Consider the following 56115-nt stretch of genomic DNA (forward strand, 5'->3'; position numbering starts at 1 on the left):
GACATCCTCCTCCAGCCCGTCGACTTCGGCCTGTGCTTCCTCCGCGTCGACCTGCCTGTCGGCAGCCTGACCGGCCAGGGTCTCAGCCTGGTCCCGCAGGGCGTCCACCGTCTTTCGCAGGTCCTCCAGTTCGAGCCTGTCGCGGTAGGCGTCGGAATCTTTGAGGCCTTCGAGCGTCCCTTGAAGTTCGCTCAGCTGCTCGGCGGCGAACTCGGCTCCGGCTTCGCGTTCGGCGAGTTCCCGCTGAGCGTCCTTGACCTGCTGCGCCGCCTCGGCCTCTTCGCGGAGTGCATCGTCGACGGCGCCGAGTCGGGCGTCGACCGCGACGACGGCGAGCTTCGCGTGGGCCCTGACGTAGGTGCCGTAGAGCGTGAGGAACCGTTCGATCTGCTCGTCGGCCGAGCGGAGGCTCGCGAGCGTGCGGGCGACTTCCTCCATGTCTTCGAAGGACTTCGCCGCCTCGGCGATGAGCTTCTCGTCGATCGGGCGCAGCCCCGCCGAAAGGGTGTCGGACAGGGTCTCAGGGTCGAGCTCCTTGGCGAGCTGTGGCCTGCGCAGCGTCAGGATGAGCTCGATCATCTGCTCGTAGCGTTCGGGATCGAGACTGAACAGGGCGGTGTTCACGCGGTCGCGGTAGTCGCGGACCTGGTCCGTTACCGCCCCTTCGGGGAGCTGGGCGATGAGCTCCTTGCGGTTGCAGACCCGATCGTCGGTCGTGATGAGACCGAAGTCGACGCCGACCCGGCCTTCGACCACGAAATGCCAGCGCTTGACGGCGTCCTGGAACTTGTTGGCGCGCAGCCCGATCCCGATGGTGAGGTGCCGCTCGCCGTCGTAGAACTCCATCCAGACGTAGCCGAGCCCGTTCTCCTTGCCGCGGAAGAGGAGGTTCGACTTCATGGTGCGGTCTATGGACGCGAAAGGGTTGAGGCGCCGGGGAGAGATGTTCCCGTCGAACAGGAACGGGAACAGGGATTCGAGCGCCTTGGTCTTGCCCGAGCCGTTAGGGCCGCGCCAGACCAGCCAGCCGTCGGCGAAGACGAACTCCTCGTCGGCGTAGTCCCAGAGCCCGATGATGCCGGCCCTCGTGGGTGCGAAGCGTGCCATGTCCGGGCCTTTCATTGGTCACGAGAGCGGTTGCGGAAGACGGTGTCCCGGTAGCGGCCCGCCAGCGGCTCCAGCACGATGCCGCCTTCGACACGGCGGACGAGACGGAACCGCTCCAGGAGGTCGAGGGCGTCGGCCAGGAGTCGCATCGGGGCCGCGTGGTGGTCGCGGCCGAAGTTCTTGGGGTGGCGCTGCATGATGTCGATGAACTCGTCGTGGAGTTGCCGGTCGTCCAGATATGGGCGCGTGACGATGGTTTCCAGTTCCGCAGGCGGCGCTGCGGGGGCGGCGTCGGGGTCGACGGCGAATCTGGTCTCGACCGGGATCGCCTCATCGATTGCTCGTTCCAGTGCTGCATTGCGCCGAACAGGCAGGTCGCGTTCGGACGTGTCACGGTCGGGGTCGATGTGGAGGTCGCAGGCGGCGACGAGGACGAGCAGGGCGGCGTTCGCGACCGCGCCTTCTCGAGGAAACGCTTCAACGCTGAGTCTGGCGGTGTCGACCAGGAGGACGCCTTCACGGCGGCGTTCGAAGACCAGACCGGTCAAACGTTCAAGGTCGTCGGCGATTGGGCGGCCACGCAGGAAGTTGACGACGGGTTCGGGGTGCTCGGCGAAATAGGCCACGGGCGACTCGACGAGAGCGCGCCTGGCGGCTTGCCCTGCGCGCTCGCGGAGCACCGACTCCGAATCTGAGGCGACTCGTTCGCCGAAGAGTTCACGCACGCCGTCGACGGTCTGGAGCATGACGCGCGAACGCCACAGCGCGAAGAGAGCGTCACGGTCGACGTCGTAGAGGGCGTCGTGCGAATCGGGGTCGGACAGCCACGCGTCGGAGGAGCCGTCCGCAGTGTGGAGGACACCGCGCTCCTCCAGCCAGGACACCGTGTCGACGAACGCTCGCCGCTGTTCGTGGTTGTCGTCGTCGAAGCCGAGGCCAACGATGCGGTTGGCGTCGGCTTTTAGGAGACCGGCGAGGTCGCGGACCGTGGTTTGGATACCCGTGCGGGCTAGCAAGGCCGTGAGGAGAGCGAGGTAGGCGTACTGTCGGCGGCCGAACCGGCGACCGGTGCGGGTGAGGGCAGGCTGGGTCGGGTCGAGGCGGTCCTTGACGCGGAGCAGGCGAGCGGTGTCACCTCGGATGATCAGCTGGTAGCCGAACGCTTCGCGCATGTCGAGTGCGAGCGTCGCGGAGAAGCGCCGGATGCGGCCGATGGTCTTCTCGTCCGGGAATGCACGGGAGATGAAGGGGTGCTTCAGGAGTGCCCGGGCCGCCTGCTGGTAGTCGGCGAGCTGGTAGTCGACGATGTCCTCGGCGTATCGGTTCACCGGCGCGTCTCCGTCCGCTCGACCGCGAGTGCGAGCCCGGCAAGGCGCAGCGTGCCGGTCTTGGCGGTCACGGTGGTGTCATGGTCGGAGGGCGACACGGTCACCTTGATGCCGTGGGCGACCGCTGAGACGGGCCGGACGAGCGGTCCGCGCCGCTGGGCGAGGGCCTTGTCGAGCAGGCTCAGGAGCAGGGCGAACTGGCGCTCGTCGAGCACCGCACGGGCCAGGTCCTCCCGTGCCTCATCCGCCATCGCCAGTGCGGACTCGGTCTCTCTGCGGGCCATAGCCGCCTGGTGCTCGCGCATTCTGCGGCGCTCGGTCTCGTCGCGCTTGACCTTTGCTCCGCGGGTGTCGCGGTTGGCGTTCGAGCGCCCGGTTTCGAGCAGGGTCTTGGAGAGTTCGATGGCGTCGGTGTCCCACCAGGAGGCGGCGGTGGCATGGACCTCGGGTTCGTCGTACGTTCGGTTGACGTGCCTCGGGCCGCTCAAGTCGAAGGCCACGTCGAACAGGGCGTGTGCAGCGTCCATGGTGGGAGCGCTGGCGAACCAGCCGGCAAGGTGCCGCAGTTGGGATTCGCGGCTGACGCCGCCGCGCCGGGCGTCGGCGAGTTGGCGGACCATGCCGGTGATATCGGCGATCGCGTTGAATGTGGCGTGCGAGAGCCGGTCGACCTCACTGCCGAGTTCCACGGACGGCGGTGCGAGCCAGGCCTTGACGCCTTCCCAGCGGCGGGCCCAGTCGGCGAGGCGGGCGGCGTAGGTGCCGAAGGGGCGGTCGTCCTGTTCGGCGGCGGCTTCGACGAGGCGGTCGATACCTGCGGCCTCGACGGCGGTCGCGGCTTCGTAGAGCAGGGGCGAGTAGCGCTGAAGCTCGTTGTGGAAATCGCGCAGATGCGTGATGAGCGCGTCTTTATGGGTTTGGAAGATCTCGGCGTTCACTTCGGTGGTGCGGGTGAGGTCGCCGAGCATCGTGTAGAAGCGGGCCGCACGTTCGGCGACGTCTGCGAGCGACTGGTCGATACGCCTAAACCGCCGCAGCACCGTCGGCCCGTCGCCGTCGCGGTTGGCCGTGGCGAGTTCTCGGAGGTCGTCGAGCAGGTCGGCGAACACGGTCTTCGAGAGGGAAGTGTCGTCCATCCGCGCGCCGAGAACCGATTCGACAGCGGTGTAAGCGCGGTGGCCGGCTTCGGTGAACTGGTAGACCGAGTGTCTGCGGCGGAACTCGGCCAGTGTCGCAGCGCGGGTGGCGTCCTGGGTCCGGTCGAGGACCCGCCAGGCCACGAGTGCGTCGAGGCGGGAGGCGAGTTCGATCGTTTCCGGACGTGGGCATGCGTCGTCCTGCTCAGCAAGCGCGTCAAGAGATTTCGCGACCGCGTCGGTGGAGAGGACCACCTGGTAGCTGGCGCGCGCCATGTCGACGGCGCGCAGCACCCAAAGGTAGTCCTGCCGTTCCGGAGCGGTCGCGAAACTGAAGAGCAGCAGGCGGTCGTCAAGGCCGACCGCATCGAGGCCGAAGCCGAGGGAACTGGAGTCGGTCACCGCTGCATCGAGTTCCTTTGATTACAGAGGGGAGGCGAACCAGAACAACGGTAGCAGCGTCTCAAGTCGTCTTGTGGCCAGCAGTCGACGATGCTGAGAAAATTGGTATCAACATGCCGATAATCTTGGTATTGAGAAGCCCAGAATCTTGGTATTGTGCCACCATGAACAGCAATTATATTGCACGCATCGCAGACCACCTGGTCGACGAGGTCATGGAGGCATTTCCGGCCGTACTCATCGTCGGACCGCGGGCATGCGGCAAGACGACCACGGCTCGGCGCCATGCGCGGACTGTGGTCCAACTCGACCGCGAAGCTGAGGCGGCGGTCGTGCGCGCCGATCCTGAAGGTGCCCTTGATGCGGACCGGCCGGTGCTGCTGGACGAGTGGCAGGTGGCTCCGGAGGTTCTCGGTGCTGTGAAACGTGCGGTCGACACGCGGCCCGGACCGGGGGCGTTCCTCATCACCGGTTCCGTCCGTTCGGATCTCGAAGCCGAGGGATGGCCGCTGACAGGGCGTGCGATCCGGGTCGAGATGTACGGACTCGTCCAGAGGGAGATCGAGGGGGCTGCGGACCTGGCTCCGCTGTTCGACCGTCTGCGGTCTGATCCTCAGGGCGCACTGGGAGGGGCGAAGACAGAGCTGGGCCTCAATGACTATCTGGATTTCGCGATCCGAGGTGGATACCCGGATTCCGTCCTGGCGTCGAGCGCGTCAGCAAGGAACCGTTGGCTCAGGGCATACGTCGATCAAGTGGTATCGCGGGATGCCGAACTCGTCGACAGCGGACGGGATCCGATCAAGCTGCGGCGGTACTTGCACGCTCTTTGCCTCAACACTGCCGGGGTCACGGTCGCGAAGACCTTGTACGAGGCTGCGGGTATCAACAGTAGGACTGCGCAGGCGTACGACCGCCTGCTCGGCAACCTCCTGCTCGTCGAGGAAGTGCCTGCGTGGTGGAGCAACCGTCTGAAACGCCTCGCGAAGACGCCGAAGCGATACGTCATCGATCCGGCCATTGCGGCCGCCGTCCTTCAAGTGGACCGCCAGGGCCTCCGCCGCGACGCCGACATGGTCGGGCGGATACTCGACACCTTCGTCGCCAGTCAACTCCGCGTCGAGGCCCGCTTGGGCGAGTCAGATCCGGTGCTCCACCACCTGCGCACGAACGACCAGCTCCATGAGGTGGACCTTCTCGCCGAGTACCCCGACGGCAGCGTGTTCGCCTTCGAGATCAAGTCCTCATCGGCGGTCACGGCGAAGGACGGTCGGCATCTCGCCTGGCTTCGCGATGAGCTCGGCGACCGATTCCTCGGGGGCGCGGTGCTGCACACCGGCCCGCGCTCGTTCACTCTTGGCGACCGAGTGCTCGCCGCCCCTATCGCCGCGCTTTGGTCACGCCCCAGCGCCGTGTAGACCTGGCAATTTCAGTTGAGTGCCCAACGCTATGACCTGCGGGTATAGGTTCCCGTACGCCTCGATTATTCCTGCAAGACAGCAAGGCCCGGGCCGTTCAGTCCGGGCCTTTACAGTGTTGCGATCGTCTTGATTGGCGGGCCTTGCGGGTGCGGGTTCGGCTTGTGGGCCGAATACGGTTCATGGATGGCCTACAGCTATTTCTCTTTAGACGACGCTACGGCCACCCTCCGGTCGGCGCTCGTGCGTTCGCAGCGCTGCCGACGTTGTCGGCGTTGCCTGACGGTGATCCGCTCTGGGACCGCTCGGCGCACCAGCTCGTGATCATGGTCTATTCGTGGATCGACGGCATCGGGTACGGGCGTCGGATGCACACGTGCGCGGCCCGCCGCGTCATCGAGGACGGCGACATCGCGCGCGGTTTCTCCAACGGCGCCAAGACCGCCGGTACCGAGCTCGTGGCCGCGGCGGCTGATGAGGTGCTCGACATCATCGCCGTCGGCATTTCCGGGGTCGACGGCTCCGCGGACCACCGCGGCCCTCTACGACGGCCTGGCGGAGTCCCCGACTCGAAAGCTGATGTTCACTGAGTTGCGGGAGCGGCAGCTCGCGCGTACGACCCGGCCTTGAGCGGACACCGACCCGGGCCGGGCGCGTTGCTGATCACCGGTTCCGTTCGTTCAGACCTCGAAGCCGACGGACGGCCACCGACAGGGCGTCCTGGCGGCGGCCTTCACGGCCAGATCTTATGCTGTTTTGCGATTTCCACCAGGTCCTGGCCGGCTCTGTTCACCCAGAATTGCGGGCCGTCAAGGGATTTGGGTCTCCTGCCTGTCGCCATTGATGTCAGATCCTGCGCGAGCCCTGTCGCAGAGTAGAGCTGCCCGTCGGAATCCCACTTGAGGCAATTCACCCGATCGTTGTAGAACGTCGCCCGACACAAGGCCTGGTTGGCTTGCGCCCATGGGTGAATGGGGCTACGACGTTTTCCGTTGAGGTACACGAACCAGAAGGGCTCCCCGTTTGGAATCACACCATGGAGAACCAGGCGTTCGATGACGGTGCGAGAGGGCACGACAGTCGGCTGAGCAGTGTGCGGTCCAACGGAATTGGCCAGCCTTGCCACCCCAGCGGGAATGATGATCTTGACCGGCCGTCCCTGCTGGTCCTGTGCGAGTACGGTGAACGGCCCCGAGGGTTGGATGTTCTGGTGCTGCGGCGCCATGCTGATTCTCCTGGTCTCTCCTGCCACCATCGACGGCCCGACTCGACTGTTCGATGGCGCCCGACATTACGCCGCATGACAGACACCTGCCTCCCTTACCCGGGCGAGTCAGGCATTGACTCACACCGGGGCTACTACGCAGCAGATTCAGGCCCTTCCAATGCCAGAGATCTTGCTGTGGGTGGCGCCTCGATGCGAGACGGGCGACGGCGCTCCTTGAGGATGACTTGGCGCTGACGGGCTCGCTCGGTCTCGATCCAGCCTTTGCCCTCCCCCGCGACCGCCTGGAGGATACGGAGCCCCTCGCCGATGCCAGAGGACTCGATGTCGATGGACAAGAGAGAATCCGGGTCCTCGAACCCGCCGTTGACGAGGTCTCGGTTGCGGTTCGCGCCGATGAGGATTTTCAGCTCCCCTTTCTGGAGCCTGAGGCTCAGCGCGTGGGCGAGAGTAAAATCCCGAGGCCCTTGGTGCGGAGCCCGATCGAGGTCCACGATCGCGCGGCGACTCTCGCCGTAGCGGACGCCGATCTCGACGACTCTTGCGGACACGATCACGTCATAGCGGAAGTTGTCCCTCGTGGGGGAGAAATGAGAGCCATCGGTGAAGTCGAGCTCGACCCCGTAGACCCTGACGCCGTTCTCGGTGAGGAGGAAGATTCTGAGACGATAGGACGAATACCGCGTGGGCCCGAATGGTACACGTGCGGCCCGCGCATCATCCGCTGGCTCCGTGATTGCGAAGTGCGCGATCACGTCCTGATGAGTTAGGCGCAGTGCATTCATCGCCTCGATCCGAAGCCAGCTCAGATCGGCTGCGAGCCACTGGGCCATTTCGGTGTCCTCGGGTCTGTCCAACAGCCAATCGGCCCATTCGGAGTACGTTTGCGAAGCCTGCCTGAACGCTTCGTCAGCTCGTCTCCTGCGTTCGGCGTAGTAGTGCGGCCCGATCGCGAGCTCGATGACGCCGGGAAGCGCCAGCCACAAACCGCCTGCGATGGCGACGGCCGCGAAGAAGATTCCAAAGGCCCCGCCCGCCCCGGTCGGTACACCTCCGAACAATCCTGTCGCTGCGAACAGGGCTGCTCCTGCGGTCACGCCAAGCCTCGCCCTGTCCTCGTCCGGCACACCGAATCGCGGATCCCAAAGTAGTCCGGTTCGCATATGACCGGCCTGTGTCTTCGCGAGATGCTCTGCCAGCCAGCGGAGTTCACCGGGCTGAGTCCTTCCATCGCAGTAGAGACGCGTGACGTTCGCGGCCATCGTCCCCCGTATGTGCTCGTTCGCGACGAGCCATTGTGCAGGAGTGAATCCGGTAGGCGTGCGGGTTTCGAACGCGACCGCGAGCAGCCTCGCGAACGCTTCGTGAAAAGCCAGCTGCCGGGGATCGAGCCCTGGCCATCTCGTGTCGCTCGCGATGCCTCGGAGTTCAATGCGAAGATCATCGATGCGTTTGGCGCGCAGCGCTAGGGGCTTGCCGAAGTTGACGACGAGCGCGGCCGCCGCCGCGGACACCACCACAAGTACCGCGCTCGCCACGAGACTGGGGTGGGCGGTGAGCACCAGCAAAGATGCGACTGCCGCGATTGAGCATCCTCCGACTGCTCTCCCCTTGGCTCCGGATTTGGGCCTATACGGAGTGGACGTAGGCATTCGTGGCGGACTCTGGTCCTGAATGAAGAACTTGGGGACCCGCTTCTTTCGGTTACCGGCGTTTCGAAGGCGCCCGACGTGATCGCTGTGGTCGGCCCAGAGGTACTCGAACAGCGAACCGCTCACGATGCGGTCGAGGTGCAGCAGCACATCGCTTCTGATGTCGGCGTCCAGCCGCTGCGCTCGTCGGAGGATCTCCTCGATCCCGGCTTGGTCGAGCCCGTCATTCCGGCTCAGAACAGTCGCCTGCAAGAGACCCGCTACGACTTCCATGCCTTGCGACCACTTGTCTGCGCTGTCGTAGTCGACGGCATTGATGCAGTGCTCAAGCTGGTTCACCTCCTCGCCCGACAGATCGATGTCAGAGCGTCCACTCAAGATCGCGAGCGCCCAGTGGAGCAGCAGCCGATTCGACTTCACTCCATGTTCGTATGCGGCGGCCAGGAAGTGCGCCGCGCGGCGCGGGAGATTTGCGCTCAGCAGCTCAATGCCGACTTCAAGGTTGCGGGCGGGGTTGTCGCTCGGCGTCTGCTGATAGAGGTTGACGTTGTGGATCACGCCGCCCTGGTTGTCGATCCCGATCGCCTGGTCACCACTGGGCCCCGCATGCATCGACGCCCGCGTCATTGGCCGATCGCCTTGATCGCATCTGCGGCCGCAGTCACGGCTTTCACCGTGCTCGCACATCCGTTGACGATGTTCCCGGCGCGCTTGATCAATCGGATCAGCCTGGAGCGGGACTCTTCATTCTCAGCATCAGCCGGCGCGTTGGCGATGATCGTGACGGCGTCTTCTGCGTCTTCTGCGGCGATTTCGCCTCGGTGCTGCGCCTCTTGGATCCGGCGGATGAGCTCCTCCAGGACTGCGGCGGCTTCCTGCGTGCTGGTGCGTGTACCAGCTTGCGCGCGTTGTTGATTGACCTGGACGTTGTGGATGGTGCCGCCGGTGTTCTGGATGCCGATCACGGTGTTGCCGTGGAAGTGATTGCCGACACTAGGGTCGCTCATGGTGGGCTCCTTCGGAGGGATGGAGTCTGGAATCGGCCACACAGTTGGCTTCTGCAACAAGTTGTGGTAATTGTAGGGGATCGCGGTGTCACGCTGGGTTCTCGAGTCCTCGGACGAGCGGCACCGCCATGCACGCCATCCTGATTTTCGAAGGATGCACGTTACCTGCACGAATCTCACTCGTTGTCCATATGTGAGTGATTCTGATCCACTGCAATTGGCTGTAACGTCCGAGTCCACGGGCGAGGTGAACCGAATTCAGGCGTTCGGCCGGTGGCGACCTGTTGAAGGCATCGGATCCTGCCTCGCCGAGATTCGGAGGTCATCGGGATTGAGCCTCATTCGATTCGCGGGCGTCGCGAATGCCGGTGCCGCAGAGGTGGTGCGGTGGGAGGAGGAACGCGATTGGCCCCGACTTCCGAGTCTGCGGAGGATCCGAGACGGCATTGATCTCGGCCCAACATGGTTGGACGGCTTCCTCACGAAGTACTTCCCAAGTACGACCGACGCGCCGTACTCGGAGAGCAGCCGGGCCTACGATGACGCGTGGGGCTTCCTCCGCAGCCCGTTCGGTTCCGAAGAGGAACGGCACTTTGAGAACGAGCTGCTCGTGACGCACCGACCTCTCGCCGTAAGGGCGAGCCGGAAGTTCTGGCTTCGCAACCAGCTCGATGATCTCCAGCAGGTGAGCCTCATGGCTCTGGCCCAGGCGATCGGTGGATACATTCCGACCGTGGGACCGTTCTCCCCGTTTGCCTCGGCATACTGCGTCGGGCACCTCCGCGGATTCCTCTCCAACGTCTATTACGAAGAGCTTCCTCCACTCATCAGGAAGCGTTACACGCTAGTGTTGCGAGCCTGCAAGGCGTTCAGCGCCACCAATGGTCGCCTTCCCACCGAGCGAGAACTGGTCGCCGAACTGCCAGTGCCACAAGGCGAGATCCGCGAAGCGCTTCTCTTCCACCGCAACCATCGAACCGACTCCCTCGACGCAGAGCGAGGGGAGACTGACCTGACACCATACGAGAAGACGGCTCTTCCCGCTCCTCCGCGTAAGAATCGAGGAGCGGGGACTCGACGCCTCGCCGAGGCGCTGGCAGGCGATCCAAGTCTGGCCGAGGAGCTTGGCCGCAAGGTGACGGATCGGGCCTGGCTCGAGGCGACCGCCGCCCAAGCGAAACTCACCACGGACGAGGTGCGAGAAATACTGACCGATCATCTGCCGGCTCAGGGGGATCCGGAGCCTGATCCCGCTTAGACGTCATCAACATGAAGTGCGTCACTCCCCAAGTGGCAACGTGTCCTGCGATACGGAAATCCGCCTCCTTCTCAGGAACCTTTCAGATTTGGAGTATTAGGATCCGGGTGCGCCTTCTGTTTTGCGCTTTTCGGATGCGGCTACGGCGTAGCTTCATGCCTCAACGCTGGTATTGACCTGCATTTTCTTGCCACCTTGGAGGTGGCGATGCTATATCCCATGGATGAGCTTCTTTGGTTTCTCTTGGCCTGCATCGCCTCTGGTGCCCACGACTGGGTGATCGCCTACATATCCCCCGCTCGCCAATTGGCTGCGCTTGAGTCGGCGTCCCCGCGCGGCCGACGACCGGCACCATAGACGACCGTTACATGCCGTCTGGGCACCAGGACAATCACGAATGGCCTGGTGCCCAGAGCCCTATCCGAGGGTCGGTGTCGCGTTCTGGTCGATACGGCCGAGGTATTCGAGGAGTTCAGGGCGATGGGGACCGCGTCGGGGTCCATGCCGTTGACGGTGCGCAGGAAGAGGCCGAGGCCGTCGGCCTGTTCGGAAGCGTGTTGCAGGTCTTCGTGGATGGCGCAGCCGATCTGGATGAAGACTTCGGTGAGGTGGTCGAGCTCGGATTCGGTGTTTCGGCTCGTTGTGGTACAGCTTCCAGACCACAGGACCGTCTGAGTGGGAGTGCATTTAGGCGCGGATCTTGGTGCGGAACTTGTCAATGAGGCAGACCAGGCCGCGCAGGCGGTGGCGCATCCGCTCCAGCATCGGGACGGTGACGTCGACCCACCATTCGTTGCCGCCTACGGCTTCGAGGAGGTCGTGCTGCGCGGCGACGGCGGGGATCGAGAGCTGGTCGAGGAGGAGCAGCGCGGCCTCGGATGCCTGGTCGCGGAGGCGGTCGAATCCCGGCTCGTGCTTGAGGAGCGTCAGATGGAATCTGAGTGAGAGCAGGTCGAAGCGGCGCGTCTCTTGGCTGCGGTCCTCTTTGGGCCGGTAGCCGGTGGGGAGGCCCGCGATCTCATAGAACGCTTCGAGGGCTCCGCGGTCGAGCGGCCACGACCACGCCTGGAATTCGGCGAAGCGCTCGACGCCGCGGCGATGCCGGCGCACCACGAAGTTCTCGCGGTTCATGCCCTCAGTCTCCTCGTGGAGGCGGTGGGCGGTCACCGCCCGGAGGCCGGATTCGCTGCCTTCGGGGTCGGCTTCGGCCGGATCGACGGCGGAGGCTTCGGGGTTCTGGAGGTCGATCTCGTGGATCAGTTCGGCTCGGCGCTCGAACACCTGCTCCACGACCAGCTTCGCAACGCGGCCCTCACCGCAGGACATGTTGTGCCCGAAGAAGTCGAGGTTGCCGCAGATGTCGAAGACCAGGAACTCCTTCTTGTCGTCGTCGGGCCCTAATAGGTTCTTGCACAGCCGGGGTGCCGCGGCCGATCATCTGCCAGAACTTGGTCTTCGACCGGATCGGTTTGAAGAGGAGGAGGTTAACGACCTCGGGCACGTCGACGCCGGTGTCGAGCACGTCGACCGAGATCGCAATGCGCGGGGCCTTGTCCGATACGGCGAAGTCGTCGATGAGCTAGCCTGCATAGGTCACCCTGTGGGTGATGACCTTTGCGAACTTGCCCAGGTGCTCGGGGTAGTTCGCGTTGAACCGTTCGGCGATGAACTGGGCGTGGTTCTCGTTGCACGCGAAGATGATGGTCTTGCCAAGCCGTTCGCCGCCGTCGACCTTGATGCCGTGCTCCTTGAGCGCCTTGAGTGCCTGGTCGACCGTGTCCTTGTTGAAGAGGTACTTGTTGACGGCTTCAGCCTCGACGCGGTCGGGGATGGCGCCCTCAGAGTTCCATTCGAGCTCGCCCCACTGGTCCCGCTCTTCCTCGGTGAGCTCGTCGTAGCGCTTGCCGACGCGGGGGAAAGCTAGGGGGACGTCGATCGCACGCGCTCCTCGAGCATGCCCATCATGGCCTGGTAGGTCGAGACGAATACCCGGCCTTCGGCGTGCCGGTCTTCGAGGAGATTCACGGGCGCGGCACCGGGAAGGTAGTTCTTAAATGCATTAGTGGCCTGTTTGACGAGGGCCTGGCGATCGGCGAAGAAGAGCGCGTTCTTGACCTAGCCCGCACGCATGAGCTTGTCCACCAGGGCGATCGCGACGCGGGTCTTACCGGTACCCGTGGCCATCACAAGGAGGGCTTTGCGCTGGTGTTGCTCGTCGAACGCCTACAAGACAAGAAGGCCCAGACCAGATGGTCTGGGCCTTTTGACTGCTTGTGCTCGGTGTCGGTGGTGGGGTTCAGCCTTCGGATTCGGCGAGGAATGCTGCTAGTTCTGTGCGGAGGTTGCGGGATCTGGTGGCGCTTCGGGTTGCCATGAGGTCGACGGCTTGCCAGGCGAGGCGCCAGTCGTCGGGGGTGGCCGCGTTTGTCAATGCGGTGAGGTCGGCTCGTTCGCGGATGCCGGTGAAGGCCTGTTCGGAGGCGAAGGCGTCCATTTCGGCGAACTCGTCGGGTTGGGGCTGCCTGCCGGGGTCGCCGAGGGACAGGAGGGTCAGGGCGATGAGATGGCCGGTGCGGGCGACCCGGAATACCTGCCCGGGAAGGATCTCCAGTGGATCGGCGGAGGCGGTGATCTCGGCTTCGATGCCGGAGGCGGCGAAGATCAGGTCGACTTCGAGGTCGCGGTCGCCGGTCTCGTCGACGAGGCGGGCTCCGGCGACGAGACCGTTCGGGTGGTGCTCGATCTCGACGTTGTCGGGGTCGGCCGGGCGGCCGTGCTCGTGGTCCCAGTTCTTGACCCACATCTGGTCGGTGACGCTGAGCAGGCGGAGGCCGGCCTCCCTCAGACCGTCGAGGATGCCTTGCGCGACCTGCTCGTCCTTGACGGCCAGGATCACGCCCGCCTGGGTCATGTACGCCGGTTCGACTCGGGCCGAGACCGCGAGGCTCCCGGCGAGCGACCAGGGCGCATCGAGTGCGTCGAACACGGCGCCGAGGCGGGAATAGGAGCGCTCAAGGCCGTTCGCCACCGCCGCGTCCATCCCTTTGGGCCGCTCGCCGCCGGAGTCCACGAAGTCCTGGATTCCTCCATCGCCCATCCATTCCAGGACGGCGCGCTTCAGCTCCCCCGCGTCGATGCCCGGCCGCTTCCGGAGCATGTTCATGCGGAACATGCGAAGCCGGGTCTCGTCCATCTCTCGGGCCAGTCGCAACCGGTCCTCCGGTGTGAGTGGTGCCATCCTGCCAGAGTATTTCGCCCCGGCCGAGACTTGAACCCCGACTTGCCGACCATCCGAGGGCGCCCGTTGCCAGGAGAGCTCCGAGCGGTCCGGAATCGGTGGGGACCCGTCCGTCGGTCGCGCCGCGGAGCAGCACGACGGCGAACCAGCGTGGGACACTGGTGGGTTTGATGATGTCTCGTTTGAGTTCGACTGAGCGGTGCCTGTTGCGGGGCAACGGGGTTGTGCGGGTGGGGCGGTGGGTTCGGGGTGGGGTAGTGCGGGGACTGGCCGCGGTGTCGGGGTGGGCTCATGTGGTTGAGGTGGCGGCGGGGTTGCATCGGGCTTCGGTGCCGGTGACTGATTCGTCGGTCGTGTGGAGTGCGGGGAGGGTGGTGGTGCGGCACTATCCGGGTGGGGCGGGGACGCCGGTGTTGGTGGTGCATTCGCTGGTCACGAGGTCGTGGGTGTTGGATCTCGCGCCAGGGCGAAGCCTCATCGGGGCGTTGATCGGCAGGGGTCGTGATGTGTACCTGCTCGATTGGGGGGTGCCAGGGGCGGCGGAGGCGGGGCATGGATTTGATGTCTATGCCGAGACGCTGCTGGCGGCCGAGGAGGCGGTTCGGGAGCATAGCGGGCGAGCTGAGGTGCATCTGGTCGGGTACTGCCTGGGCGGGACGTTGGCGATCACTGCGCATGCGGCGCTTGGGGATAGCAGGTTGGCGTCGTTGACTGCGATTGCGCCGCTTGTAGATACTGCGGCGGCGGGCCGGTTGGGTGGCATTTTGCGGTCGAGGTGGTTGATGCCGGTGCTCACGCTTGATGGGCGCGGGCTTGTGCCGGCGTCGCTGGTGCGGGAGAGCTTTCATTGGCTGCGTCCGGTGGCGCTGCGCACGGCGCGGCAGACGTGGCGGCGTCGGCGCAATCAGAAGTGGCGGTCGGTGGCGGGGCCGTTGTCGCGGTGGGTGTGGGAGCAGACGCCCGTCCCGGGTGCGCTGCTGTTCGATCTTGTGGATTACGTTCGAGGCAATGGTCTGAAGGACGGGAGCTGGACGGTTCTCGGCCGACCGGCGCGGATAGGGAGTCTCGATGTGCCTGTCTTGGTTGCCGTCACCGCGGACGACCACATCGTGCCGCCTTCGGCAAGTTTTGCCCTGGTCGAGGGTCTGGTGCGGCCGCCGCAGGTCGTGCGGTGTGCCGGCGGGCATGTCGCCATGCTCACCGGGATGACCCTCCCGCGTCGGCTCTCAGACTTCCTGACCGCCGTGGAGGAGAGCAGGTAAGCGGCTCACCGGGCTGGCTCGCCACCTTGGCGGCATTCAGCGACTACTTCGATCGTGCCGATGATGTGGCGGTTGAAGTCGTCGAGTTCCTCGGCCGGGACCCAGAGTTCGAGAATGGTGCGCCCGCCGGCCTGCTGGACCGGGTAGCGCTGGGCGAAGGCGCCGTCGAGGTTGAAGCGGGTCACGTAGCCGACGCCGGCGCGCGGGGCGTTCCAGTCGCGGGCGATCTTCGTCGCGTACTCCTCATTGAGGACCGGGTAGAAGATCGGCTGGTCGGGCAGGCGCGGCGGCCAGGCGGTCCATCCGGAGGCGCGGACGAGTTCGAGTTCGGCGGGACCGCATGGGCGCCAGAGGGTCAGGGTCTCGTTCATCGCTCGGTTCCGTTTCTGAGAAGGGTTCCTGCGACTCTGGCATACCGGGCGGCTCCGGTGCATCTGGTTTCGGCTAGGACCAGGGGCGGCCGGTCTGGGTTTGGAGGGCTTCTTTGAAAACGAAGAAGTTGAGGATGGCGTAGACGGGTTCGCGGGTCTTGAAGAAGCGGTTGTAGGACTTGAAGACGGCGGTGCCGTCCTTGACGGCGGCGTCTTGGAGGCCGGTGAGGGGGATGGCGGTGCCGACGGTGAGGGTGTCGCGGTTGAGGGTGAGGGGGCCGAAGGCGACGGTCTCGTTGTTCGCGATGCGGGCGAGGACGGCGGGGAGCTGGGTGCGGGTGATGGCCTCCTGGATGGCGGGGCCCCACTGGTCGGGGCGGTCGAAGCCGGCGCCGAGGGTGAAGTGGTCGAGGTTCGGGAGGTTGGTGACGGCGGAGGTGGTGGCGCCCTTGGGGTCGCCGATGCTGATGGCGGCGCCGTCGGGGGCGACGAGGAGGTAGTTGTAGGTCGTCAGGCCGGTCTGGGGGTAGTGGAAGAGGCGCTGGTAGACGGTGGCGTCGTCCCAGTGGTGGAGGGAGACGAGGGTCTTGGGGCCCTTGACGATGAGGCCGTGGTCGAAGAGGTGGAGCTCGTCGGAGGCGCCTGACTTGCGCTTCATGTGGAGGAGGTTGAGGACCCCGAGGCCGATGAACACGGTGAAGACGACCAGCATGATGACGCCGAAGCTGTTCTCCAGCATGTTGCTTCCGGCGAGGCAGGCGATGACCAGCGCATAGATCGTCAGCGCGACTGCGAGCGGGATGGCGAACGGAGCCGGGCGGGGTTGGTATTCGGCGCGGTGGACGCCGAGGTCGGTCTGCTCGGCCAGCTGGTGGAGTTCGGGCGACAGCGGGTTCAGGTTCATGCCCGGGACGGTATGAGCGCCCGGCATCGCGCCGTCATTGTTCGGTCATCGGTGGGCGGGCTTCGAAGCGGATCGTCTTCATTACCAGGGACCATGGGGCTCGGAACTTCGTGCGGGAGGTCTGGGGGAGGGCGGATTCCAGGGTTGTGAAAGGGGCTCTTTCGAAGTCGTAGTTCAGGAGGCGGCCTTCGGGGCGGAGGACTCTGCGGATTTCGGCGGCTGCGGTGGCGGGGTCTTCCCAGTGGTGGGAGCTGTAGGTCGTGACGACGAGGTCGAAGGCGTCGTCTTCGAAGGGGAGATTCGCGACGTCGGCCGCACGGAGGTCGACGCGCAGGTCGGCCAGGTTGTTGGACGCGTGGTCGATCATGTCCTGGGCGATGTCGATGCCGGTGAGGCGGAGGTCGGGGCGGGTGGCGGCGAGGGAGCGGAGGAGGAGGCCGGGGCCGGTGCCGATGTCGAGGACGGCGGCGCCGTGCGGGGCCGAGGACGCGATGTCGGCGGCGATGCGGCGGTACTGGGGCTTCATCAGGAGGCGGGCGAGGCGGTTGTAGACGCGGCTGTGGCGGCCTTCGATCGCTCCGCCGTGGGAGTGGTTGTGCGGGTGGTCGTGCATCGCGGGCTCCTTCATAGTTGTGCTCTACAACTTTGAGGGTAGCGCCATTGGTTGTAGGATGCAACTATGAGACACGACGCCGAGCACCTGCACCATCTCCTGATGGACGTCGTGCGCACCGCGGAGTTCGCCCTGATGGCGGACGTGGTCCCGGGGCGGGCGATGTCGATGTCGCAGTTGTTCGCGATCCATGAGCTGGACTTCCACGCAGGCATGTCGCAGCGGGAGCTGGCCGAGCGGCTCGGGTTGGAGAAGAGCAGCGTGAGCCGGCTCGTCGCGGACCTGGAGGCCGACGGCCTCGTCGTCCGCGAGCGCGACCCCGGGAACCGGCGGCTCTACCGGCTGGAGATCACCGCGGCCGGGAGGAAGCTGCACCGGAAGGCCGCCGAGGTGCTGCACGCCCGGTACGAGGCGTGGGCGTCGGCGATGAGCGAAGAAGAGCGGGACGGGCTCGCCAAGGGGCTGCCCGCGCTGCTCAGGGTCATGAAGGCCTAGGCGGCAGGGGTGAGGAGGCGGTCGGCGGCCGGGATCGCGGCGGTGACGTGGGCGGCGAAGGCGTCGATCGCGGCGGTGCGCTCCTCGGCGCGCCAGACCAGGCCGTAGCGGACGGGTTCGGCGTCGACGACCGGGACGTAGGCGATGCCGGGCCGGGACTGGTAGACCGCGGTGTGGGCGCCGACGAGGAGGGCGCCCTTGTTCGCGGCGACGAAGACCAGCGCCTCCGGGAGGCTGATGACGATGGGCCCCTGCGGGATCGGCAGGCCCGAAGGAGTCCGCGGCGGGGACTGGAGGGCGCGGCGGTAGTCGGGGAGGTCCCCGTCGGTGGCGATCAGGTCGACCGCGGCGAGGTCGTCCATGGTGAGCCAGGGGCGCGCGGCGAGCGGGTGGTCCGCGGCCACGGCGAGCATGCGGCCCTCGGTGAGCAGGGTCGGGCCCTTGCCGAGGTCGTCTTCCCGCACCGGGAGTTCCATGAGGAGCACGTCGTAGTAGCGGTCGCGCACCTGCGAGAACGGGTCGGTGTACGACATCTCGCAGATCTCGACGGCGAGTTCGGGGTGGGCGGCGCGGAGGGCGTCCACGGCGTTCAGGGCGATCTCGCCGGTGAGGGACGCGGAGAAGCCGACCCGCAGGGTCCCGCCGAAGCCGCTCGCGGCGGCCGCGGCGCGGGCGAGGGCCTGTTCAATGGCGCGGTGGTGCGGCTCGACGTCGTCGCGGAAGCGCGCGCCCAGGTCGGTGAGCACGACGGAGCGGCTGGTGCGCTCGAACAGGGGCGCGCCGAGGCGGCGTTCGAGGCGCTGGACGAGCTGGGAGACGCGGGCGCGGGAGAGGCGCATGCGGGCGGCGGTGCGCCCGAAGTGCAGCTCCTCGGCCAGGATCAGGAAGCATTCGAGTTCGTCGCGTTCCACGGGGTCCTCCATCGGTAAGCCTGACTGAATGAACGTTGCGATCTTCGCCGTTGTTCCCGCACCCGCGCGGGCCGACGATTGGCGGGCATTGGAAACCCGTCAAGAGGAGAAACCCGTGAAAGCCCGTGAATGGGGTGTGCTGCTCGTCCTCTCAGGAGCGATCTTCCTGGAGGGCATCGACATCGCCATGCTCAACATCGCCCTGCCCTCGATCCGCGACGACCTGGGGCTGTCCACCGGGTCGCTCCAGTGGGTCGTGAGCGCCTACGTGCTCGGCTACGGCGGCTTCATGCTGCTGGGCGGCCGGGCCGCCGACATCCTCGGGCGCCGCCGCGTGTTCCTGGCGGCACTGCTGGTGTTCCTGCTGTTCTCCGGCCTCGGCGGGCTCGCCGAGAACGGGGCCGTGCTCGTGGCCGCCCGGTTCGTCACCGGCCTCGCCGCCGCGTTCATGACGCCCGCCGGGCTGTCGATCATCACCACCGGGTTCGAGGAGGGCCCCAAGCGCGACCGGGCCCTGATGATCTACGGCGCCATCGGCGCCGGGGGCTTCACGCTCGGGATGGTCATCGGCGGGCTGCTCACCGCGCTCGACTGGCGGTGGGTGTTCTTCATGCCTGTGGGCCTCTCGCTGGTGCTGCTCCTCGCCGCGATGCTCCTCATCCCGAAGCAGGCACCGCCGGAGCGGGACGGGCGGCGGTTCGACGTGCTCGGCGGGCTCACCGTCACCGCGGCGGTCGTGGTGCTCGTGCTCGGGGTCGAGCGCGCCACGCACGTCGGCCTCGGGTGGACGGCCGGGACGATCGCGCTGAGCGCACTGCTGATCGCCGCGTTCGTGGCGGTCGAGCGCCGCCACGCCGCGCCGCTCGTGCGGCTCGGGATCTTCAAATCCGGTTCCCTGCTGCGCGCCAACGTCATCGGAATGCTCTTCATGGCCGGGTTCTTCGGGTTCCAGTTCCTCGCGGTGCTGTACCTCCAGGAGCTGCGCGGCTGGACGACGATCGAGGCGAGCCTCGCGATGCTCGTCATGGGCATCGACGTGGCGCTCGCGCCGACCCTGACGCCGAAGCTGGTGCGCCGCTTCGGGAACGCCCCGGTGCTGCTGGCCGGGCTCGCGTCGGCCGCGGTCGCGTTCGCGCTGTTCCTCACGGCCGGGCACGACTCGACGTACTGGGAGCTGCTGCCGAGCCTGGTGTTCGTGGGCCTGGCGTTCACTCTCGCTTACGGCCCCATGACGATCATCGCCACCAACGGGATCGCCGAGGACGAGCAGGGGCTCGCGGGCGGCCTGCTGTACACCTCGTTCCAGTTCGGGGCGGCCCTCGGGCTCGCGGGCGTGGCCGCGGTGAACGTCGCCGCCACCGCCTCGAATGCGCCCGGGGCGCTCCTCGACGGGTACCGCGCGGCGCTGCTCGTGCCGCTCGCGGCGGCCGTCGTCGCCGTGGCCGTGGGGGTGTTCAACCTCGGGCGCACCCGCGAGAGCGCGCCCGAGCCGGAACCCGTCGCGGTGTAGGAGGGCTTGGCGCCCTGCAGCGGTGGTCTCAGCAGTGGTCGCTGCCGCGGTACGCGTATGCGAGCACGACCGGGGCGTCGAGCGGCTGCGTACTACCGGGCTCCGGGCTCTGCGCGGTGACCTCGCAATTCGCGTAGTCCGTGTTGCCGGTGACGCGCTGGCCCTCGGCGCTGACGTCGGTGAACCCGGCGTCGGCGAGGAGGGCCAGCGCGTCGGCGAGGGTCCGGCCCACCGCGTCCGGGAGCGCCGCGTCCGCCTCGGCGACGGGCGAGGCCGAGGGAGGGAACGTGGCGGGGTCCTGGGACGTGGGCGGCGGTTCGGACGGCGCCGCGACGGTGTCGTCCTCTTCGGACGGTTCGACGGGCGCGGACTCGCCTTCGGGCGGCGAAGGGGCGGCGGGCTCCGCCGTGCCGGTCTCGTTGGGGACCGAGAGGTTCGGGCTGTCGGCGTCGATGTCGTCGGAGTCCACACCGGAGCGGTTGAGCAGGGCCACACCGGCGAAGGCCGCCATCGCGAAGAGGACGACGAGCATCGTCGCGAGCACGTCGGAGCTCGTGCGCAGCCGCCCGTGCCAGGACGGCGCCGGGTCCGCGGCTTCGGCCGCGATGCTGATGCGGGCGAGCCCCGCGAGCGCCGCGCCCTCGGCCACGGCGAGCTCGGGCAGGTCGGGCACGACCGGTTCGATCCCGAGGTGGTGGCCGAGGACGGAGGCGACGAGCGGGGTGCGGCTGCCGCCGCCGACCAGGAGCGCCGCCGCGACGTCGTCGGCCACCGCGCCGGCGTCGCACAGCACGTCTTCGGCGAGGCCGATCGTGCGCAGCAGGACCGGCGCGAGGCACCGGTCGGCGTCCTCGTGGGTCAGGCGCAGGTCGCGCCCGAGGCCCGGCAGCACCACGGTCGCCGACGGATGGGCCGACAGGTGCTCGCGGGCGGTCCGCACCTCGTCGAGGACCTCGTCGCGGAACGCGGTCTCGCCGGGGATCTGGAGCCGCGACCAGTACTTGGGGTCGCTGTACCGCAGCCGGGACGCGAGGTGGTCGAGCAGGAGCCGGTCGAAGGCCCGGCCGCCGACGCCGTCGGCGCTCTTCGCGGCGGCCACGGTGTACCGGTCGCCGTCGCGGCGCACGAGCGCGATGTGGCAGGTCGCGTCGCCGAGGCTGTAGACGAGGAGCTGGGCGGCCGGGTCGAGCCCGCTCCCTTGGACTTCGGCGTAGTGGCGGGCGGCGGCCTCGGGTTCGGAGACCAGGAACGAGGGGGTGAAGCCGACTTCGGCGGCGGCCTCGGCGTGGGCGCGTCGCCGGGTCGCGCTCCAGGTGGCGGGGACGGCGAGGCCCACGAGCGCCGATTCGTCGCCCGGCGCCGACCAGGTGGCCTCGGCCCGGGTGGGCGAGTGGCGCACGTCCCGCGTCCCCGGCTCGGATATTCGTCTAATGGAGACAGTTGTCGTCGACGACCCGAGGTCGACCCCGACGGCCGCCGCTCTAGGGGTGAGAGGCATCTGCGGAGTCTATGACCTCGATGCATTGGAGTTCAATGGGTCTCGCGCGCTTGGCACCGCTTCCACTGCGGAGGCCCAATGGTTACCGTCCGGTATTCGCTCGGGAACGCCGGTCCCGCGGCTCGGCCGCGGGACCGGCTTCGGTGTTTACACGCGGGTCCATTTCTGGTTGGTGCCGGTCCAGCACGAGTAGAGCTGGACGGCGGCGCCGTCCGAGGAGCTGTACACGTCGAGGCACAGGCCCGTGCCGGCGTTGCGGATCGTGGAGTCGGAGCCGAACGTCCACTTCTGATTCGCCGCACCGGAACACGTGTTGATCTGCGCGAGCGAGCCGTTCCCGGTGCCGGAGGGCTCCAGGCACTTGCCGAGGACGCGCAGCTCCTGCGCGGCGGTCACGGTGAACTGCTGGTTGGCGCCCTCGTAGCAGGAGTAGAGCTGGACGCGGGTGCCGTTCGCGGTGCTGCCGTTCGGCACGTCGATGCACTTGCCCGCGGAGGTGGAGCGGAGCAGGTCGGTGCCCGTGCCCCCTCCCCCGCCGCCACCGCCGCCGGAGCCGGTGGGGGCGACGGCGCGGCCGGTCGACGGGGAGATCATCCCCGCGCACAGGCCGCGGGCGCGCAGGTTGGACGCGATCTGCGGGATGGCGTTGATGGTGTTCTGGTAGGCGTCGTGCATGAGGATGACGCCGCCGTTCTGGAGGTTGTTCGCGGCGTTGACGATCGCGGCCGTGCTGGCGCCGTTCCAGTCCTGGGAGTCGACGCTCCACAGGACCTCGGTCAGACCGTACTGGGCCTCGACGGACTTGAGGGTCGCGTTGGTCTCGCCGTAGGGCGGGCGGAACAGGACGGGGGTGCCGCCGCCGCCCTGCTGGATCGCCGCTTGCGTGCTGGAGATCTCCTGGGCCATCTGGGAGGCGGACATGCCCGTCATGTGCGGGTGGGTGTAGGAGTGGTTGCCGACCCACATGCCCGCGCTGACCTGGGCCGCGACGAGGCCGGGGTTGCTCGCGGCGCGCTGGCCGGTGTTGAACATGGTGGCGCGCAGGCCGTTTGACGTGAGCGCGTTGAGGAGGCTGCTGGTGGTGCCCGGGTTGGGGCCGTCGTCGAAGGTGAGGCCGACGTAGCCGTTGCAGGTCTGGGCCTGCGCGGGGCTGGCGATGAGGATCGCGACGGCGGTCGCGGCGGCGAACGCGAGTGCGGACAGGGTGGCGATGAGCGGTCTGATGCGGCGGCGGATGCCGTGCATGTGCCCTCCTTGGGAGTACGGGCGCATCAGTCGGCGTCGACGGTTCCCGGGGTGAGGGCCGTGGTCGTCATGAGGGGGACGGTGGAGCGATGGCGTTGGAACTTGACATTGAGAATTATCGATTTATGGTGGTGCGGCGGCAAGCCCGCTGCGCCGGACGGCGCGTTCGGTGCGCCGAACGTGCGCCGAGCGGTCATCCGGCCTTGCGGAGGAGGTAGCGCTGCTCGGGGGTGCTGGTGGCGAGGCGGGCGGCTTCGCGGAACGCTTGGCGCGCTTCGGTTCGGCGCCCGGCCAGGTCGAGGAGGTGGGCGTGGACGGCGTGGAGGCGGTGGCGCTGGTCGAGACCGGGCTCGGCGAGGAGCGGGTCGAGCATGGCGAGGGCGGCGTCGGGGCCGTCGGTCATGGCGACGGCGACGGCGCGGTTCATGGTCACGACCGGACTCGGCGCGAGGGCGTCGAGCATCCGGTACAGCTCGGCGATCTGCGGCCAGTCGGTGTCGGCGTAGGCCGCGGCCTCGTCGTGGACGGCGGCGATGGCGGCCTGGAGCTGGAAGGGGCCGACCGGGCCGGTCGGGAGCGCCTGCTCCAGCAGCGACACGCCTTCGGCGATGAGGCTCGCGTCCCAGCGGGACCGGTCCTGGTCGGCGAGCGGCACGAGGTCGCCGGCGGCGTCGGTGCGGGCGGGCGCGCGGGCCTCGGTGAGGAGCATGAGCGCGAGGAGCCCGGCGGTCTCGGTGTCGCTCGGGAGCCGCTGCCGCAGTTCGCGGGTGAGGCGGATCGCTTCGGCGGTGAGGGAGACGTCGATGAGGTTGATCCCGCCGGAGGCCGTGTAGCCCTCGTTGAACACGAGGTAGAGGACCTGCCGGGCGGACTCGACGCGGGCGGGCAGGTCGGCGCGGGTGACGTCGCCGAGGCGGGCGCCCGCGGCGGCGAGCTTCGCCTTGGCGCGGCTGATGCGCTGGCCCATGGTGGCGGGCGGGACGAGGAACGCGGCGGCGATCTGCTCGGTGGTGAGGCCGCCGACGGCCCGGAGGGTCAGGGCCACTTGGGAAGCGGGGGTCAGCGACGGATGGCAGCACAGCAGGAGCACGTGCAGGGAGTCGTCACTGTCGGTGGGCGGTGGTTCACTTGGTTCGAGGCGGTTCGCGGTGTCCTCCCGGTCGTGGCGGGCGCGGTCGGAGCGGAGGGCGTCGACCAGGCGGCGGGAGGCGGCGCGGATCAGCCAGCCGCGGGGGTTGGCGGGCAGCCCCTCGCGGGGCCAGTGCAGTGCGGCGGAGAGGAGGGCTTCCTGGACGGCGTCCTCGCAGGCGTCGAAGTGCCCGTAGCGGCGCACGAGCGCGCCGAGGACGTGCGGCGACTCGCGCCTCCACACGTCCTCGACACCGGAGTCCATCAGTGCTCCTCGCCGCCGGGCCACATCGCGGGGCGCAGCTCGACGGTCTCGCCGGGGCCGGAGAACGCGAGCGCGATCTCCTGGGCGCGTTCGGGTCCGGACACGTCGATGAGGAAGAACCCGGCGAGGTGCTCCTTGGTCTCGGAGTACGGGCCGTCCGTGGCGAGCGGTTCGCCGCCGCTCCAGCGGTAGAGCTCGGACGTCGACGGGTCGGCGAGCGCTTCGGCGGCGACGAGCTCGCCGTTGGCGCTCATCTCGGTGAGGAGCCGCTCGAACTCGGCGTTCAGGCGCTCGCGCTGCTCGGCGGGGAGCGCCTGGTGCTCGGCGAGGTAGTCGCTGGTGGGGTGGCCCCACGGCTGCGGGTTCGAGTGGATGAGGATGACGTACTTCATGGCTGCCTCCTGGTGGCCGGTCGGGTCTTACCTTTCACCGGGACGACGGGGCCGGTCGGCGGTTTTCGACATCCCCGGCGGAACTTTTCAAAGTTTCTTAGGCGGCGGCCGGGACGGTGTCGGGGACCTGGCCTTCTTCGAGGAGTTCGAGGAGGTGGGCGGCGGGCGAGTCGGCCTGGTCCCAGGCGGTGGAGACGACCGAGACGGTCCACTGCGGGACGTCCTCGTCGGCGAGCGGGAGGACGCGCAGGGCGCTCGCCTGGGGCTTCGCGGCGACGTGGCGCGGGACGACGGCGATGCCGAGGCCGCGGCAGACCAGGTCGAGGAGGGTGTGGACGTCGTTGACGGTGCAGCGCACGCGGCGGCGCAGGCCGCGGGCGGCGAACGCCGACTCGTTGAGGGTGCGCACGCCCCAGGCGGCGCCGAAGTCGACGAAGTCCTGGTCGTCGAGGGCGGCCCAGGGGACGGAGGCGCGGGCGGCGAGGTGGTGGTCGGGCGGGGTGACGACGACGAGGGGCTCGCGGCCGATCTCGCGGTGCGGCAGGCCCGAGAGGCGCCGGTCGGTGGCGACGAACGCGACGTCGAGCTCCCCGGCGCGGACCATGCCGATGAGGTCGTGGGAGCCGCACTGGGTGAACATGGTCTCGACCTGCGGGTGGCGGCGGTGGAAGCGGTCGAGCAGGGGGCTCACCTCGATGAGGCCGAGGCACTGCTCCGCGCCGATCGACAGGGACCCGGAGACGGCGCGGCTGGCCTTGACGACGGCGTCGCGGGCACCCGCGGCCTGCTCCAGCATCATGCGCGCGTACGGCAGCAGCGCGAAGCCCGCCTCGGTGGGCTCGACGCGGCGGGTGGTGCGGGTGAACAGGGCGGTGCCGAGCTCGTCCTCCAGGCTGCGGATCGCCGCGGACAGGCCGGACTGGGAGATGCCCATGAGCTCGGCCGCCCGTGTGAATTGCCTCTCATCGGCGAGCGCGACCAGGTACTCCATCTGCCGCAGGTCCATGAATCATTCCCCCGGGTTCTCAATACCAGAAACGCCAGTTGTTGGATTTCTAGATCGAGAATACCTAGCATCGGCCTGGACATCCGTCGGCCGGCGGGCGCGGGGGGCGCGCCGCCAATCAGCAGGGAGTGCACCGTGCAGCAGCGCACCATCGGCAACCGGCAGGTATCGGCGATCGGGCTCGGCGGCATGCCGATGTCCATCGAGGGCCGCCCCGGCGAAGAGCGGTCGGTCGCCACGATCCACGCCGCGCTCGACGCGGGCGTGACGCTCATCGACACCGCCGACGCCTACCACCGCGACGCGAACGAGGTCGGCCACAACGAGGCCCTGATCGCGAAGGCCCTGGGGTCGTACGGCCCGGGCGCCGACGGCGTCCTGGTCGCCACCAAGGGCGGCCACCTGCGCCCCGGCGACGGCTCGTGGACGCAGGACGGGCGCCCCGAGTACCTCAAGGAGGCCGTCAAGGCGTCCGCGAAGCGACTCGGCGTCGAGGCCATCGGCCTCTACCAGTTCCACCGCCCCGACCCGAAGGTCCCGTACGCCGACTCGGTCGGCGCGATCCGCGACCTCCTCGACGAGGGCGTCATCCAGCAGGCGGGCATCTCGAACGCGTCCGTTGCGCAGATCGACGAGGCGAACGCGATCCTCGGCGGGCGGCTCGCGTCGGTGCAGAACCAGTTCTCGCCGCGGTTCCGCTCCAGCGAGGCCGAACTCGACCACTGCGCGAAGCTCGGCGTCGCGTTCCTGCCGTGGAGCCCCTTGGGCGGCATCAAGAGCGCGCCCGAACTGGGCTCGCGCCACGCCGCCTTCAACGAGGTCGCCGCCGAACTCGGCGTCTCCGTCTACCAGGTGACCCTGGCGTGGCAGCTCGCGCTCGCGCCCGTCGTCATCCCGATCCCGGGCGCCTCGCGCCCCGAGAGCATCCGCGACTCGGCCGGCGCGGCCGGACTCGAACTGACCCCGGAACAGGTCGCCCGCCTGTCCGCCGCCTGACGAACAAGGAACCAGATGAAGACCTTCACCATGCCCGGCACCGACATCACCGCACCGAACGTGGTGCTCGGGCTCATGCGCATCCAGGAGAAGACCGACGAGGAGGTGCGCGCCATCGTCGGCGCCGCCGTCGACGCCGGGATCACCTTCGTGGACCACGCGGACCTGTACGGCAGCGGCCGCCACGGCTGCGAGCGCCGCTTCGCCGAGGCCATGAAGCTCACGCCCTCGGAGCGCGAGCGCCTGGTCATCCAGACCAAGACCGGGATCATGCACCCCGGCCCGTACTTCGACTTCTCGTACGAGCACATCACCGAGTCCGTGGACGAGTCGCTCGCGGCGCTCGACACCGACTACATCGACATCCTCCTGCTGCACCGGCCCGATGCGCTCGTCGAGCCCGAGGAGGTCGCCCGCGCGTTCGACGACCTCGCCGCCGCGGGCAAGGTGCGAGCGTTCGGCGTCTCGAACCACACCGCGCGCCAGATGGACCTGCTGCGCAAGTATGTGAACCAGCCGCTCGTCGCGAACCAGGTGCAGCTGTCGATCACGCACGCGCCGCTCATCGCGCAGGGCATCGCCGCGAACATGCAGGGCCTCGACCAGTCGATCAGCCGCGACGACGGCATCGTCGACTACTGCCGCCTCCACGACATCACCGTCCAGGCGTGGTCGCCGTTCCAGGCCGGGTTCTTCGACGGGCCGTTCCTCGGCTCCGAGCGGTACCCCGAGCTGAACGCCGTCGTCGACCGGCTCGCGAAGAAGTACGACGTGCCGCCGATCGCGATCGCCGTCGCGTGGATCACCCGCCACCCGGCGAACATGCAGGTCGTCATCGGCACCACGAACATCGAGCGGATCACCGGCTCCGCGCAGGGCTCGGAGGTGCCGCTGACGCGCCCCGAGTGGTACGAGCTGGTCAGGGCCGCCGGATACACGGTGCCGTAAGCGACTGCACCGCAACGAGACTCGATTCTCAGAGGGGGCGGCGGGGGCCCGGGCGGACGTCCGGGCCCCCGCCGCTGTCCGCGGCGGCCGGGCGTCGCGGCGGGACAGTATGCTCGATCCACTCGAAATCCCCCAAGTCGTGGAGATGAACACGTGTCGAACATCCCCGTAGTCACCACCGGATCGAGCCTCGCCCAGAACATCTGGGGCACCATCGCCGGGGACGACCGGCTCACGTCGGCCGCGGCCATCCCCGGGGAGATCACCGGGCTCGGCATGGAGGTCCTCGGCGCGATGAAGGACCCGGTGTTCGCGCTGGCGTCCGCGGGGCTCAGCATCGTCCTGGAGCTGGTGGAGCCGTTCAACGACGCGATCGAGTACGTCTCCGGCTCGCCCGGCGACATGCAGCGCGTCGAGGACGCGTGGGGCAAGGTCGCCGAGTCGCTGAACTCCCTGTCCACCGAGACGGGCGCGGCGGTCGGCGCGAACATGACGCAGTGGCAGGGCGCCGACGCCACCGCCGCGCGCGAGCAGCTCGACGCCCTCGCCGCCGCGATCGCGGCCGCGGGCCACGAGGCGTCGAACGTGCAGCAGATCGCGAGCTGGTGCCGGATGCTCGCCGAGGCGATCAAGGCGCTCATCGAGTCGATCCTCGCCGAGCTGGTCGCGTGGCTGATCACCCGCGGGCTCGTCGCGCTCGCCACAGGGCCGTGGTCGTTCGGCGCGAGCGTCGCGGCGTTCGTGCTCTCCGCGTTCTACAAGGCGACCTCGATGTTCCTGCGCGTGATGAGCAAGATCCAGAAGGCCACCGGGATCTTCGGGAAGATCCTCCGGGTCCTGGTCGACCAGGGCCTCAACCGCAAGGGCGCCTTCCACGTCACGTCAGGGCAGATCTTCGGCGTGCGCGACGGCCTGAACTACGCCCTGTGGAAGGGCGTGCTCATCAAGGCGGGCATCGGCGCCGGGGCGAGCCTCGCGGGGAACGCGCCGCAGGCGGCCATGGACATGTTCTCGTCGGCGACGTCCTCGGGCGGCTCCGGCGGGGGCGGAGGCGGCGGCGCGATCCGCGTGGACCTGGACGAACTCGACGCGTTGAAGGGCGCGCTGGAGGGCCTCAAGGGGCAGGCGTCGCCGATCCAGTCGCAGGCGTCCGAGACCATGGCCGAGGAGACCTCCTGGGGCGTCCCGGGCTGGGTCGGCCTGGAGGGCCACTACTCCTCGACGGCCGAGGGGCTCAGCGAGGCGATCGGCGAGATCGTGGCGGCCTTCGACGGCCAGGCGATGCGGATCGGGGCCTGCCGCGACGACCACGCCGCGTGCGACGAGGAGCAGGCGGCCGCCCTCAACAAGCTCCTCGCGGACCGCTGAGCCCGGTATGAGCGGCCGCGAGTACGACCTGCTGGAAGACGCCCGCAGTCTCGTTGCGGGCCAATGGCTCCAGGACGGCGAGCAGCTGCGGTCGTACGCGGCGACCGGGCGCGGGAACTACCGCTCGGAGATCCGCGGCCATCCGTCCGCCGCCTACCGCGCCGCGACCGCGGTCGGCTGGGCGGCGGTCAAGCTCGTCAGCCCGGTCGGGATCGTCACCGGCGGCGTGCCGTACTGGAACGAGATCCGGCGCTTCGAGGGCCGGCCCCCGGGCCTGGTCGCGTTCGGCGAGGGCCGGGACTGCGAGGCCGCGCGCCTGCTGAAGACCGGCCCGCACCGCAGCGGGATCTGGATCCTCACCGACCGGCGCTTCGGATTCGCCGCGGACCGGATCACCTCGGCCTCGGACGGCAGGCAGGCCAAGGGCTTGCGGCGCGACGGCGACACGCTCGTGCTGCTCGACAAGGTGCTCGAAGTGCCCGCGGCCCGGTTCGTGTTCGAGGACCGGGTGACGCGGGGCCGCGACGTCTACCTGCGCATCCGCTTCCGCGACGGTTCCGGAGTCGACGTCCGCAACCGCTAGGGGCGGGGCCGCGCCGAGCGCAGGCGCCGCAGCATCCGGGCGTCGCCGAAGCCGACCGCGCGGGCGGCGGACTCGACCGGGCTCCCTTGGGCGATCAGGTGCTCGGCGCGTTCGAGGCGCAGCACCGACTGGTAGCGCAGCGGCGTCAGGCCGGTCGACTCGGTGAAGCGGCGGGTGAGGGTCCGCTCGGAAACGCCTGCGGCAGAGGCGAGGTCGGCGAGGCGCAGCGGCTCGGCGAACCGCGCGTCGATGAGGTCCTGGACGCGGTGCACCGCGTCGGACAGGTGCGAGCGGTGCCGCAGCATCGCCGAGTCCTGCGCGGCGTCGCCGCCGCGCCGCGCGTAGACGACCATCTCGCGGGCGATCTGCGCGGCCGCGGCCGGGCCGTGCCGCACGGCGACCAGGTGCAGCGCCAGGTCGATGCCGCTGGCGATCCCCGCGGACGTCACGACCCGGCCGTCCGTGGTGAACAGCCGGTCGCGCTCGACCGTCGCGCCCGGGAAGCGGCGCGCCAGCTCGTCCTGGAGCGAGTGGTGGGTGGTGCAGCGGCGGCCGTCGAGCAGCCCGGCCTGCCCGAGCGCGAATGCCCCGGAGCAGACGGACCCGACGGTGCCGCCGCGCGCATGGTGCGCCTGCACTTGCGCCACTTGGGCGTCGGTGAGGCGCGGCCCGCCCGCGGTCTTCGGGGACCGCCAGCCCGGGACGAGGACCAGGTCCCCTGACTCCAGGTCCGGCCACTCGGTGCCCGCGCGCAGCGGGAGGCCCTGCGCGGTCGGCACGTCCTCCTGGCCTGCGACGTACTCGGTCCGGTAGTCCAACCCGAGGTCGGCGGCCGTCGAGAACACCTGGGCCGGTCCGGCCAGGTCGAGCAGGTGCACCTGGGGCACCAGCAGGAAGACGACGCGGGTCATGGGGCCTCCCGATCCGGTCAGCGCGCGATCACTTCCTCGACAGTACTGATCGTCGCGAACCGGCCCGCCAGCGCATAGACCGTGCGCTCGATCACGTCCGCGGTCTGGAGCGTCAGCGGGTCGGCCAGGACCTCCTCGACGGACCGGTCGGGGTCGGCGTCCCGGTGCGGGATCGGGTGGGTCGCGGTGGCGTCGACCACGAAGTCCACGGTGTACCCGAAGTCGGAGGCGACGCGCGCGGTCGTCTCGCAGCACTGCTCGGTGCGGATGCCGCTGATCGCGACCTCGCGGATGCCGCGCTCGGTGAGGACCTGCTGGAGGTTCGTGGTGGAGAACGCGTTGTGCGAGGTCTTGGCGACCTCGATCTCGCCCGCTTCGGGCTTGAGGCCCTCGATGTAGGTGCAGAAGCCGCGGTCGGGGTCGAAGACGTTGCCGGTGCCGGGCTCGTGGTGCAGCACCCACACGACCAGGTCGCCCTTGGCGCGGGCGTGGTCGACCAGGCGGGCGACCTTGTCGGCAACGTCGGGGTCGGAGGTCGCGGCCCAGTTGGGCCGCTGCCGGAAGGACTCTTGGACGTCGATGACGATCAGCGCTCGGTTCATGCCCCCAATCCTGCCGCCGCGGAGCCCGCGGCGACAGGCACGATCCCGGCCGGGACCGGAACGATCCGGTCAGCCGAAGACGTCCGGGTTCTGGCAGTGGAGGAGCGGTTCGCCCGCGAGGAATCTCGCGGTCTCCTCGGCGGTGATGCGGGCGGCGTTGTGGGCGGTCTCGCGGCTGGCGCCCGCGAGGTGCGGGGTCATGACGATCCCGTCGGTGCGCAGGAGGCGGGACGCGGCGGGGATGGGCTCCTCGGGGTAGACGTCGAACGCGGCCGCGAAGAGGTGGCCGGCGTCGAGGGCGTCGCAGACCACGTCGTAGTCGACGAGGGCGCCGCGGGCGCAGTTGACGAGGACCGAACCGGCCGGCATCGCCGCGATCTGGGCCGCGCCGATCATGCCGCGCGTGTCCGGGGTGAGCCGGGCGTGGAGCGACAGGACGTCGGACTGCGCGAGGAGTTCGGGCAGGCCGAGCGGTTCGGCGATCCCCGCGAGGAGCGCCGGGTCGACGTACGGGTCGTGGACGACGACGCGCGCGCCGAAGCCGCCCGCGATGCGCGCCACCCGGTTCCCGATGGCGCCGTAGCCGATCAGGCCGACCGTGCGGCCCTCCAGCTCCAGGCCCACCGAGTCGTACCGGTAGTAGTCGCCGCGCCAGGTCCCCGCGGCGAGGTCGCCGTGGACCTGCGGGATACGGCGCATCGCCGCGAGCATGAGCGCGATCGTGTGCTCCGCGGTGGCCGTGGCGTTGCGGCCGGGCGCACTGGAGACCGCGACGCCGTGCTTCGTGGCCGCGTCGAGGTTGACGTTCACCGGCCCGCCGCGGCCCACGGCCACGAACGCGAGGTCCGGGCAGGCTTCCAGGACCCGCGCGGTGATCGGCGCCATCTGCGTGACGCACACGCGGACGCCTTGCAGCGCATCGATGATCGCGTCCTCGGTGCCGGAGGCCTCGACGACTTCGGCGACGGGCCCGAACGGCGTGTCCGGCCAGTCCAGGGCGAGCTCGGCGATCTCCAGGCCGTCGACGCGCTCGCGCAGCGCGGCGGCGAGCAGGCCGGGCAGGACGAAGCGGTCGCCCGCGGCGAGCACTCGGGTCATCGGTGGTCCTCCTCATCGGTCCAGACGGGGGTATTGAACTGGAGCAGCGAGCGCCGCCCTCCGGCGACCCGCACTTCGGTGAGCCCCACGTTGCGCACCATGGGGAGCCGCCGCCGGTACTCCGAGAGCGGGATGCCGAGCCAGTCGCACAGGACGAGGCGCATGAGCGTCGAGTGCCACACGACGAGCACGCGCCCGCCCTCGTGGGCGGCGGCGATCTCGTCGAGGCAGGCGCTGGCGCGGGCGACGGCGGCGACGGGGTCCTCTCCGCCGGGGAGGTGGTCGCCGACGGGGTCCTTCTCGAAGGCGGCGTAGCGGTCCGGGAACCGCTCGCGCATCTCGGCTCCGGTGAGGCCCTCGCCGTCGCCGAAGGCGACTTCGCGGAGGCGGTCGTCCCTGAAGGGCGGCAGGGCGGTCGAGGCGGCGGCGGGCGCGAGGGTCTCGACGGCGCGCGTCAGGTCGGAGGACCAGACGGCGGCGAGTCCGGCGCCCGCGGCCCACGCGCCGAGGCTGCGGGCCTGGTCGCGGCCGCGGTCGGTGAGCGGGACGTCGGTGGTCCCGGTGTACCGGTTCTCGGCGTGCCAGACGGTCTCGCCGTGGCGCACCATCACGATGTCGGTCAGTGTTCGGCCCTCCGGTGGACATGGGCGGTGAACGGCCGGTCGATCCGGCCCCGCTCATGGAGATGGTCGGTGAAGCGCAGGTAGAGGTCGGTGAGCGCGCGGTGCCGGGACGCGTCCGGCTCTACGCGCTCGCCGGTGCCCGTCATCCGCGCCGCGGTGTCCACTAGGGACGTACCGGTGGAGGTGGCGGCGAGGACGGCCATGCCGGCCGCGGACTCGGCGTGCGCGGGGAGGCGCGCGGGCCGTCCGAGGAGGTCGGCGCGCAGCTGGGACCAGTACCGGTTGGCACTGCCGCCGCCGGTGAAGGCGAGGTCGCCGCCGACGGGCGCGCCGAGGTGGTCGAGGTAGTCGAAGCAGAGGCGCTCGACGCAGGCGAGGCCGGTGAGGACGCCGCTGAGGACGTCGGCGTCGTCGTCGGTGGTGCCGAGCGTGAACGGTTCGAGATCGCTTGCGGCGAAGGGGAACCGCTCGCCGCCGGTCCCGGCTAGCGGGTAGACGACGGGCCCGGGGCCGCGCTGGGCGGCGACGGCGGTGAGCGCGTCGAGGTCGGCGCCCGGCAGGAGCCGCGCGAGGGCCCCGGCGCCGCTGGAGGAGGCGCCGCCGGGCAGCCAGGTGCCGCCGGGGCCGCGGTGGCAGTAGACGACGCCGCCGGGGTCGCGCACCAGGTGCTCCGACACTCCTTTGAGGACGAGTGTGGTGCCGAGGACCGAGTTCCAGGAGCCGGTGGCGAGCGCGCCGCCCGCGAGCTGGGCCGCGCAGCCGTCGGTCATCCCGGCGATGATCGGCGTCCCGGCGGGGATGCCGGTGGCCGCGGCGCCTGCGGGGCCGACGTCGCCGATGACGGTGCCGGGCCGGACCACGTCCGGCATGAGCGACAACGGAATCCCGAGCGCGTCGAGGACGTCTTCGGGCCAGCGCTCCTCGACGAGGTCGTAGCCGGTCTTGAGGGCGTGGCTGGCGTCGGCGGCGAGCCGCCGGCCCGCGAGCCGCCAGGTGATGAGGTCCGGCTGGTGGAGCAGCCGGGTTCCGCCCTTGGACTGCTCCACCAGCCGGAGGAGCTTGGGGAGCGCCCAGCCCGGCTGCATGCGCCGGTAGCCGAGGCGGTCCCAGACTTCGGCGCCGGTCTCGTTGATGCGCTCGGCTTCCGCTGCGGCGCGGGCGTCGTCGTACATGAGGCCCGGCGTGGCGGGGCGGCCCGCGTCGTCGGCGAGGAGGATCGTGCCGGAGGTGCCGTCGGCGGCGAACCCGGCGATGCGGGCGGCGTCGAGGGCCGCGGTCGCTTCGCGTGCGGCGGTGCAGAACGCGGTCCACCACTGCTCGGGGTCCTGCTCGTGGCGGGCGCCGTCCCGGGTCCCGGTGAGCGGCGCGGAGCCCCGGCCGAGGACGCGTCCGGCGTCGTCGACGGCGAGGACGCGGACGCTCTGCGTGCCGAGGTCGGCGCCGATCCAGATGCGGTCAGCCACGGCGTCCCGCCTGGACCCGCCAGCCCGCGCGGGCGACGTCGCGCAGCGCCAGGAACTGCGCGTAGAGGTCGTCGTAGAGCCCTGCGTCCTCGGGTTCGAACCGGTCGCCGGGGCGCACGTATTTCGCTGCGGCCGTTGCCAGGTCGGGTTCGGCGCCGGTGGCGACGAGGCCGGACAGGAACGCGCCCTTCGCGCCGATCTCGGTGTCGGCGGTGCGCACGGCCGGGACGCCGGTGGCGTCGGCGATCATCCGGCACCACAGGTCGCTGCCCGCGCCGCCGCCGCACAGGCGCAGCTCCTGCACCGTGGCACCGGAGGCGGCGAGGCAGTCCTTGATGGTGAGGCTCAGGCCCTCGAAGACGGCGCGGGCGAGGTGCTCGCGGTCGTGTTCGAGGGTGAGGCCCCAGAAGGTGCCGCGGGCGGCGGTGTCGAGGAACGGGGCCCTCTCCCCGGCCGGGGAGAGGTACGGGAGGAACACGAGGCCGCCCGCGCCCGGCGGCGCGAGTTCGGCGAGGTCGCCGAGTTCCTCCGGGGTGTCGAGGCCGAGCATCGTTGTGGCCCAGTCGATCACCTCGGTCCCGGCGAGGGTCGGGTAGACGCGGAGCCACTGGCCGGTGGAGTCGAGGGCGACCGTGAGCCCGGCCGGTTCGCCAGAAGTGTCGGTCCCGGTGCGTACGATTTCCGTGCACAAAGTGGTCCCGAGGATCGCGCAGCCGGTCCCCGCGGTGGCGGCTCCGGCGCCGATCGCGGTGGACGCGACGTCGTAGGGCGCCATGACGACCGGTACTCCGGCCGGGAGTCCGAGCGCCGCGGCGGCTTCGGGGCGCAGCGCGGCGGCGCGCCGGCCGTCGCCGAGGACCTGCGGAAGGAGGCGGGCGGCCCGGGAGAGGCCGAACAGCTCGACGAGGTGCGGCGCGTAGTCGCGGGTCGCGGGGTCGAGGAACGGCGCGGAGGCGTCGGACTCGTCGGCCGCGAACAGGCCCGTCAGGTTGTGGAAGACCCAGCCGCCGCAGGTGAGCGCGGCGTGGGACCGGTCGAGGCGGTCGGGGTCGTGTTCGGCGAGCCAGGCGAGGACGGCGTTCGGCAGGCCCGGGAACGTGAGCGATCCGTTGGCGCGGAACGCCTCGTCGAGGACGCCCGCGTCCCGCCAGCGGTCCACTATTGGCGCCGCGCGCCCGTCGGACCACAGGACGGCCGGGCCGGTCGGCGATCCGTCGGCGTCGACGAGCCAGCAGCCGTCGCCTTGGGCGGTCAGGGCGATCATGTCGGGCGGGCCCGGGAGGTGCCGGGCCGCTTCGCGGACGACCGCGGCGGTCTCGCGCCAGACCTCGGCCATGTCCTGCTCGGCCCAGCCGGTGCGGGGGCGCTGCACGCCGACCGCGCCGCGGACGACGGCGAGCTCGGTGCCGTCGTCGGCGTGGGCGACGGCCTTGATCGCGGTGGTGCCCGCGTCGATCGAGATGGAGGTCATGGCGTCATCCTCTCCCGTGCGCCTGACGCGAGCGGCGCGCGAACGAGTCGAGCGCGACGGCGAGGACGAGGACCGCGCCGGTGATCATGAACCGGTACGACGAGTCGAGGTTGAGCAGCGTCAGGCCGCTGGAGATCGACTGGATCACCAGGATGCCCAGGAGCGCCGAGAACGCCGAGCCGCGCCCGCCGAACAGGCTGGTGCCGCCGATGACGGCCGCGGCGATGGCGTTCAGGTTGACGTCGCCGGTGCCGGTGGACTGGGTGGCGGCCGCGAGGCGGGCGGCGGCGAGCACGCCGCCGACGGCCGCGAGGGTCGAGCACATCACGAACGTCCACGCGTACACGGACTTCACGTTGATGCCCGCGCGGCGCGCGGCCTCGGGGTTCCCGCCGACCGCGTAGATCGACCGCCCGAACTTCGTGCGCGAGAGCACGTAGTGCATGACGAGGACCACGACGACGAACAGCACGAACATCCAGGCGACGCCGCGGGTCTTGTTCAGGTAGAACACGGTGAAGCCGAGCGCGGCGAGCACCAGGGCCGCGCGGAACACCAGCAGCCGCGGCGAGGGCGCGGACAGCCCGGCCGCCTTGCGCGTGCGCGCCCCCGCGAAGCTCGTCCCGAGGAACCCCGCCGCGGCAATGATGACGAACAGGTACGACATCCACTCCGGCACGAACCACAATTGCGCGAACTGCACCAGGTCGGAGTCGTACGGCAGGTTGACGGCGTTCTGGCCGCGCAGCAGCCACAGCTGCACGCCGAGGAACGCGAGGAGCCCGGCGAGGGTCATCACGAACGAGGGCACCGCGAACCGGTTGAAGCCCTGCGCGTACACGAACCCGATGAGGCACCCGGTGGCGACGGCCGCGAGGATCGCGAGCCAGATCGGCTGCTCGTAGCGGACCATGACGAGCGCGGTGACGGCGGCGGCGACGCCGCTGACCGAGCCCACGGACAGGTCGATCTGGCCGACCAGGAGCACGCACACGATCCCGAGCGCGAGGAACCCGACAGGCACGATGTCGAACGACAGGTTGACGAGGTTCGTGCTCGACAGGAACGTGCGGTTGAGGAGCTGGAACACCGTCCAGATGACGACGATCCCGCCGAAGACGGGGAGCATCCCCAGGTCGCCGTCGCGCACGCGGCGGAACGCGGCGCGCACGGCGTCGCCGAGGGTCTGCGGGGCGACGAGGCGCTCGTCCTGGAGGTCGAGGGCGGGGGTCTCGGGGCTCATCGGGGGTCGCTCCCTTGGGAAGTGCGGTCGGCGGTGCGGGAGGCCCGCTGCGCCACGACGTTGTCGGCGGCGCCCGTGATCGCCGCGATGATGTCTTCAGTGGACACGGTACGGGCGTCGAAGACGCCGTTGTTGCGGCCCAGGCGGAGCACGGCCACCCGGTCGGCGACCGCGCGCACGTCCTCCATGTTGTGGGAGATCATCACCACGCCGAGTCCCTTGTCCCGCAGGCGCTCCACGAGGTTGAGGACCTCGGCGGTCTGGGCCACGCCGAGCGCGGCGGTGGGCTCGTCGAGGAGGATCACCTTCGGGTCGCCCAGGAGCGACCGGGCGATGGCGACGGTCTGGCGCTGCCCGCCCGAGAGCGCCGCCACGGGCACGCTCAAGGTGGGGATCTTCGCCGAGAGCTGGCGCAGCAGCTCCCAGGACCGCTTCTCCATGGCGACGTCGTCGAGGAGGAACGGCCGGATCTCCCTGCCCAGGAACAGGTTCGCCTTGACGTCGAGGTTCTCGCACAGCGCGAGGTCCTGGAACACGGTGGCGATCCCGAGGGCGTGGACCTGCGTCGGCGATTCGAGCCGCACCTCGCGGCCCTCGAACTCGATCGTGCCCGAGTCGGGCGGGTGGACGCCCGCGAGGACTTTCACGAGCGTGGACTTCCCGGCGCCGTTGTCGCCGACGACCGCGACGACCTCCCCCTCGCCGACGTCGAGGTCGACGTCGGCGAGGGCGGCGACCGCACCGAAGCTCTTGGAGATCCCGCGCAGCGACAGCACCGTCGCCGCTCCTGTCTTCGTCATGGTCTGGTCTGTTCCTTTACGTGCGAAGGGGTTACGCGATGCCGAGCGCGGCGCAGGCGTCGGCGTACTCGGGCGTGCAGACGTCCTCGACGGCGAGCACGCCCTCGGGGCCGAAGATCACCTCGGCGAGGTTCTCCTGCGTGACCACCGTGGGCTCGAACAGCTGCGACGGGGTGTCGAACAGGTCGTGCGTGGCCTCGGGCTCCTCGCCCTGCATGAGCGCGTACGCGGCGTCGGCGGCGGCCTCGGCGACGATGCTGATCGGCTTGGAGATGGTGTTGTACTGGTCCCCTGCGATGATCCGCTGGATCGCGGCCAGCTCGGCGTCGTTCCCGGTGATCGGGGGCACTTCCGCGTCGGCGGCCTTGAACGCGGCGATCGCGCCGCCGCCGGTGCCGTCGTTCGCGGCGACGACGCCCGCGATCTGCCCGTCGAATTGGGCGATCTGGCCGCCGACCCACTGCTGCGCGTCCTCGGGCGACCAGTCCGGGGTGTCGTACTCGGCGAGGAGCGCGTACCCGGAGTCGTCGATCGCGTTGTGGATGCCCTGCTTGATGAGTCCGGCCGCGGCGTCGGTCGGCGAGCCGTTCACCTGGAGCAGGCCCCCTTCGGCGCCTTCGGCGTCGAGGTGGTCCACGAGCGACTGGCCGATGGCCTCGCCGATCGCCTCGTTGTCGAAGGAGATGTAGAAGTCAGCGGGCTTGTCGGGGATGGGGCGGTCGTAGGCGACGACCTTGACGCCCTGGGACTGCGCGGTCTGCACGATCGTGGCCGCGGCGGTCGAGTCGACCGGGTCGATCACGATGACCTCGGCGCCTTGCGCGATGGCCGAGTTCGCCTGCTGCTGCTGGAGGGCCGCGTCCGAGTCGGCGTTCTGGTAGATCACCTCGCAGTCGGCGCACAGTTCGCCCATGCGCTGCTCGAACAGCGGCGCGTCGTACTGCTCGTAGCGGGTCGAGGCGAGGTCGGGCATGAGGAAGGCGACCGTTCCGGCGCCGTCCCCGCCCTCGCCCGTCCCGGGCTCTTCGGCGCAGGCCGCGAGGGCGGCCAGGGCCAGCACGCCGGTGAGGGCACCAGCTGCAAGTCTGCTCATCGACGACTCCTTTGTCGGTTCCCTGACGGGAGGGGTTGTGTCGTGACTGCGACCGTAGACCCGCACCGGCCCGGATGTCACTACCGCGCGCGAAACGAACAGGATCAGTGTTGTAAGCGACCGCGGAATTGTGTTAAGAAGGTCCGGGGCCGCACACCGGGGCGGCCGTCACCGCTTGCATCGCAGCGAGGGAGACGCCGCTCAGGAGGCCCGGACTCCCGGCCCGCGCGGCCCGCAGGGGTTGTTCACTTCACACGGAACGAACAGAGGTCGACCATGTCGCCGGAACCCGATCCCGCAGGCGAAGGGGGCCGCGCGCCGCGCGCCCGCCGCGAAATGATCAGGACCCGCGTGGTGGACGAGGGGTTCGTGCGCATCGAGCAGCTCGCCGCCGACCTCGGCGTCACGACCATGACGATCCGCCGCGACCTCGACTACCTCCAGCGGGAGGGCTGGCTGCGGAAGGTGCGCGGCGGCGCGACCGCGCAGCCCTCGACGGCGTTCCACGGCGACGTGCGGCACCGCATGGGCGCCATGGCGGAAGCGAAGGAGGCCATCGCGCGGGCGGCGCTGCGCCTGGTGAAGCCGGGGCAGTCGGTGCTCCTGGACGAGTCCACGACGGCGCTCGCGCTCGCCGAGCTGCTCCCCGAGCGCGCGCCGCTCACGGTGATCACGTACTTCGGGCCGGTGATCCAGACGCTCGCGGGGAGCCCGGGGATCGAGCTGATCTCCTTGGGCGGCACGTACTACCCGGCGTACGACGCGTACCTGGGACTGCGCACAGTGGACTCGGTGTCGAGTCTGCACGCGGACCTGCTGTTCGCGTCGACCACGGCGATCACGCGCGGCTCGTGCTACCACCAGTCGCCCGAGACCGTGGCGGTGAAGCGCGCGTTGATGGACGCGTGCGACCGCCGCGTGCTCCTGGTGGACCACACCAAGTTCCAGCGCCGCGGGCTCTACCGGCTCGCGCCGGTCGCCGACTTCGACCTGGTCGTGGTCGACCCGGACATCCCCGCGGCGCGGCTGGAGGAGCTCCAGTCGACGGCCGCGAAAGTCCTTGTGGCGCCTGCGGAGTTACTCCCCGAGCCCGGAGGCGGCGAGCACCTGGGCCCGCCCGTCGCCGGTGTGGACGACCACGAGGTCGCCCGCGATCGAGACGTGCTCGGGCAGGTCGGCCCCGGCGTCCTGCACGGGGGTGCGATCGCCGGTGGCCGGGTCGAGCACGAACACCTCCCACGAGGTGCTGGTCATGCTGGAGCTGACCTGGTCGACCACGGCGCGGCCGTCCTTGACGGCGAGGACCGACATGTACTGCTCGTCGGCGCCGTGGGTGACCTGCCCGGCGAAGTCGGCCACGCGCACCTCGTCGAGCGTGTCGAAGACCTGGTCGCCGTGCAGGACCGCGGAGGGCGTGGAGTACCACTGCTCCTCGACGGACCAGTCGATCGAGTTCAGCTCCCACACGAGGTCGCCGGTCTCGGTGCTCACCGCGACGGTCTGGTACTGCTCGGCGGTGGTGTTCTCGATTGCGGCGCAGACGAGGTGCTCGCCGCAGGCCTTCACGAACGTGATGGCGTAGCCCGCCTCGAACTCGTGCCGCCACACCTCGCCGAGGTCGTCGAGGGAGTACCCGGCGAGGACCGTGCGGCCCGGCGAGGCGTCCTCGGAGATCTTGCCGACGGCGAGGCCATCGAACGCGGTCCAATGGTACGAGTCGAGCGGCAGGTCGCCGCTGACGAGCGAGTCGCCGTCGGCGGCGCTGCGCACGATCCCGGTGCCCTCGTAGGGATCGAGGTCCACGACCCGGTCGGCGGCCGCGAGGTTGTCGTAGAGCGAGTAGGAGTTCGGGGCGGCGGTCCCGGCGTGCTCCCCGCCGTCGTCCCAGACGGTCTCGGCGCGGATGCGGTACTCGTCGATGATGAACAGGTCTTCAGGGCCCTTCTTCTTCCACACCTCGTCGCCGGTGGTGAGGTCGATGCGGATGACGGCGTTGTCGTCGAAGCCGGTGCGCTGCTCGACGAGCAGGTCCGTGCCGTAGAACGCGAGGTCGTTGCGGTCGATCCAGGGCTGCTTCCACAGGAGTTCGCCGGTGTCGAGGGACGCGGCGGCGCGCATGTTCTGGCCCTCGTCGGTGGCCGAGCCGAGCGCGTCGATGACGAGGACGTTCTCGACGGTGAACAGGTGCAGCTCGGTCGGCTCCAGCTCGTACTCCTGCTTCCACAGCTCCGTTCCGGCGGCGTCGAATGCGGAGACGGCGGTCTTGCCGTCGACCACTTCGGCGATGACGGCCTTGCCGTCGACGGCGGCCACGGACGCGGCGCCGGTGCCCGCGAGGGTCTGCTCGTAGACGAGGTCGAGGCCGGTCCCCTCGGTGGCGCCGTCGCCGACGGCGTCGCCGAGCCCTTCGAGGAGGTCGCCGCCGGTCACGTCTTCGAAGATGCCGCCGAGGTTGCTGTTGTTCACGGCGATCACGATGAGGATGACGATCACGGTGACGATCGAGGAGGCCACCGAGAGGCCGATCCAGCGCTTCGGCTGCGGCCCGCCGGTGGGAAGTGGTCCAGTGTGGACTTTGGGCTGGTACGGGGCGGCGCCCGGCGGCGGGTAGGGCCCGGCGGGCGTCGGCTGCGAGGGCGCGAACTGCGGACTCGGCTGCGGCGGCGGGAAATGCGGGTTCGGTTGCGGCGTCGGCTGCGGGCTCTGCTGGGGCGGGAGGCCCTGCGGCGAGTACTGCGGGCTCCCGACCGGGTAGGGCGCGTAGGCGACCGGCGTGACGGGCGGGCTCGGCACGGCCGTCTCCGGTCCGGCCAGCGCGTGCGTGAACGCGCCGAAGGCGACGGGCAGTTCGGGCTGCTCGGGGACGGAGGGGGCGACGCCGAGCCGGGAGTGGAGGCGGGTCGCGACGAGGGGCATGCGGCTGGAGCCGCCGACGAGGAGGACGGCGGTGAGCTGGGCGGGTTCGACCCCGGCGCGTTCGACGGTGCGGCGGGTCTCGTCGACGGCGCGGGCGACCAGCGGGTCGGCGAGGCTCGTCAGTTCGTCGCGGGTGAGGTGCAGGCCCATGGGGTTGTGGCCGGGGAGGGCGACGGGCGCGGTGGAGGTGCGCGAGAGCATCTCCTTGGCGGCGCGCACTTCTCCCCAGAACGCGAGGCGGTCGCGCAGGTCGGCGGTGGTCTCGGGTTCGCTGAGGCGCTTCCACAGTTCGGGGTCGCGTCCGGCGATGACGCGGCCGAGGTGGGCGGCGAGCGCCATGTCGACGTCGAGGCCGCCGAGGTCGTCGAGGCCGCCGAACGCGAGGGTGCGCAGGCCCTGCTCGTCGCGGCGGACGACGGCGACGTCGAAGGTGCCGCCGCCGAAGTCGAAGATGGCGACGGTGCCGCCGACGGGGATCTCCTGGCCGAGGACTTCGGCGCAGTAGGTGGCGGCGGCGATGGGCTCGGGCAGGAGCCGGACCGTCCCCATCCCGGCGAGGTCGGCGGCCGCTTCGAGCTTGGCGCGGCGCACGGGGCCCCAGTCGGCGGGGAAGGTGAGGACGGTGTCGGTGGGGCGCATGCCGGAGGCGGCGGCCTCTTCGGCGACGCGGCGCAGGCCGGTGGCGAGGAGTTCTTCGACGGGGACTTCGCGGTCGCCGAGGAGGACGGTGCCGTCGTCGATGCGGCGCTTGGGGTGCGGCTCGAAGCGGCCGGGGTCGGCGGCGGCGAGGCGCTGGGCGTCGCGGCCGGTGTGGAGGTCGCCGTCGGTGTCGAGGTACACGCCGGAGGCGAGGAGCGGGGAGCCGTCGAAGAGCAGGGAGCGGGGCTCGGCGCCGCCGCGGCCGATGACGGCGACGGTGTGGGTGGTGCCGAGGTCGACGGCGAGCCAGACGGGAGCGTTCACGGGGCCTACTCACTCGGGGGCTGCGAAGGGACGGGGGTCCGCGATGGGGCCGGTGGACCCCCGCGAGGATACCCGGCGGGGGTGACGCGGCCGGGCCCGCGGGCGGGGCCCGGAGTGCAGGTACCGGGCGTTTCCGCCCGTACCGGACCCTCCACTGGGGCGGGTCCGGTACGGGTGGGTCAGGGGTTGAGGGCGGTGAGGATCACGACCTCGGATTCGTCGTGCGGGAGGTACTTGACGCGCACGACCATGCCGGGCTGGATCTGGGCGACGGCGCTCCCGTCGACGGGCTTGCGCTGCTTCAGGTCGAAGGTGGTGCCGTCGAAGCGGGTGATGCGCAGGTCGATGTCCATGACGGCGCGGTCGCCCTGGATCTCGCCGGTGGGGGCGAGCGCGAGGACGACGGCGCGGCCGTCGAGGCCCTGCTCGGCGATGTGGAGCTGGCGGGGGGTGACGAGGCCCTTGGCGACGCGGACGCGGTCGAACGCGGCCTGCATCTCGGCCTGGGGGGCGTCGACGGCGATGACGACGCGGCCGTCGGTGCTGCCGGGCCGGTAGCGGACGGGGAGCATCGCGCCGGGGACGACCGCGGCGAGCTCGGTGAGGTCGACGAGGCTGCGGGAGACGGCCCGGAACGACTGGCCGTCGGCGGTGTCGACGTCGAAGAGGATCTCCAGCTGCGGCTGGTCGTTGACGGTGAGGCCGGTGCGGGAGACGGAGACGACGGTGCCGATGGCGATGGGGGTGTTCTCGAAGCCCTTGGCGACCTGGCCCCTGAGTTCGCGCATGTGCCCGTCGAAGAGGCGGCCGATCATGGCGAAGGGGAGGACGGTGAGGAGGATGATCGGGCCGGCCATCCAGCCGTTGACCCAGGGGATCATCGCGTCGCTGGTGAGGCCGGTGTAGACGAACATCGCGGTGCAGGCGAGGCCGACGATGAGCGCGAGGGTGTTGATGAGCTTGAACATCGGGGTGTTCCCTTCTGGGTTGCTGTTGTCTTGAGTCTCGGGCGGGACCGGCGGCTACCGGTCACAGGTTTCGGTGGGGGTCAGTGGGTGTCGGGGTCGCCGAGCAGGTCGAGTGCGCCGAATTCGGCGCGGTCGACGGAGCCGTCGGCGGCGACGATGAGCAGGTCGCTCTGGAAGGGGCCGTCGGCGGGGGCGACGATGACGACGGTCTGGCCGCCGGGGGCGGTCATGCTGCGGCCGGCGTGGCCGGTGGTGTCGATCGAGGCGGTGGTCTGCCCGGTGTCGAGGTCGAGGACGGTGAGCGCGTAGTCCTCGCCGCCCGGTGTGCGGCGGTGCTCGACGAGGACGTGCCCGGAGGCGGCGCCCGCGGCGGTCCCGGCGGGGGCGGTGAGGTCGATGGCCCCGGTGGGGTCGTCGATGAGCGCTTCTGCGGCGGTGGGGTCTTCGAGGAGCCCTTCGATGAGGCCGTCGACGTCGAGGTCGAGGTCCCAGGCGGTGGTGGCCTGGGTCTGGTCGAGGACGATCGCGGCCTCGCTGTAGGTCCCGGTGCCGAGGGCGCGGCCGTCCTCGGAGACGACGAGGCGGGAGGTGACGGCGCCCGCGGCGGTCGGCTCGACGCGGACCGTCGCGTCCTCGCCGATGGACGCTTCGGTGGTGGTCATGCCGCCGAGCTGGCTCGCGGCGCCTTCGGCGGCGAGGCGGCCGGTCCAGGCCTCGGCGACGGCGGGGTCGGCCGGGACGGCTTCGAGCGCGTCGAGGGCGACGGTGCGGAAGGCGCCGTCGAAGCCGAGCGCGACGACTCCGGCCGCGGGGTCGAGTCCGTATGCGGCCGTGCCGGTCCCGGCGCCTTCGAGGCCGGGGACGTCGCCCGCGCCGGTGACGAGCGCGCCGTCGTCGAGGTCGCGGATCTCCAGGCCCTCTGCGGTCGCGATGTACGCGTACTGCTCCCCCGCGCCGACGGCGGCGGCGTCCTGGTCGAGTTCGTCGGCGAGCTGCACGTCCCACTTCGTCTCGCCGGTGGCGAGGTCGACGGCGGCGAGGCGCACCGCGTTGACGTCGGTGGCGAGCTCGGCGAGGAGGCCGCCCGATCCGGCGCGGTCGTAGGGGACGAGCGCGAGGCCGTCGGCGGAGAACGCGATGCCGGTGCGCAGCATGACGTCCGGTTCGGGCGCGGTCAGGTACTCGCCGCCGGTCGCGGCGACGAACGTCCCGGCCGTCATCAGCAGGGCGAACCCGAGGATGCTGCCGCCGGCGCCGCGGGGGCGCCGCTTCGGTTCGAGCGGGTGCTCGGGGGTGCCGTACGGGGAGCGCACGAGCTGCGAGTGCGGCGGGAGCGGACCGGCCGCGCGGAAGTCTTGGAACATCGGGGCCTCCTCCTGGGTGGGATGGCGTGCGGGGTGTGCGACGCCGTCAGCGTCGCCCGGCGGCGGCCCCTACCGATCACAGGTTTTCCCTCGGAGTCGTACGGCCCGGCTACACTTCGCGCATGGTCCATGGCCTCGCGGCCTCGGCGGCCGTGCCGCGGGGCATGCTCGTCGCCGACGCCTGGTCCCAGCTCGGCGATGCCGTGGCGCCCTTGAGCAACGCCTCGGGGCGGCCCCTCGCGCGCACCGTCAAGCTCCTGCTGGACCCGCTCGTGCTCCGACCCGCGCAGAACCCCCGGTTCTCCGGCGGGGTGGTCGCCATCGAGCACGTCGACGCCCTCCGGAACGCGATCCTCGACGCGGGCCCGGCCCTCGCCGCGACCGCCGCGTGGTTCCAGCTCCTCAAGCGGGCCCGCCGCCGCGCGGGCGTCACCGAGGGCCACCCGCAGGACCTGTACTTCCAGCGCTGCTACGAGCTCGCGCACGTCCACGGCGACCCCGCCGCGCTCCCGGGAGCCGCCGAGATCGCGGCCGAAGCGGTCGCCGAGGTCCACGCCGAGCGCGGCGAGGTGTCGGTGGACGGCCTGCGCCGCTTCCTCACCGACCCGGCACGCAGCGCCGAACTCGCCGGGCTCCTGCACGACGCCTGGTCGCAGCGTCCCGAGCCCGCCGCGGCCGAGCCGCACCCGGGGGTCGCGGCGTTCCTCGACGACTGCGCGACCGCCCCCGACCCGCGCCTGTGGCGGGCCCTCGCCGACGCCGCGGTGGGCACCGCGGAGGCCGCGCCCCTGGACCGCCCCGGCGTCGCGCTCGGCTACGGCCTCACCGGCCGCGACCGCCCCGCAGCCCCCGAACTCGGCGAGCGGGCCTCGAAGCGCAAGCTGCCCAAGCCCTTCGACCGGTCCATCATGGAGCGTCTGTTCGCGGCGCTCACCACCTGGTTCCAGCGCGAGTCGATGGCCGACATCCCCTCGCTCGTCACCGGCGAGATCCGGCGATCCGCAGCCCCTTGGCAGCTCGCCGAGGAGCCGAGCCGCGTCGCGATGGCCCTCGGCCGCGACGCCAGCGCGGGCCTGGGCGCCGACGATGCGCCCGAGGCGGCCTCCGACGCCAACGCGCGCCTGCTGAACCGCTGGCGCCGCGAGTCCTATGTGCACCGCGTGCTGCGCCTGCCCGACCCGTCCGCAATGGGCTGGGAGGTGCGCGGCACCCGACGCGCGTACCTGCGGCGCCTGTGGGTGCGCCTCCACGGCCGCGAGCTGCGCGGCGAGGCCACCGCGGCCGACGAGGTGTGGGACCTCCTCGACGGCGCGCTGCGCTCGGTCGTCATGGACCAGCGCGACCGGCTGAAGCGTTCCCTTGAGCGCGAAGGGGACCGGTCATGACGGCCTTCGCGGTCCGGCGGACCGCGACCGCGATCCTCGTCGGCGACCGCCCGCCGCACCCGGAGCGCACGATGCTCGTGGAGGCCCGCGGCGCGCTCCTGTACTGGGACGCCCTCGACCTGCGGGCGCACCCGGCCGCGGAGGTCTTCGACGCGCGGGCCGCGGGCGACTGGCTGTGGGAGGTCTACGGCCCGGAGGCGCTGACCGGGGCCGGGACGATGGCGACCGAATGGGAGTCGCCCGTGCTCGACGCCGCCCGGAACCTGGCGTTCCTGCACTGGGCGGGGGCGTGGTGGCCCGCGTCCCATGCCGCCGGAATCCCCGCGCTCCCGGCCGGCCTGCTGCGGGCCGAGACCGCTTGGTACACGGCCGGACTCGAACACCTCCTGGACGACGACGCGGCCGTGGAGCGCGCGCTCACGGAGGTCGACCTGAGCACGCTGGTCTCCTACCCGGAGGCCGCGGACCTCGCGGCAGGCATCGCCGACCTCGCGGACTCGTACGGCGTGGCGCTGCGCGACACGGCCCGGCTCCGGCCCGAGGACTGGGCGCTCGCGGCGGGCGGCGCATACGAAGGACTCGCGGTGGCGTCCGGTTCGGCGCCGATCGACTGGAGCCTGGTCCCGGCCCGCGCGCTCGACGCCGCGGGCGAAGCCGCATGGCGATTCGAACACCGTTCCGGCGCATGGATACTGCACGTCGCCGCCTCCGCGGCGCCCGACGCCGCACCGGCCGCGTTGACCGCGGTCGTCGACACCGTCGAGATCCCGCTCCGCCTCGACCCGGGCACCGGCGCCTTCACCGGCGAGGCGCCCGCGCCGCCCGACTTCGCGAGGCGCCTCGGGGGCGGTCGCCCGATCCAGGTCCGCGCCCCCGGCTACGCCGCGGACCGGTCCGAAGACCGGGCCGAGCGCCGCGCGGCCCTCATCGCCTTCGCCCGCGACCGACTCGCCTCCCCCGACGCGACGCTCACCGAGCGGGCCGCGGCATGACCGACGACGACGTGATCGGCCTGCGCGGCAAGGAGACCACCGGCCCCAGATGGGCCGCGTTCCGGGAGCTGAACAACAGCGCCGCGAGACTCGCGGCCAAGGGCCAAGCAGTCGAGGCCATCGCGATGCTCCGCAACGCCCTCGAACTCACCCACGTCGACGACGTCGACGCGGCGGGCCTCGACGGCCGCGCCCGCGCGCTCGCCAATCTCGCGGGGCTCGCCGAAGGACAAGGCGACACCGAAGCGGCACTGCGCTACGCGGAGCAGGCGCTTGAGGCCTGCTACGCCGCCGAAGCCCAAGCGGGCGACCGGTACGGCACGGTCGCCGTCCGCGCCTCGATCCTCGTCAACCGCTGCCAGACCCTGCAACTTCTCGGCCGCCTGGATGACGCGCTTGCCGACGTCACCGGAGCGCTCGACATCATCGGCGACGGCGGTGAGGGCGACGAAGGCCTCCTCGCCGTGTCCGCCAACAACACCCGGACCGTGCTCCTCATCGGACTCGAACGCCTCGAAGAGGCCGAGGCCGCCGCTCAGCTGACGCTGCGCCTCGCCGCGGCCCGGGACCCGCGCCTCACCGGGTATCCGTACTCGAACCTCGCGGTGATCGCCCAGTCTCTCAACGACCACGAGGCCGCGATGAACTACCTGCGGCTCGCCGAGCAGGTCCATCTCATGGCGGGCGACACCGTGTCCGCTGCACTCGCCGTCGCGAACCAGGGCCGGGCCGCGATGCGCGCCGGGGACGTCGAGACCGGGCGGCGCCTCCTCGCCGCGGCCGAGCAGGCGCTCAGCGAGAGCGACCAGCCCCTGCGCGCCGCAGAGCTGCGCTACAGCCGGGCGCACGCCGCGTTCCAGGCGGGCGACACGGCCACGGCCCACGAGCTCCTGGAACCGGTGATCGAGGTCCTGCGCCGCGCCGGGCACGCGACTGCCCTTGCCGAAGCCCTTGCGGTCCAAGGCGACATCCGCGCGTCCATGGGCGAATACGACAAGGCCGAGGAGTCGTACCTCGCCGCCTGGCAGGTCTACGAGGAGACCGGCGCCCGCTACCACCTCGCCCGACTCGACATGCGCCGCTCGTTCGCGGTCGCCGACCAGGCCGCGACCACCCTCAACGATCGCCGGCGCACCCGCCTGCTGCGCCGGGCCTTCGACCTGTCCCTCACCTCGGCCCTCGCCACCGACGCGATCCGCCACGGCTTCGCACCCGGACGTTCCCGGGAACGCTGGGCCGCAACGGTGGCGATCCCGGCGATGGCCCACGCGCTGAGCCTCGCCGCCGCCCTCCGCGACGGCGCGCTCGTCTCGGAGCTGCTGGAGCACATGAGCGCCACGGTCTCGCTCCACGCCACCGCCGCGGTCGACGTCAAGCCCTTCAGCGACACCCCCGATGTCCCGCTCCCCCAATCGGACCAAGGGGAACGGCTCTCCTTCACCGCCTCGGCGCTCGTGACCGGCACCTCGGCGGACTTCCCGGCGACCCGATTCAGTCTCCCGCCGCGCCTGCGCGTCAACCCGTGGCGGGAGTCCCAATTGGAGCCGTGGATCCGGGAGACCGAGCGCCGCTACGGGTTCCCGATCCGCTCGGACGACGTGGTCGACACATGGTGAACCGACCGACCGTGCAGCTCAAGCTGGTCGACGCCGACGGGCTGTACTACTCGTGGCGCTGGGAGCACGACCTCGGCGCGATCCAGAACATCATGGTCGAGGCCGGCCGCGTGCAGCCCGCCCTCGACGCGCTCGCCGAGGCGCTCCCGACCCCGCTGCCCGGCGAGACCGTGGACCAGGCCCTCCAGCGCTCCCTGACGGGCCCGCTGACCGACCGCCACCGCGAAGCCGGCCTCGCGACGGCCCTCGCCGCGTCCCTCATCCCCTACCAGCTCGCCGTGGAGATGAACGCGCTCCTCGAACAGGGCCTGCGCCCGCACGTGCGCATCCAGCCGTCGCTGTCCACCGCCCAAGTCCCTTGGGAGGCATTGCGAGTCGACGAGGGCGAGCGCTTCGTGACGAACGCCGACGTCTCGGTCCTCCCGCCCGCGACGGTCCGCAACGCCCCGGAGCGCCGCAGGACCGTGTGGAACCCGGACGGCCCGGTCGTGGCGGTCCTGGACCCGAAGATCCCCGGCGCGGGCCGCGACCTGGGCTCGGTCCTCGGCGACGTGCCGGACGACGCCCCGCTCGTCACCGCGCTGGGCGAGCGCCGAATCCCCGCGGGACGCCCCGCCCGCCGCGACGACCTCGACCGCGACGTCTTGGAACCGCTCCTCGCCGACGCCGCGCGCTTCCTCTACGTCGGCCATGTGACGACCGCGAAGCACGGCCTCGACGCCCGCCTCCACTTGAGCTGCGGGCCCGCGACGACCGGCCGCGCCGCGGTCGTCAACGGCCACCGCCCCCTCACCGCGGCCGACCTCCTCCTGGGCCACCGCCCCGGCCCCGCGGCCCCTTGGCGCATGCCGAACCGGGTCGCGCTCATCGCCTGCGAGAGCGGCGGCGAAGTCCGCTTCGCCGAACCCGTCGGCCTCGTCGCCGCCGCCGTCCACACCGGCGCCTCCTACGTCACCGCCACCCGCTGGACCCTCCCCACCGACGAGGGCCTGCGCCACTTCGCCCCGGGCGCAACGGAATCCACGACCGTGCTCCCGGAGGCGATCCTGGCGGTCAACACCGCCCACGACGCCGACGACCCCGTCGCCGCCCTGAACGCCTGGCAGCGCGACAAAGCGGCCCGCTGGGAGGCAGCAGGCCGCCTGGAGGACTCCCCCGCAATCTGGGCGGCCTTCGCCACCGCGTTCGCCTAGGCGAGGTCCCCGAGGAGTTCCTTCGGGTCGGATTCCAGGGCGAGGGCGTCGAGGACGCTCAGCAGTTGGCGCTCCTCGTAGCCGAAGTGGGTCTCCATGACCGCGCCGATGCCGTCGAGGTGGCGGTGGAGGGTGTCGTCGTCGGCGCCTGAGTCGATCGCCGCGGCGAAGCCGCCGAGGAGGTGTTCGAGCATGTTGTGGTCGCGCATGAGGTTGGCGATCACGGGTTCGAGCTCGGGGTGCGCGGCGGTGATCTCGGGGAACAGGCCCCGGTCCTCGCTCTGGTGGTGGCCGCTGAGGGCGGCGCAGAAGCCGCGGCAGTAGACGAGGAGGTCCTCGCCGTTCCTGTCGTCGAACTCGTCGTCGATCTGGCGGCGGGCCAGGTCGAGGGCCTGCCGGAGGCGCTGGTGGACGGCGCGGAGTTGGGTGCTGAACGCGACCAGGCGGTCGGTCTCTGAACTGATGTCGTGCTCCTTCGGTGCTCGGCGCCCGGGGGCGCCGTCCGGCATCGTAACCGCCCGGACGCCGAGGGCCTATGATCCCGGTCATGACCGGACTCCTCGAATTCCACGCCGTCGCCCTGAACACCACCGTCGCGCTCGTGGACGGGGCCGAGCGGCTCGACCTGCCCACGCCCTGCGCGGGCTGGGACCTCGGGCGGCTCGTCGCGCACATGACCGGCCAGAACCTCGGGTTCGCGGCCGCCGCGCGCGGCGACGGCTTCGAGCCCCGGACCTGGGCGGAGGTCCCGTCCACCCCCGCGGCGTTCCGGGCGTCGGCCGCGGAAGTGCTGGCGGCCTTCGCCTCCGAAGGCGCGGCCGAGCGGACCTGGTCGATCCTCGCCGGGGCCGACCAGGAGGTGCAGGTGCCGGGGCGGACCGCGATCGGGTTCCACTTCATCGACTATGTCGTCCACGCCTGGGACGTCGGCGTCTCGCTCGGGCGCCCGCCCGTGTTCCCGCGGCCGCTCCTTGAGGCCGTGCTGCCCTTGGCCCTCGAAGTCCCGGCGACCGGGCCCGCGCGGTCCGGCCCCTACGCGCCGTTCGCGCCCGCGGTGACCGCCGCGGCCGACGCGGACCCCATGGACGAGCTGCTCGCCTACCTGGGCCGCGACCCCGAGTGGAAGGCCCCCTCGCCCGAAGGCGAAGGGGCCCGGTAAAGACCGGTCAGTCCTCGGCCTTCTCCACGTGCGGGTGGCGGCGCTCCAGTGCCGCGCCTTCCACATCCACGTCCGGGAGGATGCGGTCGAGCCACTTCGGCAGCCACCACGCCTTGTCGCCCACGAGGTGCATGAGCGCCGGGATGATGAGCATCCGGACCAGGAACGCGTCGACGAGCACGCCGAAGGCGAGCGCGAATCCGATCGGGCGGATCATCGTCGAGTGGGAGAAGATGAACCCGCCGAAGACCGCCATCATGATGATCGCGGCGGCCGTGACGACCGACCGGCCGGCGCGCACGCCGAGGACGACGGACTGCCGCGCCGGGGCGCCGTGGGCGTACGCCTCGCGCATGCCCGAGCCGATGAACAGCATGTAGTCCATGGCGAGCCCGAACAGGATGCCGACCAGGAGCGTCGGCAGGAAGTTCAGGATCGGGCCGGGCGTGTCGACGCCGAAGACGTCGGCGAGCCAGCCCCACTGGTAGATCGCGACGACGCCGCCGAGGGCTGCGAAGTAGCTGAGGATGAACCCGAGCGTCGCGAGCACCGGCACGAGGATCGACCGGAACACCAGGATGAGGATGATGAGCGACAGGCCCACCACGACCGCAAGGTATACCGGGAGCGCATCGGCGAGGATCTCCGAGATGTCGATGTTCCCGGAGGCCGAGCCCGCGACGCCGATGTCCTCGACGCCGTCCACGGACAGGTCCCGCAAAGCGTGCACAAGCTCCTGAGTGGACTCTGAGGTCGGGCCGTCCTCGGGGATCACCTGGAACGCCATGGTGGTGCCGTCCTCGGAGGTCCCGATGGGCGCCACGGCGACCACGTCGTCCTCGGCGGCCACGGCCTGCGCGACCGCGACCTGGTCGGCGAGCGCCGCGGTGTCGTCGGCGGGGGCCTCGGCGAGGTCGGCGACGACGAGCAGCGAGCCGTTCTGGCCCTCGCCGAAGCGCTCGGCGATCGTCTCGTACGCCTGGTACTGGGTGGTGTCGTGCTGCTCGGAGGACCCGTCAGGCAGGTTGAGCCGCAGGTCCATCGCGGGGAGCGCGACGGCGATGAGCGCGCCGAGGCCGACGAGGACGCGCATGACGGCGCGGCCGGTGTGCATCGGCTGCGGGTCGGGCTTGCGCGTCACCGAGTGGTCCTCACGGGCGGCGCGTTCGCGCTTGCTGAGGATCTTCAGGCCCGCGAGGCGCAGCAGCGCGGGGATGAACGTGATCGCCACGAGCACCGCGATCGCGATGCAGAACGCGCCGATCGAGCCCATGAGGCCGAGGAACGGGATGCCGGTGATGTTCAACGCCACCAAGGCGATGAGCACCGTGGCGCCCGCGAACACGACCGCGTTCCCGGAGGTGCCGGTGGCGAGCGCGATCGACTCGTCCACGTCGTAGCCCTCTTTGAGCTGGCGCCGGTGCCGGTTGACGATGAACAGCGAGTAGTCGATGCCCACGGCGAGGCCGAGCATGAGGCCGAGGATCGGGGTCACCGAGGTCATCTCGACGGCGCCGGAGAGCGACATGCTCGCGAGCGCGCCGATGCCCACGGCCACGAGGGCGGTGGCGAGCGGCAGGACCGCGCCGATGAACGTGCCGAGCATGAGGACCAGGACGATCCCGGCGACGACGAGGCCGATGACCTCGCTGACGCCCGCGATCTGCGGGACGGCGTCGAGCATCTCGGAGGAGTAGTCGAAGTCCACGCCGTCCACAGGGGAGTCGTCGAAGACGGCGGTGACGTCCTCCTTCGTCTCGGGCGTGACGTCCATCTGCGGCTCGGTGAACGCGACCGTGACGATGGCGGCGCTGCCGTCGGAGGAGACGACGCCCGCGTCGGCGGCGAGGTCGAGGAGCACCGCTCCGTCCTCAAGGGACTTCGACTGGGCTTCGAGCTCGGCGGCGCCCGCTTCGAGCTGGGCCTCCTGCGCTTCGAGTTCCGCGTACCCGGCGTCGAGCTGGGCCTGCTGGGCGTCGAGGTCGGCGGAGTCGCCGAACTGCTCGCGGGCGGCGTCGAGCTGCGTCTGGGACGCGTCGAGGTCGGCGCGGGCGTCCTGGATCTGGGCGCGACCCGCCTCGGCCTGGGCGAGCCCGTCCTCGATCTGGGTGCGGCCCTGGTCGATCTGGGTCTGCTGCTCCTCGCGCTGCGCCTCGGTGGCGAACGGGTCGACCACCGTCTCGACGCCGTCGACGTCGGCGGCGTCGGCGATCAGGGCCGAGATCGCGGCCTTCTGCTCGTCGGTGAACGGGTCGCCGTTCGCGGTGGAGAGGACGATGCTGCCGGTCCCGCCGGAGGCTTCGGGGAGCGCCTCGGCGAGGTGGTCGGTGACCTCCTCGGTCGGGGTGCCCGGGATGGAGAGCGTGGTCGCGAAGGCGCCGCCGAAGAGCACGAACGCCGCGGCGGCGGCCGCGAGGATCAGCGCCCACGCGGCGATGACGGTCTTGGCGCGGCGGGCGCACCAGCGCCCGACGCGGTACAGGAATTCGGCCAAGGTGGTCTCCTGGTGGTGGTTTCGGGTGTTCTGGAGCTCAGGTGCCGGGCTCGCGGAGGACCGCGGTGACGCGGCCGACGAAGCGGTCCCAGGCGCGGCGCGAACCGGGCGTGTCCGCGGCGCCGGTCTCCTCGATCCACAGGTGCACGAATCCGAGGAGGCCGCCGCAGAACGCGGCGACGAGGAGGCGGACGGCGAGGGCGTCCACGTCGGGGTGGCGGCCCGTCATCGCGGCCGTCATCCGCTCGGTGAAGAGGTTGAAGGCGCGCTGCATGAGCAGGGCCTCGCGCTCCCCCGGCTGCGGCTCGCCGCCGAGGATCTCGAAGAGCTCCACGACGACGGGCACGAGGTGGTCGCCGGAGGAGGTGGCGACGAGGTCGGCGAGGACGGTGTCGGGTTCGCGCTCGTCGTTCGCGGCGCGCGCGGACATGCGGTCGACGACCTCGACGAGCATCTGCCCGGCGACCTCGGTGGCGACGTCAGCGAGGGTCGCGAAGTGGTTGAAGACGGTGCGGCGCGAGACGTCGGCGGCGGCGGCCAGCTCGTCGACGGAGAACCCGGTGCCCTGGCGCTCGCGCATGAGGTCGGCGGCGGCGTCGAGGATCGCCTTGCGGCTCTTGGCTTTGAGCGCGGCGCGGCGGTCGACCGGCGGGCCGGGCGGCTGATCGACGGGTCCTGCGGGAGCGGCCATGCCGCCTACACTAAATGCAACGATGCACTGAGTGCATCATCTTGTGCGGATCGCCACAGGCCGCCGCGGCGCGGGACTGGCGCTGCAAACCGTCCAGTCGGTATGCTGAGCGGTACCGAACGACGAGGAGGTCGGCGTGGAGATCACCGGAGCCGTGCTGGAGCGCTGCGGCGCCCCCGCGCCGTACGCCGAGTCGCGGCCGGTCACCTTGGGGCCCTTGCAGCTCGAACGCCCGGGGCCGGGCGAGCTGCTGGTGCGCGTGGAGGCCGCGGGGCTGTGCCACTCGGACCTGTCGGTGGTCGACGGCAGCCGGGTGCGGCCGGTGCCGATGCTCCTGGGCCACGAGGCCGCGGGCATCGTCGAGGAGGCGGGCCCGGGGACCGGCACCGAGATCGGCCGCCGGGTCGTCATGACGTTCCTGCCGCGCTGCGGGCGCTGCGAGGAGTGCGGGACGCTCGGGCGCCTGCCGTGCGCGGTCGGCTCCGCGGCCAACGCGGCGGGGACCCTCGTCGGCGGGGCGGTGCGGCTCAGCCGCGGCGGCGAGCCCGTCGCGCACCACCTCGGCGTGAGCGCGTTCGCGACGCACGCGGTGGTCTCCGAAAGCTCCGTGGTCCCGGTGGAGGACGACGTGCCCGCGGACGTCGCGGCCCTGCTCGGGTGCGCGGTGCTCACCGGCGGCGGCGCCGTCGTCAACGCGGGCCGGCCCGAACCCGGTGCGACCGTGGCGGTCGTGGGCCTCGGCGGGGTCGGCATGGCCGCGCTCCTCGTCGCACAGGCCCTGGGCCACCGCGTGATCGGCGTCGACACCGTGCCCGCGAAACTCGACCTGGCGCGGTCGCTCGGGGCCGAGGCCCGCACTCCCGAAGCGGCCGAAGGACTCCGGGCGCCCGTCGTCGTCGAGGCCGCGGGCTCGGCCCGCGCGTTCGAGACCGCGTTCGCGCTCACCGCGCCCGGCGGGACCACCGTGACCGTGGGCCTGCCGCACCCCGACGCGCGCGCGTCGCTCGCGCCGCTGCGCCTGACCGCCGAGGCGCGCACCGTCGTCGGCTCCTACCTCGGTTCCGCGGTCCCCGGCGACGACGTCCCCCGCTACGCGGACCTGTGGCGCGCCGGGCGGCTCCCGCTCGACCGGCTCGTCTCCGACCGGATCGGCCTCGACGGCCTCCCGGCCGCCCTGGACCGCCTCGCCTCGGGCGAGGCGCTGCGCCAGCTCATCATGTTCTGACCGAAAGGACGCCCATGACCTCACGGACCGCCATCGTCACCGGAGCCGCGCGCGGCATCGGGGCCGCCACGGCCCGCCGCCTCGCCGCCGACGGGCACGCCGTCGCCGTCCTCGACCTCGCCGAGGACCAGGCGGCAGGCGTCGCCGACGACATCAACGCGAAGGGCGGCAAGGCGATCGCCATCGGCGCCGACGTCGCGGACGAGGCCGCCGCGACGGCCGCCGTCGCGCGCGCCGCCGCCGAGCTCGGCCCGCCGCAGATCCTCGTCAACAACGCCGGGATCCTCCGCGACAACCTCCTGTTCAAGATGAGCGCCGCTGACTGGGACGCCGTCCTCGGCGTCCACCTGCGCGGCGCGTTCCTCATGACCCGCGCCGTCCAGTCGTCCATGGTGGAGGCGGGATGGGGCCGGATCGTGAACCTCTCCAGCACCTCCGCGCTCGGCAACCGCGGCCAGGCGAACTACGCCGCCGCGAAGGCCGGCATGCAGGGCCTGACCAAGACCCTCGCGATCGAGCTCGGCAAGTTCGGGATCACCGCGAACGCCGTCGCGCCCGGGTTCATCGAGACCGAGATGA

The 56115-nt window shown here is 70.7% G+C and carries 50 protein-coding genes and 2 pseudogenes (2 of these 52 running past the window's edge); 19 read left to right on the plus strand and 33 right to left on the minus strand.

Translation table 11 applies throughout. The features are described from left to right. The 3 genes in view from WA640_RS23685 to WA640_RS23695 are tightly spaced (at most 11 nt apart) and all read right to left on the minus strand, a layout consistent with a single transcriptional unit that may run on beyond the window. Nucleotides 1-1107: the beginning of a TIGR02680 family protein gene (locus WA640_RS23685; protein ID WP_335991022.1), read on the minus strand. The gene continues 2919 nt to the left of window position 1, outside the view; the window shows 1107 of its 4026 coding nt (coding positions 1-1107); its start codon is at nt 1105-1107; the stop codon falls past the left edge of the window. A gap of 11 nt (nt 1108-1118) precedes the next feature. Further along, a complete protein-coding gene (locus tag WA640_RS23690; protein WP_335991023.1) occupies nt 1119-2435 on the minus strand; it encodes a DUF2398 family protein in 1317 nt (438 codons plus the stop codon). Continuing rightward, nucleotides 2432-3973 (minus strand): TIGR02677 family protein, encoded by a 1542-nt coding sequence (locus tag WA640_RS23695; RefSeq protein ID WP_335991025.1) that lies wholly within the window; start codon nt 3971-3973, stop codon nt 2432-2434. Before WA640_RS23695 ends, WA640_RS23690 begins: the two co-directional genes overlap by 4 nt. 164 nt (nt 3974-4137) lie before the next feature. On the opposite strand from WA640_RS23695, the gene WA640_RS23700 reads away from it, so the two are divergent. Together WA640_RS23700 and WA640_RS23705 are read left to right on the plus strand one after the other, a co-directional pair. Further along, nucleotides 4138-5391 (plus strand): ATP-binding protein, encoded by a 1254-nt coding sequence (locus WA640_RS23700; RefSeq protein ID WP_335991026.1) that lies wholly within the window; start codon nt 4138-4140, stop codon nt 5389-5391. Between the two features lie 182 nt (nt 5392-5573). Next, nucleotides 5574-5981, plus strand: a complete 408-nt coding sequence (locus tag WA640_RS23705) for a hypothetical protein (protein WP_335991027.1) — start codon at nt 5574-5576, stop codon at nt 5979-5981. Between the two features lie 143 nt (nt 5982-6124). Here the strand turns inward: WA640_RS23705 and WA640_RS23710 are convergent, their stop codons facing one another. The 3 genes from WA640_RS23710 to WA640_RS23720 form a co-directional block, all read right to left on the minus strand. After that, nucleotides 6125-6616, minus strand: coding sequence for a hypothetical protein (locus WA640_RS23710; protein WP_335991029.1), 492 nt, complete (start codon nt 6614-6616; stop codon nt 6125-6127). 134 nt (nt 6617-6750) lie between these two features. Further along, nucleotides 6751-8895 carry a hypothetical protein gene (locus WA640_RS23715; RefSeq protein WP_335991030.1) on the minus strand — a complete coding sequence of 715 codons (2145 nt, stop codon included), beginning with the start codon at nt 8893-8895 and terminating at the stop codon, nt 6751-6753. Next, a complete protein-coding gene (locus WA640_RS23720; protein WP_335991031.1) occupies nt 8892-9275 on the minus strand; it encodes a hypothetical protein in 384 nt (127 codons plus the stop codon). The genes WA640_RS23715 and WA640_RS23720 overlap by 4 nt, the downstream gene beginning before the upstream one ends. A gap of 247 nt (nt 9276-9522) precedes the next feature. On the opposite strand from WA640_RS23720, the gene WA640_RS23725 reads away from it, so the two are divergent. Beyond that, nucleotides 9523-10533, plus strand: coding sequence for a sigma-70 family RNA polymerase sigma factor (locus WA640_RS23725; RefSeq protein WP_335991033.1), 1011 nt, complete (start codon nt 9523-9525; stop codon nt 10531-10533). 687 nt (nt 10534-11220) lie between these two features. Here the strand turns inward: WA640_RS23725 and WA640_RS23730 are convergent. After that, nucleotides 11221-11859, minus strand: coding sequence for a hypothetical protein (locus WA640_RS23730; RefSeq protein ID WP_335991034.1), 639 nt, complete (start codon nt 11857-11859; stop codon nt 11221-11223). 31 nt (nt 11860-11890) lie between these two features. Here WA640_RS23730 and WA640_RS23735 point away from each other — a divergent pair, with 31 nt between their 5' ends. After that, nucleotides 11891-12457: a hypothetical protein gene (locus WA640_RS23735; protein WP_335991036.1), complete on the plus strand. Its 567-nt coding sequence runs from the start codon at nt 11891-11893 to the stop codon at nt 12455-12457. Here WA640_RS23735 and WA640_RS28930 read toward each other — a convergent pair. Together WA640_RS28930 and WA640_RS23740 are read right to left on the minus strand one after the other, a co-directional pair. Continuing rightward, nucleotides 12454-12717, minus strand: a pseudogene (locus tag WA640_RS28930) (DEAD/DEAH box helicase family protein). The gene WA640_RS23735 and the pseudogene WA640_RS28930 overlap by 4 nt on opposite strands. Nucleotides 12718-12829: 112 nt before the next feature. After that, nucleotides 12830-13771, minus strand: coding sequence for a hypothetical protein (locus tag WA640_RS23740; RefSeq protein WP_335991037.1), 942 nt, complete (start codon nt 13769-13771; stop codon nt 12830-12832). A gap of 293 nt (nt 13772-14064) precedes the next feature. Between WA640_RS23740 and WA640_RS23745 the strand changes: the two genes are divergently transcribed. Then, nucleotides 14065-15033, plus strand: coding sequence for an alpha/beta fold hydrolase (locus WA640_RS23745; protein ID WP_335991038.1), 969 nt, complete (start codon nt 14065-14067; stop codon nt 15031-15033). A 5-nt stretch (nt 15034-15038) separates the two neighbouring features. Here the strand turns inward: WA640_RS23745 and WA640_RS23750 are convergent, their stop codons facing one another. From WA640_RS23750 to WA640_RS23760, 3 genes are all read right to left on the minus strand, one after another. Continuing rightward, on the minus strand, nt 15039-15404 hold the full coding sequence (locus WA640_RS23750; protein ID WP_335991039.1) for a hypothetical protein: 366 nt from the start codon (nt 15402-15404) through the stop codon (nt 15039-15041). Nucleotides 15405-15477: 73 nt separating this feature from the next. Then, on the minus strand, nt 15478-16308 hold the full coding sequence (locus WA640_RS23755; protein WP_335991041.1) for a DUF6585 family protein: 831 nt from the start codon (nt 16306-16308) through the stop codon (nt 15478-15480). A gap of 34 nt (nt 16309-16342) precedes the next feature. Further along, nucleotides 16343-16921: a class I SAM-dependent methyltransferase gene (locus WA640_RS23760; protein WP_335991042.1), complete on the minus strand. Its 579-nt coding sequence runs from the start codon at nt 16919-16921 to the stop codon at nt 16343-16345. Nucleotides 16922-16987: 66 nt separating this feature from the next. Between WA640_RS23760 and WA640_RS23765 the strand changes: the two genes are divergently transcribed. Then, nucleotides 16988-17416, plus strand: coding sequence for a MarR family winged helix-turn-helix transcriptional regulator (locus tag WA640_RS23765; RefSeq protein ID WP_335991044.1), 429 nt, complete (start codon nt 16988-16990; stop codon nt 17414-17416). Here the strand turns inward: WA640_RS23765 and WA640_RS23770 are convergent. Next, complete coding sequence (locus WA640_RS23770; protein WP_335991045.1) at nt 17413-18327, minus strand: LysR family transcriptional regulator; 915 nt, start codon at nt 18325-18327, stop codon at nt 17413-17415. The genes WA640_RS23765 and WA640_RS23770 overlap by 4 nt on opposite strands. Nucleotides 18328-18442: 115 nt before the next feature. Here WA640_RS23770 and WA640_RS23775 point away from each other — a divergent pair, with 115 nt between their 5' ends. Further along, nucleotides 18443-19837, plus strand: coding sequence for an MFS transporter (locus tag WA640_RS23775; RefSeq protein WP_335991046.1), 1395 nt, complete (start codon nt 18443-18445; stop codon nt 19835-19837). Nucleotides 19838-19865: 28 nt separating this feature from the next. On the opposite strand, the gene WA640_RS23780 is transcribed toward WA640_RS23775, so the two are convergent. The 5 genes from WA640_RS23780 to WA640_RS23800 form a co-directional block, all read right to left on the minus strand. Continuing rightward, on the minus strand, nt 19866-21335 hold the full coding sequence (locus WA640_RS23780) for an Hsp70 family protein (RefSeq protein WP_335991048.1): 1470 nt from the start codon (nt 21333-21335) through the stop codon (nt 19866-19868). A gap of 147 nt (nt 21336-21482) precedes the next feature. Next, nucleotides 21483-22580, minus strand: a complete 1098-nt coding sequence (locus WA640_RS23785) for a polysaccharide deacetylase family protein (protein ID WP_335991051.1) — start codon at nt 22578-22580, stop codon at nt 21483-21485. A 193-nt stretch (nt 22581-22773) separates the two neighbouring features. Continuing rightward, nucleotides 22774-23973 (minus strand): RNA polymerase sigma factor, encoded by a 1200-nt coding sequence (locus tag WA640_RS23790; RefSeq protein WP_335991053.1) that lies wholly within the window; start codon nt 23971-23973, stop codon nt 22774-22776. Beyond that, a complete protein-coding gene (locus WA640_RS23795) occupies nt 23973-24365 on the minus strand; it encodes a YciI family protein (RefSeq protein ID WP_106366395.1) in 393 nt (130 codons plus the stop codon). The genes WA640_RS23790 and WA640_RS23795 overlap by 1 nt, the downstream gene beginning before the upstream one ends. Before the next feature lie 97 nt (nt 24366-24462). Further along, a complete protein-coding gene (locus WA640_RS23800; protein WP_335991056.1) occupies nt 24463-25371 on the minus strand; it encodes a LysR family transcriptional regulator in 909 nt (302 codons plus the stop codon). 135 nt (nt 25372-25506) lie between these two features. On the opposite strand from WA640_RS23800, the gene WA640_RS23805 reads away from it, so the two are divergent. From WA640_RS23805 to WA640_RS23820, 4 genes are all read left to right on the plus strand, one after another. After that, complete coding sequence (locus WA640_RS23805) at nt 25507-26367, plus strand: aldo/keto reductase (protein WP_335991058.1); 861 nt, start codon at nt 25507-25509, stop codon at nt 26365-26367. A gap of 15 nt (nt 26368-26382) precedes the next feature. Further along, nucleotides 26383-27315 carry an aldo/keto reductase gene (locus tag WA640_RS23810; protein ID WP_106366397.1) on the plus strand — a complete coding sequence of 311 codons (933 nt, stop codon included), beginning with the start codon at nt 26383-26385 and terminating at the stop codon, nt 27313-27315. Between the two features lie 153 nt (nt 27316-27468). Beyond that, nucleotides 27469-28683, plus strand: coding sequence for a WXG100-like domain-containing protein (locus WA640_RS23815; RefSeq protein ID WP_335991060.1), 1215 nt, complete (start codon nt 27469-27471; stop codon nt 28681-28683). Between the two features lie 7 nt (nt 28684-28690). After that, nucleotides 28691-29266: a hypothetical protein gene (locus WA640_RS23820; RefSeq protein ID WP_335991062.1), complete on the plus strand. Its 576-nt coding sequence runs from the start codon at nt 28691-28693 to the stop codon at nt 29264-29266. Here WA640_RS23820 and WA640_RS23825 read toward each other — a convergent pair. From WA640_RS23825 to WA640_RS23865, 9 genes are all read right to left on the minus strand, one after another. Beyond that, nucleotides 29263-30177 (minus strand): GlxA family transcriptional regulator, encoded by a 915-nt coding sequence (locus WA640_RS23825; protein ID WP_335991063.1) that lies wholly within the window; start codon nt 30175-30177, stop codon nt 29263-29265. The genes WA640_RS23820 and WA640_RS23825 overlap by 4 nt on opposite strands. Before the next feature lie 17 nt (nt 30178-30194). Next, nucleotides 30195-30779 (minus strand): cysteine hydrolase family protein, encoded by a 585-nt coding sequence (locus WA640_RS23830; RefSeq protein ID WP_335991065.1) that lies wholly within the window; start codon nt 30777-30779, stop codon nt 30195-30197. A 69-nt stretch (nt 30780-30848) separates the two neighbouring features. After that, nucleotides 30849-31877: a 2-hydroxyacid dehydrogenase gene (locus WA640_RS23835; protein ID WP_335991068.1), complete on the minus strand. Its 1029-nt coding sequence runs from the start codon at nt 31875-31877 to the stop codon at nt 30849-30851. After that, complete coding sequence (locus WA640_RS23840; RefSeq protein WP_335991191.1) at nt 31874-32485, minus strand: histidine phosphatase family protein; 612 nt, start codon at nt 32483-32485, stop codon at nt 31874-31876. The genes WA640_RS23835 and WA640_RS23840 overlap by 4 nt, the downstream gene beginning before the upstream one ends. An 11-nt stretch (nt 32486-32496) precedes the next feature. Continuing rightward, nucleotides 32497-33963: an FGGY-family carbohydrate kinase gene (locus tag WA640_RS23845; RefSeq protein ID WP_335991071.1), complete on the minus strand. Its 1467-nt coding sequence runs from the start codon at nt 33961-33963 to the stop codon at nt 32497-32499. Beyond that, entirely contained in the window at nt 33956-35434 is a 1479-nt protein-coding gene (locus tag WA640_RS23850) for an FGGY family carbohydrate kinase (protein ID WP_335991074.1), read from the minus strand. The genes WA640_RS23845 and WA640_RS23850 overlap by 8 nt, the downstream gene beginning before the upstream one ends. A 4-nt stretch (nt 35435-35438) precedes the next feature. Next, nucleotides 35439-36677: a sugar ABC transporter permease gene (locus WA640_RS23855; RefSeq protein ID WP_335991078.1), complete on the minus strand. Its 1239-nt coding sequence runs from the start codon at nt 36675-36677 to the stop codon at nt 35439-35441. Then, nucleotides 36674-37477 carry an ATP-binding cassette domain-containing protein gene (locus WA640_RS23860; protein WP_106366407.1) on the minus strand — a complete coding sequence of 268 codons (804 nt, stop codon included), beginning with the start codon at nt 37475-37477 and terminating at the stop codon, nt 36674-36676. Before WA640_RS23860 ends, WA640_RS23855 begins: the two co-directional genes overlap by 4 nt. Before the next feature lie 31 nt (nt 37478-37508). After that, complete coding sequence (locus tag WA640_RS23865) at nt 37509-38570, minus strand: substrate-binding domain-containing protein (RefSeq protein WP_335991081.1); 1062 nt, start codon at nt 38568-38570, stop codon at nt 37509-37511. Between the two features lie 336 nt (nt 38571-38906). Here WA640_RS23865 and WA640_RS28935 point away from each other — a divergent pair. Then, nucleotides 38907-39641, plus strand: a pseudogene (locus WA640_RS28935) (DeoR/GlpR family DNA-binding transcription regulator); the annotation flags it as partial. A 6-nt stretch (nt 39642-39647) separates the two neighbouring features. Here the strand turns inward: WA640_RS28935 and WA640_RS23875 are convergent. From WA640_RS23875 to WA640_RS23885, 3 genes are all read right to left on the minus strand, one after another. Beyond that, on the minus strand, nt 39648-42449 hold the full coding sequence (locus WA640_RS23875) for an Hsp70 family protein (protein WP_335991085.1): 2802 nt from the start codon (nt 42447-42449) through the stop codon (nt 39648-39650). A gap of 179 nt (nt 42450-42628) precedes the next feature. Then, nucleotides 42629-43417: a hypothetical protein gene (locus WA640_RS23880; protein WP_335991088.1), complete on the minus strand. Its 789-nt coding sequence runs from the start codon at nt 43415-43417 to the stop codon at nt 42629-42631. Nucleotides 43418-43497: 80 nt separating this feature from the next. After that, nucleotides 43498-44781, minus strand: coding sequence for a PA2928 family protein (locus WA640_RS23885; protein WP_335991091.1), 1284 nt, complete (start codon nt 44779-44781; stop codon nt 43498-43500). Between the two features lie 122 nt (nt 44782-44903). On the opposite strand from WA640_RS23885, the gene WA640_RS23890 reads away from it, so the two are divergent. Genes WA640_RS23890 through WA640_RS23905 form a run of 4 tightly spaced genes read left to right on the plus strand, consistent with a single transcriptional unit; the run spans nt 44904 to nt 49967 of the window. Continuing rightward, nucleotides 44904-46166, plus strand: a complete 1263-nt coding sequence (locus WA640_RS23890) for a hypothetical protein (protein ID WP_335991094.1) — start codon at nt 44904-44906, stop codon at nt 46164-46166. Continuing rightward, entirely contained in the window at nt 46163-47158 is a 996-nt protein-coding gene (locus WA640_RS23895) for a hypothetical protein (protein WP_335991097.1), read from the plus strand. The genes WA640_RS23890 and WA640_RS23895 overlap by 4 nt, the downstream gene beginning before the upstream one ends. Then, a complete protein-coding gene (locus WA640_RS23900; protein WP_335991099.1) occupies nt 47155-48774 on the plus strand; it encodes a tetratricopeptide repeat protein in 1620 nt (539 codons plus the stop codon). The genes WA640_RS23895 and WA640_RS23900 overlap by 4 nt, the downstream gene beginning before the upstream one ends. Further along, on the plus strand, nt 48768-49967 hold the full coding sequence (locus WA640_RS23905; RefSeq protein ID WP_335991101.1) for a CHAT domain-containing protein: 1200 nt from the start codon (nt 48768-48770) through the stop codon (nt 49965-49967). Before WA640_RS23900 ends, WA640_RS23905 begins: the two co-directional genes overlap by 7 nt. Here WA640_RS23905 and WA640_RS23910 read toward each other — a convergent pair. Next, nucleotides 49964-50476 carry a hemerythrin domain-containing protein gene (locus WA640_RS23910; protein WP_335991104.1) on the minus strand — a complete coding sequence of 171 codons (513 nt, stop codon included), beginning with the start codon at nt 50474-50476 and terminating at the stop codon, nt 49964-49966. The genes WA640_RS23905 and WA640_RS23910 overlap by 4 nt on opposite strands. Nucleotides 50477-50514: 38 nt before the next feature. On the opposite strand from WA640_RS23910, the gene WA640_RS23915 reads away from it, so the two are divergent. Further along, on the plus strand, nt 50515-51126 hold the full coding sequence (locus WA640_RS23915) for a TIGR03086 family metal-binding protein (RefSeq protein WP_335991106.1): 612 nt from the start codon (nt 50515-50517) through the stop codon (nt 51124-51126). Between the two features lie 7 nt (nt 51127-51133). Here the strand turns inward: WA640_RS23915 and WA640_RS23920 are convergent, their stop codons facing one another. Both WA640_RS23920 and WA640_RS23925 read right to left on the minus strand, forming a co-directional pair. Next, entirely contained in the window at nt 51134-53620 is a 2487-nt protein-coding gene (locus tag WA640_RS23920) for an MMPL family transporter (RefSeq protein ID WP_335991109.1), read from the minus strand. Nucleotides 53621-53657: 37 nt separating this feature from the next. Beyond that, nucleotides 53658-54311, minus strand: a complete 654-nt coding sequence (locus WA640_RS23925; RefSeq protein WP_335991111.1) for a TetR/AcrR family transcriptional regulator — start codon at nt 54309-54311, stop codon at nt 53658-53660. 136 nt (nt 54312-54447) lie between these two features. On the opposite strand from WA640_RS23925, the gene WA640_RS23930 reads away from it, so the two are divergent. Then, nucleotides 54448-55536, plus strand: coding sequence for an alcohol dehydrogenase catalytic domain-containing protein (locus tag WA640_RS23930; RefSeq protein ID WP_335991112.1), 1089 nt, complete (start codon nt 54448-54450; stop codon nt 55534-55536). A 14-nt stretch (nt 55537-55550) separates the two neighbouring features. Next, nucleotides 55551-56115 carry the 5' portion of a 3-oxoacyl-ACP reductase FabG gene (gene fabG / locus WA640_RS23935; protein WP_335991114.1) on the plus strand. It continues 188 nt past the right edge of the window, so the window shows 565 of its 753 coding nt (coding positions 1-565); the start codon lies at nt 55551-55553; the stop codon falls past the right edge of the window.

Origin of the sequence: Glycomyces sp. MUSA5-2 (assembly GCF_037034145.1) — a bacterium.
Classification (GTDB): Bacteria; Actinomycetota; Actinomycetes; order Mycobacteriales; family Micromonosporaceae; genus Glycomyces; species Glycomyces artemisiae.

Excerpts from the sequence above, each read along its gene's own strand:
- WA640_RS23820 (WP_335991062.1), top strand. The coding sequence starts at position 28,691 with ATGAGCGGCCGCGAGTACGACCTGCTGGAAGACGCCCGCAGTCTCGTT.
- WA640_RS23760 (WP_335991042.1), bottom strand. The coding sequence starts at position 16,921 with ATGCACGACCACCCGCACAACCACTCCCACGGCGGAGCGATCGAAGGC.
- WA640_RS23785 (WP_335991051.1), bottom strand. The coding sequence starts at position 22,580 with ATGCACGGCATCCGCCGCCGCATCAGACCGCTCATCGCCACCCTGTCC.
- WA640_RS23905 (WP_335991101.1), top strand. The coding sequence starts at position 48,768 with ATGGTGAACCGACCGACCGTGCAGCTCAAGCTGGTCGACGCCGACGGG.
- WA640_RS23715 (WP_335991030.1), bottom strand. The coding sequence starts at position 8,895 with ATGACGCGGGCGTCGATGCATGCGGGGCCCAGTGGTGACCAGGCGATC.
- WA640_RS23795 (WP_106366395.1), bottom strand. The coding sequence starts at position 24,365 with ATGAAGTACGTCATCCTCATCCACTCGAACCCGCAGCCGTGGGGCCAC.
- WA640_RS23810 (WP_106366397.1), top strand. The coding sequence starts at position 26,383 with ATGAAGACCTTCACCATGCCCGGCACCGACATCACCGCACCGAACGTG.
- WA640_RS23730 (WP_335991034.1), bottom strand. The coding sequence starts at position 11,859 with ATGTCCTGCGGTGAGGGCCGCGTTGCGAAGCTGGTCGTGGAGCAGGTG.
- WA640_RS23885 (WP_335991091.1), bottom strand. The coding sequence starts at position 44,781 with ATGTTCCAAGACTTCCGCGCGGCCGGTCCGCTCCCGCCGCACTCGCAG.
- WA640_RS23865 (WP_335991081.1), bottom strand. The coding sequence starts at position 38,570 with ATGAGCAGACTTGCAGCTGGTGCCCTCACCGGCGTGCTGGCCCTGGCC.
- WA640_RS23825 (WP_335991063.1), bottom strand. The coding sequence starts at position 30,177 with ATGACCCGCGTCGTCTTCCTGCTGGTGCCCCAGGTGCACCTGCTCGAC.
- WA640_RS23880 (WP_335991088.1), bottom strand. The coding sequence starts at position 43,417 with ATGTTCAAGCTCATCAACACCCTCGCGCTCATCGTCGGCCTCGCCTGC.
- WA640_RS23860 (WP_106366407.1), bottom strand. The coding sequence starts at position 37,477 with ATGACGAAGACAGGAGCGGCGACGGTGCTGTCGCTGCGCGGGATCTCC.
- WA640_RS23910 (WP_335991104.1), bottom strand. The coding sequence starts at position 50,476 with ATGCCGGACGGCGCCCCCGGGCGCCGAGCACCGAAGGAGCACGACATC.
- WA640_RS23735 (WP_335991036.1), top strand. The coding sequence starts at position 11,891 with ATGTCGAAGACCAGGAACTCCTTCTTGTCGTCGTCGGGCCCTAATAGG.
- WA640_RS23800 (WP_335991056.1), bottom strand. The coding sequence starts at position 25,371 with ATGGACCTGCGGCAGATGGAGTACCTGGTCGCGCTCGCCGATGAGAGG.
- WA640_RS23850 (WP_335991074.1), bottom strand. The coding sequence starts at position 35,434 with ATGACCTCCATCTCGATCGACGCGGGCACCACCGCGATCAAGGCCGTC.
- WA640_RS23755 (WP_335991041.1), bottom strand. The coding sequence starts at position 16,308 with ATGAACCTGAACCCGCTGTCGCCCGAACTCCACCAGCTGGCCGAGCAG.
- WA640_RS23700 (WP_335991026.1), top strand. The coding sequence starts at position 4,138 with ATGAACAGCAATTATATTGCACGCATCGCAGACCACCTGGTCGACGAG.
- WA640_RS23710 (WP_335991029.1), bottom strand. The coding sequence starts at position 6,616 with ATGGCGCCGCAGCACCAGAACATCCAACCCTCGGGGCCGTTCACCGTA.
- WA640_RS23765 (WP_335991044.1), top strand. The coding sequence starts at position 16,988 with ATGAGACACGACGCCGAGCACCTGCACCATCTCCTGATGGACGTCGTG.
- WA640_RS23900 (WP_335991099.1), top strand. The coding sequence starts at position 47,155 with ATGACCGACGACGACGTGATCGGCCTGCGCGGCAAGGAGACCACCGGC.
- WA640_RS23835 (WP_335991068.1), bottom strand. The coding sequence starts at position 31,877 with ATGACCCGAGTGCTCGCCGCGGGCGACCGCTTCGTCCTGCCCGGCCTG.
- WA640_RS23895 (WP_335991097.1), top strand. The coding sequence starts at position 46,163 with ATGACGGCCTTCGCGGTCCGGCGGACCGCGACCGCGATCCTCGTCGGC.
- WA640_RS23780 (WP_335991048.1), bottom strand. The coding sequence starts at position 21,335 with ATGCCTCTCACCCCTAGAGCGGCGGCCGTCGGGGTCGACCTCGGGTCG.
- WA640_RS23790 (WP_335991053.1), bottom strand. The coding sequence starts at position 23,973 with ATGGACTCCGGTGTCGAGGACGTGTGGAGGCGCGAGTCGCCGCACGTC.
- WA640_RS23925 (WP_335991111.1), bottom strand. The coding sequence starts at position 54,311 with ATGGCCGCTCCCGCAGGACCCGTCGATCAGCCGCCCGGCCCGCCGGTC.
- WA640_RS23890 (WP_335991094.1), top strand. The coding sequence starts at position 44,904 with ATGGTCCATGGCCTCGCGGCCTCGGCGGCCGTGCCGCGGGGCATGCTC.
- WA640_RS23915 (WP_335991106.1), top strand. The coding sequence starts at position 50,515 with ATGACCGGACTCCTCGAATTCCACGCCGTCGCCCTGAACACCACCGTC.
- WA640_RS23840 (WP_335991191.1), bottom strand. The coding sequence starts at position 32,485 with ATGGTGCGCCACGGCGAGACCGTCTGGCACGCCGAGAACCGGTACACC.
- WA640_RS23720 (WP_335991031.1), bottom strand. The coding sequence starts at position 9,275 with ATGAGCGACCCTAGTGTCGGCAATCACTTCCACGGCAACACCGTGATC.
- WA640_RS23740 (WP_335991037.1), bottom strand. The coding sequence starts at position 13,771 with ATGGCACCACTCACACCGGAGGACCGGTTGCGACTGGCCCGAGAGATG.
- WA640_RS23750 (WP_335991039.1), bottom strand. The coding sequence starts at position 15,404 with ATGAACGAGACCCTGACCCTCTGGCGCCCATGCGGTCCCGCCGAACTC.
- WA640_RS23830 (WP_335991065.1), bottom strand. The coding sequence starts at position 30,779 with ATGAACCGAGCGCTGATCGTCATCGACGTCCAAGAGTCCTTCCGGCAG.
- WA640_RS23705 (WP_335991027.1), top strand. The coding sequence starts at position 5,574 with ATGGATGGCCTACAGCTATTTCTCTTTAGACGACGCTACGGCCACCCT.
- WA640_RS23855 (WP_335991078.1), bottom strand. The coding sequence starts at position 36,677 with ATGAGCCCCGAGACCCCCGCCCTCGACCTCCAGGACGAGCGCCTCGTC.